At 62.5% G+C, this 55,261-nt stretch carries 59 protein-coding genes, 1 tRNA gene and 1 pseudogene (2 of these 61 only partly in view); 19 read left to right on the plus strand and 42 right to left on the minus strand.

The genetic code is table 11. From position 1 onward, the window contains the following. From NKL06_RS32315 to NKL06_RS32330, 4 genes are all read left to right on the plus strand, one after another. Positions 1-79, plus strand: the 3' end of a protein-coding gene (locus tag NKL06_RS32315) for a RidA family protein (RefSeq protein WP_023693441.1). The gene continues 386 nt to the left of window position 1, outside the view; the window shows 79 of its 465 coding nt (coding positions 387-465); its start codon lies off the left edge, out of view; it ends in the stop codon at positions 77-79. Between the two features lie 14 nt (positions 80-93). Then, a complete protein-coding gene (locus NKL06_RS32320) occupies positions 94-834 on the plus strand; it encodes a glycerophosphodiester phosphodiesterase (protein ID WP_023693440.1) in 741 nt (246 codons plus the stop codon). Between the two features lie 42 nt (positions 835-876). Beyond that, positions 877-2,091, plus strand: a complete 1,215-nt coding sequence (locus NKL06_RS32325) for a GNAT family N-acetyltransferase (protein ID WP_023693439.1) — start codon at positions 877-879, stop codon at positions 2,089-2,091. 95 nt (positions 2,092-2,186) lie between these two features. Next, positions 2,187-2,615, plus strand: coding sequence for an HIT family protein (locus NKL06_RS32330; protein WP_023693438.1), 429 nt, complete (start codon positions 2,187-2,189; stop codon positions 2,613-2,615). A 365-nt stretch (positions 2,616-2,980) separates the two neighbouring features. Here the strand turns inward: NKL06_RS32330 and clpA are convergent, their stop codons facing one another. The 4 genes from clpA to NKL06_RS32350 form a co-directional block, all read right to left on the minus strand. Beyond that, positions 2,981-5,470 (minus strand): ATP-dependent Clp protease ATP-binding subunit ClpA, encoded by a 2,490-nt coding sequence (clpA, locus tag NKL06_RS32335; RefSeq protein ID WP_023693436.1) that lies wholly within the window; start codon positions 5,468-5,470, stop codon positions 2,981-2,983. Positions 5,471-5,476: 6 nt separating this feature from the next. Beyond that, positions 5,477-5,803, minus strand: coding sequence for an ATP-dependent Clp protease adapter ClpS (gene clpS, locus NKL06_RS32340; RefSeq protein WP_023671012.1), 327 nt, complete (start codon positions 5,801-5,803; stop codon positions 5,477-5,479). 277 nt (positions 5,804-6,080) lie between these two features. Then, complete coding sequence (locus tag NKL06_RS32345; RefSeq protein ID WP_023671011.1) at positions 6,081-6,410, minus strand: phasin family protein; 330 nt, start codon at positions 6,408-6,410, stop codon at positions 6,081-6,083. Beyond that, entirely contained in the window at positions 6,407-6,682 is a 276-nt protein-coding gene (locus tag NKL06_RS32350; RefSeq protein ID WP_155927172.1) for a hypothetical protein, read from the minus strand. Before NKL06_RS32350 ends, NKL06_RS32345 begins: the two co-directional genes overlap by 4 nt. A gap of 68 nt (positions 6,683-6,750) precedes the next feature. Between NKL06_RS32350 and NKL06_RS32355 the strand changes: the two genes are divergently transcribed. Beyond that, positions 6,751-8,145: an SPOR domain-containing protein gene (locus NKL06_RS32355; protein ID WP_502903796.1), complete on the plus strand. Its 1,395-nt coding sequence runs from the start codon at positions 6,751-6,753 to the stop codon at positions 8,143-8,145. Between the two features lie 46 nt (positions 8,146-8,191). Here NKL06_RS32355 and NKL06_RS32360 read toward each other — a convergent pair whose 3' ends face one another. The 4 genes from NKL06_RS32360 to NKL06_RS32375 form a co-directional block, all read right to left on the minus strand. Beyond that, entirely contained in the window at positions 8,192-8,890 is a 699-nt protein-coding gene (locus NKL06_RS32360) for a DnaJ domain-containing protein (protein WP_023693434.1), read from the minus strand. Further along, positions 8,890-9,615, minus strand: coding sequence for a hypothetical protein (locus NKL06_RS32365; RefSeq protein ID WP_023693433.1), 726 nt, complete (start codon positions 9,613-9,615; stop codon positions 8,890-8,892). Before NKL06_RS32365 ends, NKL06_RS32360 begins: the two co-directional genes overlap by 1 nt. Before the next feature lie 103 nt (positions 9,616-9,718). After that, a complete protein-coding gene (locus tag NKL06_RS32370; RefSeq protein ID WP_023671006.1) occupies positions 9,719-10,156 on the minus strand; it encodes a DUF1489 family protein in 438 nt (145 codons plus the stop codon). 78 nt (positions 10,157-10,234) lie between these two features. Further along, positions 10,235-11,638: an L-serine ammonia-lyase gene (locus NKL06_RS32375; RefSeq protein WP_023693432.1), complete on the minus strand. Its 1,404-nt coding sequence runs from the start codon at positions 11,636-11,638 to the stop codon at positions 10,235-10,237. A gap of 272 nt (positions 11,639-11,910) precedes the next feature. Here NKL06_RS32375 and NKL06_RS32380 point away from each other — a divergent pair, with 272 nt between their 5' ends. Beyond that, positions 11,911-12,654, plus strand: coding sequence for a DUF599 domain-containing protein (locus NKL06_RS32380; protein ID WP_023671004.1), 744 nt, complete (start codon positions 11,911-11,913; stop codon positions 12,652-12,654). On the opposite strand, the gene NKL06_RS32385 is transcribed toward NKL06_RS32380, so the two are convergent. The 7 genes and pseudogenes from NKL06_RS32385 to NKL06_RS32415 form a co-directional block, all read right to left on the minus strand. Beyond that, complete coding sequence (locus NKL06_RS32385) at positions 12,603-13,400, minus strand: YdcF family protein (RefSeq protein WP_023693431.1); 798 nt, start codon at positions 13,398-13,400, stop codon at positions 12,603-12,605. The two genes, NKL06_RS32380 and NKL06_RS32385, sit on opposite strands and share 52 nt — an antisense overlap. A gap of 7 nt (positions 13,401-13,407) precedes the next feature. After that, positions 13,408-13,938: a hypothetical protein gene (locus NKL06_RS32390; RefSeq protein ID WP_023693430.1), complete on the minus strand. Its 531-nt coding sequence runs from the start codon at positions 13,936-13,938 to the stop codon at positions 13,408-13,410. 1 nt (position 13,939) lies between these two features. After that, positions 13,940-15,504, minus strand: a pseudogene (locus NKL06_RS32395) (amidase). Continuing rightward, positions 15,504-15,959 (minus strand): GNAT family N-acetyltransferase, encoded by a 456-nt coding sequence (locus tag NKL06_RS32400; RefSeq protein WP_023693428.1) that lies wholly within the window; start codon positions 15,957-15,959, stop codon positions 15,504-15,506. Before NKL06_RS32400 ends, NKL06_RS32395 begins: the two are co-directional and overlap by 1 nt. A 7-nt stretch (positions 15,960-15,966) precedes the next feature. Next, positions 15,967-16,254 (minus strand): Asp-tRNA(Asn)/Glu-tRNA(Gln) amidotransferase subunit GatC, encoded by a 288-nt coding sequence (gene gatC, locus NKL06_RS32405; RefSeq protein ID WP_023670999.1) that lies wholly within the window; start codon positions 16,252-16,254, stop codon positions 15,967-15,969. Positions 16,255-16,364: 110 nt separating this feature from the next. After that, positions 16,365-16,781, minus strand: coding sequence for a hypothetical protein (locus tag NKL06_RS32410; protein ID WP_023670998.1), 417 nt, complete (start codon positions 16,779-16,781; stop codon positions 16,365-16,367). Between the two features lie 44 nt (positions 16,782-16,825). After that, positions 16,826-17,533: a metal-dependent hydrolase gene (locus tag NKL06_RS32415; RefSeq protein ID WP_023684673.1), complete on the minus strand. Its 708-nt coding sequence runs from the start codon at positions 17,531-17,533 to the stop codon at positions 16,826-16,828. Positions 17,534-17,697: 164 nt separating this feature from the next. Between NKL06_RS32415 and ruvX the strand changes: the two genes are divergently transcribed. Then, positions 17,698-18,204: a Holliday junction resolvase RuvX gene (gene ruvX, locus NKL06_RS32420; protein ID WP_023693427.1), complete on the plus strand. Its 507-nt coding sequence runs from the start codon at positions 17,698-17,700 to the stop codon at positions 18,202-18,204. On the opposite strand, the gene NKL06_RS32425 is transcribed toward ruvX, so the two are convergent. The 3 genes from NKL06_RS32425 to NKL06_RS32435 form a co-directional block, all read right to left on the minus strand. Further along, positions 18,122-18,463 carry a DUF6105 family protein gene (locus tag NKL06_RS32425; protein ID WP_023693426.1) on the minus strand — a complete coding sequence of 114 codons (342 nt, stop codon included), beginning with the start codon at positions 18,461-18,463 and terminating at the stop codon, positions 18,122-18,124. The genes ruvX and NKL06_RS32425 overlap by 83 nt on opposite strands. Further along, positions 18,463-19,050 carry a hypothetical protein gene (locus tag NKL06_RS32430; RefSeq protein WP_023693425.1) on the minus strand — a complete coding sequence of 196 codons (588 nt, stop codon included), beginning with the start codon at positions 19,048-19,050 and terminating at the stop codon, positions 18,463-18,465. The genes NKL06_RS32425 and NKL06_RS32430 overlap by 1 nt, the downstream gene beginning before the upstream one ends. 124 nt (positions 19,051-19,174) lie before the next feature. Further along, on the minus strand, positions 19,175-20,803 hold the full coding sequence (locus NKL06_RS32435; protein WP_023693424.1) for a DNA alkylation response protein: 1,629 nt from the start codon (positions 20,801-20,803) through the stop codon (positions 19,175-19,177). A gap of 196 nt (positions 20,804-20,999) precedes the next feature. Between NKL06_RS32435 and NKL06_RS32440 the strand changes: the two genes are divergently transcribed. Genes NKL06_RS32440 through dprA form a run of 4 tightly spaced genes read left to right on the plus strand, consistent with a single transcriptional unit; the run spans position 21,000 to position 25,031 of the window. Continuing rightward, complete coding sequence (locus NKL06_RS32440) at positions 21,000-21,962, plus strand: aspartate carbamoyltransferase catalytic subunit (RefSeq protein WP_023688599.1); 963 nt, start codon at positions 21,000-21,002, stop codon at positions 21,960-21,962. Further along, positions 21,959-23,245 (plus strand): dihydroorotase, encoded by a 1,287-nt coding sequence (locus tag NKL06_RS32445; RefSeq protein WP_023693423.1) that lies wholly within the window; start codon positions 21,959-21,961, stop codon positions 23,243-23,245. The genes NKL06_RS32440 and NKL06_RS32445 overlap by 4 nt, the downstream gene beginning before the upstream one ends. 56 nt (positions 23,246-23,301) lie before the next feature. Further along, the gene (gene plsY / locus NKL06_RS32450; RefSeq protein WP_023693422.1) at positions 23,302-23,907 is read left to right on the plus strand and encodes a glycerol-3-phosphate 1-O-acyltransferase PlsY; all 606 of its coding nucleotides are present in this window, start codon (positions 23,302-23,304) and stop codon (positions 23,905-23,907) included. Then, the gene (gene dprA / locus NKL06_RS32455; protein WP_023693421.1) at positions 23,904-25,031 is read left to right on the plus strand and encodes a DNA-processing protein DprA; all 1,128 of its coding nucleotides are present in this window, start codon (positions 23,904-23,906) and stop codon (positions 25,029-25,031) included. The genes plsY and dprA overlap by 4 nt, the downstream gene beginning before the upstream one ends. A gap of 218 nt (positions 25,032-25,249) precedes the next feature. On the opposite strand, the gene NKL06_RS32460 is transcribed toward dprA, so the two are convergent. Then, positions 25,250-26,392 (minus strand): hypothetical protein, encoded by a 1,143-nt coding sequence (locus tag NKL06_RS32460; RefSeq protein WP_023693420.1) that lies wholly within the window; start codon positions 26,390-26,392, stop codon positions 25,250-25,252. Positions 26,393-26,964: 572 nt separating this feature from the next. Between NKL06_RS32460 and NKL06_RS32465 the strand changes: the two genes are divergently transcribed. The 6 genes from NKL06_RS32465 to NKL06_RS32490 all read left to right on the plus strand — a co-directional run bounded on the left by NKL06_RS32465 (position 26,965) and on the right by NKL06_RS32490 (position 32,797). After that, positions 26,965-27,849, plus strand: coding sequence for a dihydrodipicolinate synthase family protein (locus tag NKL06_RS32465; protein ID WP_023693417.1), 885 nt, complete (start codon positions 26,965-26,967; stop codon positions 27,847-27,849). A gap of 23 nt (positions 27,850-27,872) precedes the next feature. Next, a complete protein-coding gene (locus NKL06_RS32470) occupies positions 27,873-28,532 on the plus strand; it encodes a GntR family transcriptional regulator (RefSeq protein WP_023693416.1) in 660 nt (219 codons plus the stop codon). 66 nt (positions 28,533-28,598) lie between these two features. After that, positions 28,599-29,936 carry an ABC transporter substrate-binding protein gene (locus NKL06_RS32475; RefSeq protein WP_023693415.1) on the plus strand — a complete coding sequence of 446 codons (1,338 nt, stop codon included), beginning with the start codon at positions 28,599-28,601 and terminating at the stop codon, positions 29,934-29,936. Further along, complete coding sequence (locus tag NKL06_RS32480) at positions 29,936-30,874, plus strand: carbohydrate ABC transporter permease (RefSeq protein WP_023693414.1); 939 nt, start codon at positions 29,936-29,938, stop codon at positions 30,872-30,874. The genes NKL06_RS32475 and NKL06_RS32480 overlap by 1 nt, the downstream gene beginning before the upstream one ends. Continuing rightward, positions 30,875-31,696, plus strand: coding sequence for a carbohydrate ABC transporter permease (locus tag NKL06_RS32485; RefSeq protein WP_023684659.1), 822 nt, complete (start codon positions 30,875-30,877; stop codon positions 31,694-31,696). Positions 31,697-31,735: 39 nt separating this feature from the next. Continuing rightward, the gene (locus NKL06_RS32490; protein WP_023693413.1) at positions 31,736-32,797 is read left to right on the plus strand and encodes an ABC transporter ATP-binding protein; all 1,062 of its coding nucleotides are present in this window, start codon (positions 31,736-31,738) and stop codon (positions 32,795-32,797) included. 47 nt (positions 32,798-32,844) lie between these two features. Here NKL06_RS32490 and NKL06_RS32495 read toward each other — a convergent pair. Further along, positions 32,845-32,920: transfer RNA gene (locus NKL06_RS32495), tRNA-Lys, on the minus strand. A 322-nt stretch (positions 32,921-33,242) separates the two neighbouring features. On the opposite strand from NKL06_RS32495, the gene NKL06_RS32500 reads away from it, so the two are divergent. Next, on the plus strand, positions 33,243-33,734 hold the full coding sequence (locus NKL06_RS32500) for a BA14K family protein (RefSeq protein ID WP_023693412.1): 492 nt from the start codon (positions 33,243-33,245) through the stop codon (positions 33,732-33,734). Between the two features lie 90 nt (positions 33,735-33,824). Here the strand turns inward: NKL06_RS32500 and NKL06_RS32505 are convergent, their stop codons facing one another. The 18 genes from NKL06_RS32505 to NKL06_RS32590 form a co-directional block, all read right to left on the minus strand. Further along, positions 33,825-34,301: a DUF6882 domain-containing protein gene (locus NKL06_RS32505; protein ID WP_023670980.1), complete on the minus strand. Its 477-nt coding sequence runs from the start codon at positions 34,299-34,301 to the stop codon at positions 33,825-33,827. A 22-nt stretch (positions 34,302-34,323) separates the two neighbouring features. Next, entirely contained in the window at positions 34,324-35,817 is a 1,494-nt protein-coding gene (gene glpK / locus NKL06_RS32510) for a glycerol kinase GlpK (RefSeq protein WP_023693411.1), read from the minus strand. Positions 35,818-35,906: 89 nt separating this feature from the next. Then, positions 35,907-37,634, minus strand: a complete 1,728-nt coding sequence (locus NKL06_RS32515; protein ID WP_023670978.1) for an ABC transporter substrate-binding protein — start codon at positions 37,632-37,634, stop codon at positions 35,907-35,909. Between the two features lie 77 nt (positions 37,635-37,711). Next, entirely contained in the window at positions 37,712-37,999 is a 288-nt protein-coding gene (locus NKL06_RS32520) for a DUF2160 domain-containing protein (protein WP_023693410.1), read from the minus strand. 67 nt (positions 38,000-38,066) lie between these two features. Then, complete coding sequence (locus tag NKL06_RS32525; RefSeq protein WP_023670976.1) at positions 38,067-38,981, minus strand: carbohydrate ABC transporter permease; 915 nt, start codon at positions 38,979-38,981, stop codon at positions 38,067-38,069. Between the two features lies 1 nt (position 38,982). Further along, entirely contained in the window at positions 38,983-39,849 is an 867-nt protein-coding gene (locus NKL06_RS32530; protein ID WP_023693409.1) for a carbohydrate ABC transporter permease, read from the minus strand. Then, on the minus strand, positions 39,850-40,941 hold the full coding sequence (locus NKL06_RS32535) for an ABC transporter ATP-binding protein (RefSeq protein ID WP_023693408.1): 1,092 nt from the start codon (positions 40,939-40,941) through the stop codon (positions 39,850-39,852). Between the two features lie 10 nt (positions 40,942-40,951). Then, complete coding sequence (locus tag NKL06_RS32540) at positions 40,952-42,031, minus strand: ABC transporter ATP-binding protein (RefSeq protein ID WP_023670973.1); 1,080 nt, start codon at positions 42,029-42,031, stop codon at positions 40,952-40,954. A gap of 38 nt (positions 42,032-42,069) precedes the next feature. After that, a complete protein-coding gene (gene glpD / locus NKL06_RS32545; RefSeq protein WP_023693407.1) occupies positions 42,070-43,590 on the minus strand; it encodes a glycerol-3-phosphate dehydrogenase in 1,521 nt (506 codons plus the stop codon). A gap of 117 nt (positions 43,591-43,707) precedes the next feature. Next, positions 43,708-44,475 carry a DeoR/GlpR family DNA-binding transcription regulator gene (locus NKL06_RS32550; RefSeq protein ID WP_023670971.1) on the minus strand — a complete coding sequence of 256 codons (768 nt, stop codon included), beginning with the start codon at positions 44,473-44,475 and terminating at the stop codon, positions 43,708-43,710. A 115-nt stretch (positions 44,476-44,590) separates the two neighbouring features. Further along, positions 44,591-45,037: a hypothetical protein gene (locus tag NKL06_RS32555; RefSeq protein ID WP_023693406.1), complete on the minus strand. Its 447-nt coding sequence runs from the start codon at positions 45,035-45,037 to the stop codon at positions 44,591-44,593. Between the two features lie 14 nt (positions 45,038-45,051). After that, positions 45,052-46,467, minus strand: coding sequence for a pyridoxal phosphate-dependent decarboxylase family protein (locus tag NKL06_RS32560; RefSeq protein WP_023693405.1), 1,416 nt, complete (start codon positions 46,465-46,467; stop codon positions 45,052-45,054). A gap of 89 nt (positions 46,468-46,556) precedes the next feature. Further along, entirely contained in the window at positions 46,557-47,288 is a 732-nt protein-coding gene (locus NKL06_RS32565) for a proteasome-type protease (RefSeq protein ID WP_023684646.1), read from the minus strand. A gap of 32 nt (positions 47,289-47,320) precedes the next feature. Then, positions 47,321-48,115, minus strand: a complete 795-nt coding sequence (locus NKL06_RS32570; protein WP_023693404.1) for a transglutaminase family protein — start codon at positions 48,113-48,115, stop codon at positions 47,321-47,323. Positions 48,116-48,200: 85 nt separating this feature from the next. After that, entirely contained in the window at positions 48,201-49,142 is a 942-nt protein-coding gene (locus NKL06_RS32575) for an alpha-E domain-containing protein (protein WP_023693403.1), read from the minus strand. Between the two features lie 150 nt (positions 49,143-49,292). Then, positions 49,293-50,705, minus strand: a complete 1,413-nt coding sequence (locus NKL06_RS32580; protein ID WP_023670964.1) for a circularly permuted type 2 ATP-grasp protein — start codon at positions 50,703-50,705, stop codon at positions 49,293-49,295. A 307-nt stretch (positions 50,706-51,012) separates the two neighbouring features. Next, complete coding sequence (locus NKL06_RS32585; RefSeq protein ID WP_023670963.1) at positions 51,013-51,249, minus strand: Lrp/AsnC family transcriptional regulator; 237 nt, start codon at positions 51,247-51,249, stop codon at positions 51,013-51,015. Between the two features lie 68 nt (positions 51,250-51,317). After that, positions 51,318-51,929, minus strand: a complete 612-nt coding sequence (locus NKL06_RS32590) for a DsbA family protein (RefSeq protein WP_023693402.1) — start codon at positions 51,927-51,929, stop codon at positions 51,318-51,320. A gap of 192 nt (positions 51,930-52,121) precedes the next feature. Between NKL06_RS32590 and NKL06_RS32595 the strand changes: the two genes are divergently transcribed. After that, on the plus strand, positions 52,122-52,544 hold the full coding sequence (locus NKL06_RS32595; protein WP_023693401.1) for a DUF4864 domain-containing protein: 423 nt from the start codon (positions 52,122-52,124) through the stop codon (positions 52,542-52,544). 6 nt (positions 52,545-52,550) lie between these two features. Here the strand turns inward: NKL06_RS32595 and tgt are convergent, their stop codons facing one another. The 4 genes in view from tgt to NKL06_RS32615 are tightly spaced (each overlapping or abutting the next) and all read right to left on the minus strand, a layout consistent with a single transcriptional unit that may run on beyond the window. After that, positions 52,551-53,681: a tRNA guanosine(34) transglycosylase Tgt gene (gene tgt / locus NKL06_RS32600; protein WP_023693400.1), complete on the minus strand. Its 1,131-nt coding sequence runs from the start codon at positions 53,679-53,681 to the stop codon at positions 52,551-52,553. Next, positions 53,674-53,943 carry a hypothetical protein gene (locus tag NKL06_RS32605; RefSeq protein WP_023684641.1) on the minus strand — a complete coding sequence of 90 codons (270 nt, stop codon included), beginning with the start codon at positions 53,941-53,943 and terminating at the stop codon, positions 53,674-53,676. The genes tgt and NKL06_RS32605 overlap by 8 nt, the downstream gene beginning before the upstream one ends. Beyond that, positions 53,933-55,021 (minus strand): tRNA preQ1(34) S-adenosylmethionine ribosyltransferase-isomerase QueA, encoded by a 1,089-nt coding sequence (queA, locus tag NKL06_RS32610; RefSeq protein WP_023693399.1) that lies wholly within the window; start codon positions 55,019-55,021, stop codon positions 53,933-53,935. The genes NKL06_RS32605 and queA overlap by 11 nt, the downstream gene beginning before the upstream one ends. Then, a protein-coding gene (locus tag NKL06_RS32615; protein WP_023693398.1) for a DMT family transporter crosses the window boundary here: on the minus strand, positions 55,021-55,261 show its 3' portion. The gene runs 209 nt beyond the window's last position; only the last 241 of its 450 coding nucleotides appear in the window; the start codon falls outside the window, past its right edge; its stop codon occupies positions 55,021-55,023. Before NKL06_RS32615 ends, queA begins: the two co-directional genes overlap by 1 nt.

A 55,261-nucleotide genomic window follows, 5' to 3' on the forward strand; every position in this document is an offset into this window, starting at 1 on the left:
TGCCCGCTCCGCCGTCGGCACCGCCTGTCTGCCGCTTAATGCCGCAGTGGAAATCGAAGCCGTCTTCGAGGTCGCATGAGCAGGACCAAGACAATGACCGACCTTTCCTGGCTGACCGCCCGGCCGGTGGCGCATCGCGGCTTTCACGACATGAACAAGACGCGCTGGGAAAACACGCTGTCGGCCTTCGCTGCTGCCGCCGAGCGCGGCTATGCGATCGAATGCGACGTGCACCTCTCATCCGACCGCGTTCCCGTCATCATCCATGACGGCGACCTCAAGCGGCTGACCGGCCAGGACGGCTTTGTCTGGCAGCGCACGGCAGCGGAACTGGCGGCGCTCAGGATCGGCGGCACCAAGGACCATGTGCCGACACTGCAAGAAGCGCTCGACCTGGTCGACGGCCGTGTGCCGATGATTGTCGAACTGAAGGGTGTGCCCGGTTACGACGAGGGCTTGGTGGCAAGCGTCGGCAAGATGCTGGAGCGCTACAAGGGCAAGGCGGCGATCATGTCGTTCGACCACTGGCTGGTCCGCGACTTCCCCAGGGATGCGCCTGGCATTCCGGGTGGGCTGACCGCCTACGGCAGGGACAATCAGTTGATCGAGGCGCATTTTGCCATGCTGGCACATGACCTCGCCTTCACCTCCTATGCCGCGGGCGATCTGCCGAACCCGTTCGTCAGCTTCGTGCGCGAAAGGCTTAAAATGCCTGTCATCACCTGGACGGTGCATGACCAGCCGGCGGTGGATCTCACTTTCAAATACGCCGACCAGATGACGTTCGAAGGGTTCGAACCCGATCTGTCAGTGTCGCCTGATGGAAGTGCCTGAAACGTGACTTGTAGCGGCCCCGACAGAGCTTAAATAAGCCCCATGGATCAGGGTGATGAAGGCGACGGGCAAACGGCGAATGCGGAGTTTTCCATCCGCGTCGCCGCCGGCATCAATGCCTTCACCTGCGACGAGTGGAACGGCTTTACCGGCACAACCCGCAGCGACACAGAAAATGGCTATAACCCTCTCGTTTCATATGCTTTTCTGAGCGCGCTTGAAGATTCCGGCTGCGCCGTGCGGCGTACCGGCTGGCAAGGTCATCATCTCAGACTGGAAAATGCCCAAGGCAGATTGCTGGGCGCCGTGCCCTGCTATCTCAAATCGCACAGCCAGGGCGAATATGTCTTCGACCACGGCTGGTCCGATGCGTTCGAACGCGCCGGCGGCAACTACTATCCGAAACTGCAATGCGCCGTGCCGTTCTCTCCGGTCACCGGCCCTCGCCTGCTGGTCAGCAAGGGCGAGGACAGCGCCATTGTGAAGGCCGGTCTCGCAGCGGGCCTGAAGGCGGTGACGGAAAAGCTCGGCGTGTCCTCCGCGCATGTCACCTTCGCCAGTGAAAGCGACGTTGCAACGCTGGAAGCAGCCGGCTTCCTGCACCGCACCGACCAGCAGTTCCACTTCTTCAACGAAGGCTTTTCGACCTATGACGATTTCCTCGCTACGCTGGCATCGCGCAAGCGCAAGGCGATGAAGAAGGAGCGGCGCGAGGCGCTCGCCAACGATATCTCGATCGACCGGCTGACCGGCAAGGACCTGACCGAAAGGGCCTGGGACGATTTCTTCGCCTTCTATATGGACACCGGCAGCCGCAAATGGGGCCGGCCTTATCTCAACCGCAAGTTCTTCTCGCTGATCGGCGAGCGCATGTCCCAGGATATCCTGTTGGTAATGGCCAAGCGCAATGGCCGCTATGTCGCCGGCGCCATCAACTTCATCGGCTCCGATGCGCTCTACGGCCGCAATTGGGGCTGCATCGAGGACCACCCGTTCCTGCATTTCGAAGTTTGCTACCATCAGGCCATCGACTTCGCCATCGAGCGTAAGCTGAAGGTGGTCGAGGCCGGCGCGCAGGGTGAGCACAAGCTGGCGCGCGGCTATCGTCCCGTGACCATGCATTCGGCGCACTACATCGCACATCCCGGCCTGCGCAATGCTGTGGCCGATTATCTCCGGCGTGAGCGGCGCGAGGTCGAGCGGATGGGCGAAATTCTGGAAGAGCATACGCCGTTCCGCAAGGATCTTGAGGAATAGCGATCCGCCCTGCCCTCGCCTGTCGATATCGCCGGACCATCTTGCCGGTCCGGGACAGCTTCGCTACACCGGGAGCATACTCCCGGAGCGCCGCCATGACCGAGGCTTACGACCCCAGCAATATCTTCGCGAAGATCCTGCGCGGCGAAATCCCGTCGCACCGCGTCTACGAGGATGATGCCGTGGTCGCCTTCATGGATGTGATGCCGCAAGGCCCCGGTCACACGCTGGTGGTGCCCAAAGCACCGTCGCGCAATCTGCTCGATGCCGATCCGGCGACGCTCGGCCGGCTGTTCACCACGGTCCAGAAGGTGGCGCTGGCGGTCAAAAAGGCTTTCGGCGCTGACGGGGTCACCATCCTGCAGTTCAACGAACCGGCGTCTGGCCAGACCGTCTACCACCTGCATGTCCATGTCATCCCGCGGTTCGAAGGCATCGCGCTCAAGCCGCATACGGGACAGATGGAGAAGCCCGAAGTGCTGACTGAGAACGCGGCCAGGATCCGGGCAGCGCTGAACGGTTGAGGTGGCGTGCGCCTCAAGGCGATGAGCTCAGCCACAATCCATTACGTCGGTTAGGGAAATATCAAACCACCCGTGATAACGCGCGCCGTACCGGGATGCGTTTGGGTTTTCAAAATCGTGGAACATTCGGTTGCGACATCAGAGCCGTTGGTAGAAGCAGCTGCCGCGCCGTGGATGGCTATGCGAGCGTTCTGATCTCGATCGCCATCTGGAAGGCGTGCGGGTACTTCCTGGGCAAGTTTGCACCCGAGGGCGTCGCCGCCTGACCTAACAACATCTGCCCTGAAAAGCAGGGGCGCTGTGTCGGCAAACCGGCCAGCCAATGAAAAAAGGGCCCGTCACCGGGCCCTTCATAGGCGAACCTTTCAGCTCTTCCGCGGCAGTTGCGGCACCAGGCTGCGCTTGCCGCCATCCTTGCCCTTGGGCTCAGGCTCGTCCTTGCCCTTGGGCTGAGGCTTCTGCGCCACCGCCTTCTTGGCGACGGGCTTCTTGGCCACTGCCTTGCGGGCTTTCGGCGTCTCTTCCGGCTCCTGCTTCGGCTGCACCGGGGCTTCGTCGGCCAGTGATTCGAGCTTCAGGCCGGTTTCGCCGGTTTCCTTCTTCTCGACGGTGACGCGCACCGTGCCGCCCTTCTTGAGCTTGCCGAACAGCACCTCGTCGGCCAACGGCTTCTTGATGTGCTCCTGGATGACCCGGCCGAGCGGCCGCGCACCCATGCGTTCATCGTAGCCCTTGTCGGCCAGCCAGGCGATCGCGTCCGGCGACAGGTCGAAGGTGACGCCCCGCTCGGAGAGCTGGGCCTCGAGCTGCATGACGAACTTCTGCACCACCTGATGGATGACCGGCACCGGCAGCGAGCCGAACGGGATGATCGCATCGAGACGGTTGCGGAACTCCGGCGTGAACAACCGGTTGATGGCCTCGACATCGTCGCCTTCGCGCTTGGTCGATCCGAAACCGATCGCCGCGCGCTGCGCATCGGATGCGCCCGCATTGGTGGTCATGATAAGGATGACATTGCGGAAGTCGATCTGCTTGCCGTTGTGGTCGGTCAGCTTGCCGTGGTCCATGACCTGCAACAGGATGTTGAACAGGTCCGGATGCGCCTTCTCAACTTCATCCAGCAAGAGCACGCAGTGCGGATGCTGGTCGACCCCGTCGGTGAGCAGACCGCCCTGGTCGAAGCCGACATAGCCGGGAGGCGCGCCGATCAACCGCGAGACGGTGTGGCGTTCCATATATTCCGACATGTCGAAGCGGATCAGCTCGACGCCGAGCGAGGCAGCCAACTGCTTGGCGACTTCGGTCTTGCCGACGCCGGTCGGGCCTGAGAACAGGTAGGAGCCGATCGGCTTTTCCGGTTCGCGCAGGCCGGCACGCGCCAGCTTGATCGCCGAGGTCAGCGCGGTGATGGCGGTGTCCTGGCCATAGACGACGCGCTTCAGCTCGATGTCGAGGCCTTGCAGCACCTTCTCGTCGTCTGCCGAAACCGTCTTCGGCGGGATGCGGGCCATCGTGGCGATCGTGGCTTCGATCTCCTTGATGCCGATCGTCTTCTTGCGCTTGGCTTCCGGCACCAGCATCTGCGAGGCGCCGGTCTCGTCGATCACGTCGATCGCCTTGTCCGGCAGCTTGCGGTCGTTGATGTAGCGGGCCGACAGTTCCACCGAAGCCTTGATCGCCTCGTTGGTGAACTTCACCTTGTGGAATTCCTCATAATAGGGCTTGAGGCCCTTCATGATCTCGATGGCGTCCTCGATGGTCGGCTCGTTGACGTCGATCTTCTGGAAGCGCCGCACCAGAGCGCGGTCCTTCTCGAAGAACTGGCGGAACTCCTTGTAAGTGGTCGAGCCGATGCAGCGGATGGCACCCGAAGACAGCGCCGGCTTCAACAGGTTCGACGCATCCATCGCGCCGCCTGACGTGGCGCCGGCCCCGATCACCGTGTGGATCTCGTCGATGAACAGCACGGCGCCGGGATAATCCTCGAGCTCCTTGACGACCTGCTTCAGCCGCTCTTCGAAATCGCCGCGATAGCGCGTGCCGGCCAACAGCGTGCCCATGTCGAGCGCGAAGATGGTGGCGTCCTGCAGCACTTCGGGCACATCGCCTTCAACGATGCGCTTGGCCAGGCCTTCGGCAATCGCCGTCTTGCCAACGCCGGGATCGCCGACATAGAGCGGGTTGTTCTTGGAACGGCGGCACAGCACCTGGATGGTGCGGTTGATTTCGCTCTCGCGGCCGATCAGCGGATCGATCTTGCCGGCCTTGGCCTTGTTGTTGAGGTTGACGCAATAAGCCGTCAGCGCATCCTGCTGCTGCTTCTTCTTGCCGCCTTCCTCCTGCGGCTCGGCGCCGTTCGGGCCGCCCTGCTCGTCATCGGCGCCGCGCGGCGAGCGCGTCTCCGATGCGCCGGGGCGCTTGGCGATGCCGTGCGAGATGTAGTTGACCGCGTCGTAGCGGGTCATCTGCTGTTCCTGCAGGAAATAAGCGGCATGGCTCTCGCGCTCGGCAAAGATGGCGACGAGCACGTTGGCGCCGGACACTTCCTCGCGGCCGGATGACTGTACATGGATCACGGCGCGCTGGATGACGCGCTGGAAGCCGGCGGTCGGCTTGGAATCCTCATCGTAACCGGTGACCAGATTGTCGAGTTCGGTGTCGATATAGGTCAGAACGGTGTGCTTCAGCTCGTCCAGATCGACGTTGCAGGCGCGCATAACGGCGGCCGCCTCGGTGTCGTCGATGAGGGCGAGCAGCAGATGTTCTAGGGTTGCATATTCATGGTGCCGCTCATTGGCGAGCGTCAGCGCCTGGTGAAGCGCCTTTTCCAGGCCTTGGGAGAAAGCCGGCATGTTACCTCACTTCTTCTCCATCACGCATTGCAGCGGATGCTGATTCTGTCGGGCGAAATCCATGACCTGAGACACTTTGGTCTCGGCCACCTCGAATGTATAGACCCCGCACTCGCCCACCCCATGATTGTGAACATGAAGCATGATGCGTGTGGCGGCTTCGCGGTCCTTTTGAAAAAAACGCTCCAGGACGTGAACCACGAACTCCATGGGCGTATAGTCGTCGTTGAGGATGAGGACCCTGTAAAGGCTGGGCTTCTTGGTCTTGGTCTTGGTGCGCGTAATGACGGCTGTGCCGCGACCGGCCTCATTGCCGTCGCCGTCACTTTGCATCCGCACCACGCTTGTCGTGGCAGTCAAACCTGAAGTCACGTAATCCTGCCTCTTTCGAATCCCCATGGCGAGTTCGATATGTAGGTGTTCGATGGACGATTTTAAGCCCTTCTTGTTAGCTGACAATATGGCTAGGTGGGCAAACCGAGGCGATTTTCAAAATCGTGAACCGCCAAAGCCCCGGAATTGAAACCGGCATGAAAAAACCCGGCCGCGCATCCGCGACCGGGTCTGTTTTGCAAGCCCGAAAGGCCGTGCCTGGTATTCTCGAGCGAAATTACTTCGCCTTGGCGACAATCGATTCGAAGGGCTTGTAAGCCTCCTTGGCGAGATCGGCATAGAGATCGCCGAACTTGGTCGCCTCGGCAACGAAGCTCTCATAGCTCTGCTTGGCGAAGTCGGACTGGATCTCGACCGCCTTTTCCAGCGACTTGGCGGAGAACAGCTTTTCGACCGCGGCGCTGCCGGCTTCGAAGCTCTTCTTGGTGTATTCGCCAGCTTCGGTGGCGATCGCCTGCGCGCCCTTGGAGAGCGAGGTGAAGCTCTTCAATCCGGTATCGGCAAACTCCTTGCCGTATTTCGAGAAGTCCTCGTAGGTCTGGGTCATTTGACGTTTCCCTTGGCGTTTTGAAGCGCCCTTGCCTGAGCGCGGTTGTGCAATGCACGAGAATATATTGTGCGCTGCACAAAAGTCAAGATTTCAGCGGCATCAGGCCGCGCTGCGCCGGCAACAGCTAAAATTCGAATAAAGAAAGGCTCAAGCCCGAGGAAAATGGTGAACGCGCCGGTTACCATAAACGGATTGGTAACGCTGGCCGCGATAGTTTGACGACAAGTGAGGTCGGATCCCTTTGCCGCCTCCATGGCAATGAGTTTCAAAGGAACTATCAGTGCGTCAGGCGTTGTCGGTCTTCGGTTCAAAATCCGCATCTTCCCTCAAAATGATCATGATCCTCGCTTTGGCGATGTCATTTGTCGTTGCGGATGCCGCGTCCTCGATGGCCGCCAGGTCTTCGGCGATCGTCGTCGACGCCAAGACCGGCAAGGTGCTTTATTCGTCCGATGCCAACGGCCGGCGCTACCCGGCGTCGCTGACCAAGATGATGACGCTCTATCTGACCTTCGAGGCCATGGCGAAGGGCCGGATCAGCAGGAACACGCCCGTGCCGTTCTCGGCCAAAGCGGCGGCCGAACCGCCGACCAAGCTCGGCGTCAAGGCGGGCGGAGCGGTTTCGGTCGAGACCGCCATCCTGTCGATGGTGACCAAGTCGGCCAATGATTCGGCGACCGCGCTCGGCGAACTGCTCGGCGGCAGCGAAAGCAATTTCGCCCGCATGATGACCGCCAAGGCGCGCGCGCTCGGCATGGACGGCACCGTGTTTCGCAATGCCAACGGCCTGCCCGATCCCGGCCAGTTCACAACCGCCCACGACATGGCGATGCTTGGCATAGCGCTCAGGGAACATTATCCGCAGTATTACGGCTATTTCTCGCAGCGCTCCTTCCTTTACGGCCGCCAGCGCATCAATGGCCACAACCGTCTGCTCGGCCGCATCAAGGGCGTCGACGGCATCAAGACCGGCTATACCCGCGCCTCCGGCTTCAACCTCGTCTCGTCGGTTTCGGATGGCAACCGCCGCCTCGTCGCCGTCGTCATGGGCGGCACTTCGGGGCGCAGCCGCGACAATCAGATGGCCGGCCTGATCAACGCCTACATGCCGCGCGCATCGACCCGCGGCGGCGGCGCCCTGGTCGCCAAGGCCGGCGGCGACAATCCGGTCAAGGCGCTGGCCAAGGTCTTCCTGCCCAAGCATGACGCGCCGACGCCCGATGGCAAGCCGATCGTTGAAGACGATGCCGTAGCGTCCAATGACGATCCGACATCCGCTGACGAGCAGTCTGCTGAAGGCCAGTCTGCCGACGAACAGACGGTGGCCGCGGTCGAAGAGCCCGCCCCCGTCGTCAAGACCAGGAAGGTCAAGACCGTCATCGTGACGGCGCCGAAGGTCGAAACTGCGCAGATTGTGGCTGCCTATGCCGAACCCACGCCTGCATCCCCTCAGGCGGTCGACCCGGTCAACACGGCCTCGGTGCCGGCTGGCTGGGCGGTGCAGGTAGCGTCGTCGCCCAAGCAGTCCGAAGCCCTGGCTTTCCTAGACAAGACCGCCAAGCAGGCGCCCAAGGTTCTTGGGGCTGCTTCCGGCTTCACCGTCGCCTTCCAGAAGGATGGCGAGACCTATTACCGCGCCCGGTTCGGCGGCTTCCGCTCGAAGGACGCGGCCTGGAATGCCTGCAATGCCCTGAAGAAAAAGAAAATCGCCTGCTACGCCGTCCAACAGTAGGGCGGCGTCGGAACCATCTCCCGGAAATTTACTGCGTCGAAGGAGACTAGTTGTGATTGGAGAGCAAGACGTCCTTGGCTTCGTTGATCCGCGCCGCCAGGAAAGACGTGCCGCCGATGTCGGGGTGCAGGCGCTGCATCAGGCGGCGGTGCGCCTTGCGGACATCCGCCGCGGCGGCCCCCGCTTCAAGACCAAGGATCTTGTAGGCCTCCTCCTTAGTCATGGCGCCCGCACCTGGCGCAACACCCAGCCCTTCGCCACCGTTCGCCTCAGCGTCTTTGCGCCAGACGGGAAAACGGCCGTCAAGATACGTCTCTAGGAGTTGGCGGCTCTCCGGGTCGCCGGGGAGTTCGCGGTAAAGCTGCTGCAGCTCGGCCAGGCCCATCGCGCCCAGCATCTTGCCTTCATGGCGGCCGGCCAGAACCAGGCCTTCAAGCCCGCCCGTATCGTGATCAAGCTCCATTTCCAATGCGGCGGTCCGCACCGTCGAGCGCTTGCCGGGCGCCGGCCCGAGCGACGGCCGCTTCATTCGCATCGAACCGTACCAGGCAAGGGCCGCGGCCAGAATGAGGCCGGCAATGCCTTCGCGCCCGACCACCAGCACGGCGAGCCCGACCAGCGCCAGAAGCACCGGCCCGAGCGTGCGCATGCCGCTTGCCAGTTTTTGCGCATCGGCGCGGACAAAGATCGTCGCCGCGCCGAGCAGCACCAGAAACAGTGCAACAAGTGCAATGATAGCGCCCATCAATTCCCGCCGCCCCTGAGATGCTCGATCAGCAGCCGGTCTCCCGGCCTGTCCCTTGCCTCGAGCGCCTTCAATCCGCCGGTCGCATAGACGGCAACCGCCGAAAGCAGCCCGGCCAAGGTCGCGGCAGCCCGCCGATCAAATCGGAACCAAGCCCCTTTGGACAGCCGCGCAATCTCCTTGAACGCCTTTTCTGCGCCGGGATCATGGCCTTCCTGGAAGACGAAGACGGGAACGCCGTGCAGACCGAGGCTGCCGGCCTTCTGCGCCAGGTCGTCGATATCCTCTTCCATGGCGTCGCCGATATAGACCAGAGCATTGACCTTGGCCGCCGCCGTTTCCTTCAGCGCATGCGCCAGCACCTTGCCGATCTGGGTGTGGCCGGCACGGCAGTCGATCCGCGTCATCAGCTGCTTCAGGGCATTGGTGTCGGCGACAAAAGCCGACGAGCGGCACTCGCCCAACCCGCGAAAATAGGCCAATTGGACACTGAGGGTGCCGGCCTTGCCGACGGCGTCGAACATTTCGCCCTGCAGCTTGATGGCGAGATCCCAGGTCGGCTGGCGGCTCATCGTTGCGTCGAGGGCAAGGATCAGCCGGCCCGTGCCGGTCGCGACAAGCGTCCGGGCCTGACGGATAAAGGCGTCGATCTCGCCGGCATTGGATTGAGGCTTGACCGGCGCAGGATCGGCCCTTGCAGGCACGCGCTGCTTCTTGTCGCTCATAAGAAGCAAGATGTGGCGTTGTCGGCCCCCTTGCAAGTCCAGCCTTGGACAAGATGAAGGGCCAGCGCTCGACGCTCTGGGAGAAGCGGCCGCGCCCTTGGCTCTACAGCAAGCCCAGATCGGCGAGCTCGCGCTTTAGTTTCGGCGGCATCTCGACCATTCCGGCCTTGCCCTTGCCGATATCTGCGGGCGCATCCGAAGGTTTGAGATAACGCCAGCCCTGGAAGGCGCGGCGCGGCTGCCAGTCGGTGCGCACGACGTCGAGGTCGAGCATCAGGCGGCAACGGCCGATGCCTTCGTCGTCCGTGAAGGGCCTGATATCAGTGATCAGCTGGCGGCATTGCACGCTGCCCTTGATCACCCAATAAAGCGAACCGCCATCGGTGACCTCGGCGCCGCGCGTCGGCACCATGCGGGTGGTGTGCCAGTGCTCGGCGGGTTCGCCGGCGCGGCGGCGCTCATCGAGGCGGAAGGCGATCCATTCTTCGAGGTCCTCGACGCTGTCGCAACCGACGCACAGTTTTAGGAGATTGAGTGCCATCGCTTAAGGTTTAGTCCGGCGCGCGATTGCGTCAACGGCCCTGCCCGACTTCTCCACAGTGCCAGTGGCGTTGCACGGTCAGCATTCCACGACATTGACGGCGAGCCCACCAAGGCTGGTTTCCTTGTACTTCTCGTTCATGTCGAGGCCCGTCTGGCGCATTGTTTCGATCGCGGCGTCGAGCGGCACGAAATGGACGCCGTCACCTTTGATCGCCAGAGAGGCGGCGGTGACCGCCTTGACGGCGCCGAGCGCGTTGCGCTCGATGCAAGGCACCTGGACCAGACCGCCGACTGGATCGCAAGTCATGCCGAGATGATGTTCGAGCGCGATTTCGGCGGCGTTCTCGACCTGCTCGGGCGTGCCGCCCATGACGGCGCAGAGACCCGCGGCAGCCATCGCCGAGGCCGAACCGACCTCGCCCTGGCAGCCGACCTCGGCGCCGGAGATCGAGGCATTGGTCTTGATGATGCCGCCGACGGCGGCGGCCGTGAGCAGGAAGTCGCGGATGCTCGGCTGGTCGGCCTCGGGGTGGAAATGCAGCCAGTAACGCAGCACCGCCGGCAATGTGCCGGCCGCGCCATTGGTCGGCGCGGTGACGACGCGTCCACCGGCGGCGTTCTCTTCGTTCACCGCCATGGCGTAGATCGACAGCCAGTCATTGGCCAGCAAAGGGTTGGGCTTGTTCTGCTGCCATTGCTCCTGCAGCTTGTCGTGCAGCATGCGGGCACGACGGCGCACTTTCAGCCCGCCCGGCATGATGCCGTCCTGCGACAGGCCGCGGTCGATGCAGCCCTTCATGGCGCCCCAGATCGCATCAAGGCCGCTGTCGAGCTCCTCGCGCGACATATGCGTCTCTTCATTGATGCGCTTCATGTCGGCGATAGACAGGCCGTTTTTGCCTGCCATCTTCAGCATCTCGACGGCATTCTTGAAGGGATAGGGCACCTTCTTGCCTTCTGTGGTCACCGAGCCCTTCACCTTCATCCGCTGCAGCTCTTCCTCGGACACCACGAAGCCGCCGCCGATGGAATAGTAGATGCGCTTGAGCAGCAGCCGGTCGCCGGCATCGTAAGCGTAGAAGGCCATGCCGTTGGCGTGGCCGGTGAGCGGCGTCTTGCGGTCGAGCACCAGATCCGTCGCCGGGTCGAAGCGATAGGAGGGATGGCCGCGTGGCGATATCCGCTTCTCGGCGGCGATGCGCGTGGCGATTCCCTCGGCCTGATCGGGATCGACCGTCTGCGGTGTCAGGCCAGCAAGTCCGAGGACAACGGCGCGATCCGAGCCATGGCCGATACCGGTATAGGCGAGCGAACCGTGCAGGCTGGCGCCAATGCGATCGACCTTGACGCCGGCCGGGCGCGGCCAGTCATCGCCGGCGATCTCGTCGAGAAACCGCCGCGCCGCCGTCATCGGTCCCATCGTGTGCGAACTCGACGGTCCGATGCCGATCTTGAACAAGTCGAAAACCGAAAGAAACACGCTGCGCCGTCTCCGGGAATGGGATCAAGACCTACATATAGGACTTTCCATGATGTTTGTGCTGTTTTGCGGATTGCGGCGCTGCACCTGCCGACCTTGTTTGCTCCGGCAGCGACATCACCGGCTGAAAGCGCGTCGCGCTGAAACGGATTCATGCGACGCGCTTTAAGTTCTTGTTTCAATGCATGTCGTTGTCCCAGAACCGCAGCTCACTTCTGGGCGGCATGCATTGGAGCATCGAACTGACCGCTTTGCCTGTGGTAAAAGGGGGCATGGGCGATTCCTTCCATCTGTCGACGGCTGATCTGGCGGCGCTGGCTTTCTTCCTGCTCGCATGGTTGCTGCATACGCTGGCGTCCGACGGCAGACTGGTCAGCCGGGTGTCGTTGACGATGGCCATGAACGTGCAGCGCGAGGCCTGGATGCGCACCATGGCCGAGCGCGAAATCCGCATCGTCGACACCGCCATCATGAGCGGCCTGCAGCAAGGCACCGCCTTTTTCGCCTCCAGTTCGCTGATTGCGCTCGGTGGCTGTTTCGCGCTGCTTGGCGCCTCGGATCAGGTTCTTGCCGTGCTGAACGACCTGCCGTTGAACGCGACCTCATCGCGCTCCGCCTTTCAGATCAAGGTCTTTGGCCTGGTGCTGATCCTGGCCTTCGCCTTCTTCAAGTTCGGCTGGGCCTACCGTCTCTTCAACTACTGCACGATCCTGATCGGCGCGGTGCCGATCCCCTATGGCGAGGCGTCACGCAACCCGGTCAGCGAAACGGCGGTGTGGCGCGCGGCGCGCATGAACATGCTGGCCGGCAAGCATTTCAATTCAGGCCTGCGCGCGGTGTTCTTCTCGATCGGCTATCTCGGCTGGTTCGTCGACCCGATCGTGTTCGTGCTGTCGACGCTGCTGCTTCTGGCGGTGCTGGTGCGGCGCCAGTTCTTTTCAGCGGCGCGACAAGCGGTGATCGGTCAGCCGCCCGGGCCGGGGAAAAGCTGGTCGATCCGGCCCGATAGCCAATAGGCGGCGAGCCCGATCCATTCGCGGATCGCCATGGTCGTGGTCTGCAGCGAATCGGGTGCGTTGTCGCGAAACAGGCCAAAGCCTTCCTTGCCCGAGGTGCGATAGTCGACCGGCCACGGGACCGTGTGAAAGCCGGCCTTGTCGAACAGCGCCTTGGCGCGCGGCATGTGGAAGGCGGAGGTCACCAGCAGCCAGGTTTCGCCCGATTTCGGCGTTACCAGTTCCTTGGTGAAGACGGCATTCTCATAGGTGTTGCGGGATTTGCTCTCGAGCATCAGGCGATCGGCGTCGACGCCAAGCGCACCGAGCAGCCGCGGCGCGGTGGCCGCATCCCCCTCGCCATCGATGAACAGTTCACCGGTGCCGCCCGAGATAACCACTTTCGCCTCGGGAAAGCGCCGGGCAAGGATCGCCGCCTCCACCATGCGGTCGCCGCCGGAATTCAGCTCATAGCCGCCGCGCGCCAAGTTGATGGCGCCCTCGAAGCCGCCGCCGAGCACGACAATGCCGTCGACCTTCCGCGGCAGCGGCGGCTTTGGGAAGCGCTCTTCGAGCGGATTGAGCATCATGGCGCCAAGCGAGGTCCAGGCCGACAGCGCCAGAATCAGGAAGGCGAACACACTGCCCGTCGCCGCCAATCGCCGGCGGCCGATCAGCGCCGCGAGCAAGCCGGCAAGCAGCAGGAAGATCGCCAGGTTGAGTGGTTGGACGAAGAACCAGAATACCTTGGAGAGATAGAAGAACATTGCCTGCCTATCTCCAGCTCAAATTGTGACGGCCGGTGAAGTGCTCGACCGCACTCGCTACCGCTTCCGCTTCGAGGCGGCTTAACTCCCTGCCGAAAACAAGGACGCCGTTCGCGTTGGTCAAGCTGATGACTTCCGACAGTCCCACTTCGTCCGTGGGATAGGTATGGTCGAGGATTTCGACCCTAAGATGCCCTTTCAAAGGCAGTGACCACCGATTTCGCAAGGAACCCCTCACCGAGCGCACGGCTGCGGTGTCGGTCAGCCGCAGGGTTTCCCTGCCGAACACCCGCCAGATGAAATCCTTGCCCAGGAAATAGGTGAAGAGGGCAATGACCGCCACGAAGGACAGCAGGCCGAGCGTGCCGCTGGTGAGCGTTGCGGACGACATATCCGTCAATCCCATATAGCCGGTGTAGGCGACAATCGCGGCCCCGATCAGGACAAAGACTGTCCTGAAATCCGAGGTGCGTGGCGGGTTCGCGATCAGCAGTTCGTTTCCCGTCTCGACGATGGAAATGCGAGACGGAGGCGGCATGCTACCACCACTTCTCCGGCTGGAAGGTTCCCGCCGCCTGCTCGATGACGGCGGCTGTCTGGAACAGGGTTTCCTCGTCGAAGGGACGGCCAATTAGCTGCAGGCCGAGCGGCAGGCCCTTGGCATCGAGGCCGGCAGGCACAGCAATGCCCGGCAGTCCGGCCATGTTCACGGTCACCGTGAAAATGTCGTTGAGGTACATTTTCACCGGATCGGCGGCCATGTCCTCGTCAGCAATGCCGAAGGCGGCCGACGGCGTCGCCGGCGTCAGGATGACGTCGACGCCGTCGGCAAAAACCGTCTCGAAGTCGCGCTTGATCAAATTGCGCACCTTCTGCGCCTGCAGATAGTAGGCATCGTAATAGCCTGCCGACAGCACATAGGTGCCGATCATGATGCGACGCTTGACCTCCCGACCGAACCCGGCGGCTCGGGTCTTTTCGTACATGTCGACAATGTCCTGGCCCGGCACGCGCAGGCCGTAGCGGACGCCGTCATAGCGCGCCAGATTGGATGACGCTTCGGCGGGCGCAACGATATAATAAGCCGGCAAAGCGTATTTGGTGTGCGGCAGCGAGATGTCGACGATCTCGGCGCCGGCATCCCTGAGCCAGGCAATGCCCTTCTGCCACAGCGCCTCGATCTCTTCCGGCATGCCGTCGACGCGGTATTCCCGGGGAATGCCGACCTTCATGCCCCTGATCGGTTTGCCGATCGCCGCCTCGTAATCCGGCACCGGCCGGTCGACGGAAGTGGTGTCCTTGGGGTCGACCGAGGCCATGGACTTCAGCATGATCGCGGCATCGCGCACGTCCCGGGCGATCGGGCCGGCCTGATCGAGCGACGAAGCGAAGGCGACGATGCCCCAGCGCGAGCAGCGGCCATAGGTCGGCTTGATGCCGACGGTGCCGGTGAAGGCGGCTGGCTGGCGGATCGAGCCGCCGGTGTCGGTGGCGGTGGCGCCGGCGCACAGGAAAGCCGAGACGGCGGAAGCCGAGCCCCCGACGAGCCCCCCGGCACCAGTTGGGCATTGTCCAGCGTGCGCGCGGTCTTGGTGCCGCCGGCCGAAACGAAACCGCCATCGCCCTGATGCGTGGTCGGCATCACCACCGTGTCGAGGCGCGAACGCCGCCACGGATTGACGACAGGGCCGTAATAGGAGGTCTCGTTGGACGAGCCCATGGCGAACTCGTCCATGTTAAGCTTGCCCAGCATGACGGCGCCGTCTGCCCACAGATTGGCGGTGACGGTCGATTCGTAGCGCGGCTTGAAGCCGTCCAGCACATGGCTGCAGGCCTGGGTGTGGATACCTTCGGTGCCGAACAGGTCCTTGATGCCCAGCGGGATGCCTTCCAGCGCACCGCCCTGGCCCTTGGCGAGCCTGGCGTCGGAAGCTTTGGCCATATCGCGCGCCTTGTCGCCGGTGACGACGATGTAGGCATTGAGCACCGGATTGGCGCGCTCGATGGCACCGAGATAGGCCTCGGTGATTTCGACGGCCGAAATCTCCTTGGCGCGCAGCTTGGCGCGCGCCTGCGAAATCGTCAGATGGGTCAGTTCGCTCATCAAAGGCTCTTTTCGTAAAACACCGACCACTCGGTATCGGGATAATCCAGCACCGGCCCGCAGCGCGAGAAGCCGGCGCGTTCGTAGACGGTCCAGGCGGCGGGATGGCGGTCGCCGGTTTCAAGCACCAGGCGCTTCAGCCCTTCGCTGCGCGCCAGCGTTTCGACATGCTCGACGATCTTGGCGCCGATCTTCCTGCCGCGATGCGAGGGCCGCGTGTACATGCGCTTGACCTCACCGACGCGGGCGTCATGGCGCTTCAGCGCGCCGCAGCCGATGGCTTGCCCGTCGTCGCGGGCGATGAACACGGTGGTGTCGTCGCCGGCCATCTGCTCGACCGTCAGATGGTAGCAATGCTCCGGCGGCGTCAGTTCGAGCAGCGTCGCGTTGAGCTCCTCGACCAAAGCGCGGACATCGTCCTGCAGCGGCGTTTCGATGGCGATCTCGATTGCCATCGGCCAGCTACTCCACGACCTTCGGCACGAGGAAGAAATTCTCGTCAGTGGCCGGCGCGTTGGCGACGATATCGGCAGCCTTGTTGCCGTCGGTGACGATGTCTTGGCGCTTCTTCATCTCCATCGGCGTCACCGATGTCATCGGTTCGACGCCGGAGACATCGACCTCGTTCAGCTGCTCGACAAAGCCCAGAATGGCGTTCAGCTCGCCGGTCATGCGCTCGGCATCCTCCTCGCTCACCGCAATGCGGGCGAGACGCGCGACGCGCTTCACAGTTTGCAGATCAACGGACATGTCTTTAGCCTTTGGGAAAACCAGATGGCGCTATAGCGGCGTGGCGCGTGCCGCGCAACATCGATCGTGCTTGGGGAAGAGCCCTGTTCATGCCAGGGCGGCATTTCAGCCTAGGGCAGCGATACACCCTCGCACAGATAATAGCTGCCGCCATTGCCGGCCTGCTCGCCTTCGTCGGCGGTCGGGCGCACCGAGACGATGTCGATTTGGGTCGCGTTCATCTGCGTGATCGACAGTATATCGGGAAAGAGAAAGCCCGGCTCCTGGCAGATGGCAGTGACCGCCCAGCTCGGCGAGCGCGTCGCCTTGGTGACCTGGACGAACTCGCAATTATACTCGACGCTTTGCAGGCCGTCCGCCGACAAGATGACATTGCCGGTGTCAATCAGCGTCTGCAGCGTGTCCTTTTTGGCTTGCGCGCAAAGCTCCTGGGTCTGGAGGTAAACGCCCTTGATGAAGTCCTCGGCGGCGGATGCGGGCGACGCAGCGACCAGCATCGAAACGCAAAGAGTCTCTCTCAAACCCATGGTTTAATTCCCCTTTGCGACAAGGGATCGTTTCAACGATCGCTCTATAGTGTGATCGTTTGGCCGATGGCTGGCAAGGCTACGTCGACACCTGATCCTTCGAGGCCGGCCACGAACTTCTCCGCCGTCGCGTCGATGATCGGGAAGGTGCCGAAGTGGCATGGCACGACGGTGTCGAAGTGGAAGAAGCGCCGGCAGGCCAGGGCCGCCACCGCGCCGCCCATGGTGAAGCGGTCGCCGACCGGCACGAGGCCGATCTTCGGCTCATGCAATTCCTCGATCAGCGCCATATCGGAGAAGATGTCGGTGTCGCCCATATGGTAGAGCGTCTTGTCCTCCGGGAAATGCAGGACCAGCCCGTTGGGATTGCCGAGGTAGACGTTCTGGCCGCCATCGAGCCCAAACGACGAGGAATGCAGTGCCTGCACGAATGTGGTGGTGAAGGCACCGCAATCGACGGTGCCGCCATGATTGCCGGGATTGATCTTCTTGCCGTCGACGCCCTTGCCGACCAGGTACATGCAGATCTCGTAATTGGCGACCAGCTGGGCGCCGCTCTTCTTCAGCACCTCCACCGCGCCGCTGACATGATCACTGTGGCCGTGGGTCAGAAGCACATGGGTGACGCCTTCCGCCGGCCCCTCCCAGCCGCTCGTCCATGATGGGTTGCCGACGAGATAGGGATCGATCAGGATGGTCGCGCCTGATGTCTCGACGCGGAAGGCGGAATGTCCGTACCAGGTCAATTTCATCGATCGTGTTCCTCGATTTTGGTTGCGCCGGAAGATAGAACGCCGGCAGCAAAATTAAAGTGACATAGTGTGCTCGCGCTTCAAAAGAACGTGTCGCGCTCTTTGTGACGGCAAGTCTGGGTCGCAATAGACTGAGTCACGGTAACGCTGGTTGGGGAAAGCCGTTGGGCATCATAGCAATCGAGGATCTGCCGACACGCCTGGAGGGCGGCAGGACGCTGGCCGGGCTCGACCTCGGCGACAGGACGATCGGTGTCGCCGTTTCCGACCGCGGCCTGTCCTTTGCCCATCCGCGCCCTGTCATCCTGCGTAAAAAGTTTTCGCTGGATGCGGCAGCGCTGCTCGCCCAGCTGCAGAAGGACAATGTCGGCGCGTTTGTACTCGGTCTCCCCATCAACATGGACGGTTCGGAAGGTCCCCGCGCCCAGAAGTCGCGCGCCTTCGTGCGCAACATGGCAGGTATAACCGACCTGCCCTTCGTGCTGTGGGACGAGCGGCTGTCGACGGTGGCGGCGGAGCGGACGCTGATCGAGATGGATTTCTCGCGCCGAAAGCGCGCCGGCAAGATCGATTCGGCGGCTGCGGCCTTTATTCTGCAGGGAGTTCTGGACCGGCTCCAGTCGCTTGACCCACGCGATCGGACGGAACCGGATTCCCCGCCTGCCGCCTGACCCAGGCCGTGATGTTGCGGCGGCGGCGAAACGCCCACAATGCCATCAGCAGGAAGCCGTCAAAGACGCAGGCCCTTGCCACCATGCCCGGAATGATCGCCGGATCGATGCCCAGCATCTGCCCGTAGAGCTGGAACACGAAATCATGCAGCTGCCGGCTGAGCATGACGTAGCCGAAATTGATGTCGTTGAGCGACAGGAAGAACCAGCCCCAGAACAGAGCGAGTGGCGCGGCCCACAATGCGAACAGCGTGCGCATCAGTGACCGTCCCTGCGGCTGGAGCCGCCTCTGGGACCGCTGGGACCAATGTCCGGACGGCCGGAAATGCGCGACAGCAAGGAGCCGTGCGCGGCACCCTTGGCCATGGCATGGGCGGTGGCGCGACTCTCTGCCTCCCGCGAAACCATGACGGCGAAGACCGACCTCCGCTCGGCAAGCATGGCGACATAGGAGGCCAGAAGTGCCGCCAATTGCACGGCGACAACCAAAAACAGGCCGTTGATGCCTCGCGCTGCGCCGCCGATCAGGATCAGCGACAACACCGCGGATGCCGAAATGAAGGCGGTCCGCGCCACACTGTCGGCTCCGTCCGGGCTCGCTGCGGCGTTAACCAGACTCTCGACGAAGACCCAGCAAAACAGCACCGCCACGACCAGCAAGGCGATGGCCAGCGGCGCCACGACGGCAGCATTGTCGAGATCGGCCAGACGAGTGTTTTCCACGACGACGCCGAGCGCGCCCAGAGCGCCCGCAACGCCGCGGTTTCCATCGACACAGATGAACGCCAGCAGGGCGAAAACCAGCGCCCAGTGCAAGGCCAGAAAGGACGTCAAAATGTGCCGCATGGCATTCCTGCTTTGGTGACAAAGACAGTGGGGTCTGCGGCCTGCGGCTGCAACGGAAACCATTCGTTAAGGTTAACGGCTTTCCACAGGCAGGCAAATTCGTTCAAGGCCTGGCGGAAGGCCCTCAATTCACCGGCGGATAGAGCGTGTCGACGATCATGCGCGCATCGTGGCGCGAATCGAGCATGCCATAGGTGTTGCGCCACTGGCCGGCGAGCCGCGTCTCGACGAAGGCGTCCGCAATCCGCCCTGCCCCCAGCCGGCGCAATTCCGCAGCTGCCGCCGACAGCGCCAGCTGTTCGGTCAGCAGGCGGGCCGACCCCTCATCGGTGCCGGCGACCTGCATGGCCGCCTTGAGCACGCCAATGGTTCCGCGTCCGCCGGCGCCGAGATCGCGGTCGATGCCGGCCAGCACCTCCTCGAACAGGCCGGGCGCGCGGCCGAGCACGCGCAGCACGTCGAGCGCCATGACATTGCCTGAGCCCTCCCAGATCGCATTGACCGGGGCTTCGCGGTAGTAGCGGGCGAGCGGCGCTTCCTCGACATAGCCATTGCCGCCGAGGCACTCCATCGCCTCATAGAGCAGTGGCGGCGCGATCTTGCAGACCCAGTATTTGACCACCGGGGTCATGGCGCGGGCAAAAGCAGCCTCGCCGCGGTCGCCGGCAGCCTCGTCGAAGGAGCGCGCCAGTCGGAACGAGAGTGCCGTGGCGGCGGCGACATCGAGCGCCATGTCCGCCAGCACGCGCTGCATCAGCGGCTGTTCGATCAACGTCGAGCCGGCCACCTGGCGGTGACGGGCGTGATGCACGGCCTCAGCCAGCCCCGCTCGCATGATTGCCGACGAGGCGACGGCGCAGTCGAGCCGGGTCAGCGTGACCATGTCCATGATCGTCTTTATGCCGGCGCCGGGCTCGCCGACCATCTCGCCGATGGCGTTGACGAACTCTACCTCCGATGAGGCATTGGAGCGGTTGCCGAGCTTGTCCTTCAGCCGCTGAAAGCGGAAGCCGTTGCCGGAACCGTCGCCGAGGATGCGCGGGACGAGAAAACAGGAAAGCCCTTCCGGCGCCTGTCCAAGCACGAGAAAAGCGTCCGACATCGGCGCCGACATGAACCATTTGTGGCCGGTGAGGCGATAAAAGCCGCTGCCGGCGCGTTCGGCCCGTGTGGTGTTGGCGCGCACGTCGGTGCCGCCCTGCTTTTCGGTCATGCCCATGCCGAGCGTCAGCCCGGCCTTGTCGACCGGCGGCTTCTGGCTCTGGTCGTATTTGCGCGTCGTCACGCGCGGCGCCCATTCGCGAAACAGCTTTGGGCTGGCCATCAGGGCGGCCAGCGAAGCGCTGGTCATGGTGATGGGGCAGAGATGCCCGGTCTCGAGTTCGGCGGTCAGGTAGAAACGCGCGGCGCGCACCTGATGGCGACGGCCGATCTCGCTATCGCCGTTTTCCCAGATCGAGGAATGCAGGCCGCCGGCAACCGAGCGGCGCATCAGCGCATGATAGGCCGGATGGAATTCGACGAGGTCGATGCGCCGGCCCTGACGGTCATGCGTGCGGAGCTTCGGCGTCTCGACATTGGCGAGGCGCGCCAACTCCTGCGCCTCCTGCGTCAGGACGAACCGGCCAAGCCCGTCGAGGTCCTTGCGCACCGGATCGGAAAAACGCTCGGCAAGCTGGATCAGCAACGGATCGCCCCGCCAGGCGTTGCCGCCCGTCAGCGGCGGCGGCTGGTTGGTCACGTCGTCGGTCACGCCCAATCCTTCTGAAAGTAGAAGGGCCTTCTACCGGTAGAAAGGCCTTATCATCACAAGGCTTCGAATCCGAAGCAATCGGCTAGATATAGCCCAAGCCAGGCGGCGCGCGCGACGAAAATACCGGGGAGAAAGGCCGCAATCCCAAGCTGGCGCTTGCGGCAAGGAATTCTCCCCCCTATAGCAGCGCCTTGAGATGACCGACGCTTCGTCCCTGCCGCTTTATCCTCACCGCCATCTTCTGGGCATCCGCGATCTTTCCCCCGGTGATATCGAGCTCCTGCTCGACCGGGCCGATCGCGCCGTCGCCATTTCGCGGCAGTCCGAAAAGAAGACCTCGACGCTGCGCGGCCGCACCCAGATCAACCTCTTCTACGAAGCCTCGACGCGCACGCAGTCGTCGTTCGAACTGGCCGGGAAACGGCTCGGCGCCGACGTCATGAACATGTCGGTGGCGAGCTCTTCGGTGAAGAAGGGCGAGACGCTGATCGACACGGCGATGACGCTGAACGCCATGCGGCCCGACATCCTGATCATCCGCCACCAATCGGCGGGCGCCGCCGCCCTTTTGGCGCAGAAGGTCGGCTGCTCGGTGGTCAATGCCGGCGACGGCGCGCATGAGCACCCAACGCAGGCGCTGCTCGATGCGCTGACTATCCGCCGCGCCAAGGGGCCGCTGTCGAAACTGATCGTAGCGATCTGCGGCGACATCCTGCATTCTCGCGTGGCGCGTTCCAACATCATGCTGTTGAACGCGCTTGGCGCGCAGGTGCGTGTGGTGGCGCCGTCGACCCTGCTGCCGTCCGGCATCGAGAAAATGGGCGTCATCGTCTCGCGCTCGATGGCCGAGGGCCTCAAGGGCGCCGACGTGGTGATGATGCTGCGCTTGCAGCGTGAGCGGATGGAAGGCGCCTTCGTGCCTTCGGTGCGCGAATATTTTCGCTATTTCGGCCTCGATGCCGAAAAGCTGAAGGCCGCCAAGGACGGCGCGCTGGTGATGCATCCCGGTCCGATGAACCGCGGCGTCGAGATTGCGTCCGAAATCGCCGACGGGCCGCAAAGCGTCATCCAGGAACAGGTCGAGATGGGTGTCGCCGTGCGCATGGCGGTGATGGAAGCGCTGCTCGACCCGCGCCGCAACGAGGGCCGGAGCGCATGAACACGACGGTCTTTGAGCGCGCCCGCATCGTCGACCCGTCACGCGGTATCGACGAGATCGGCACCGTCATCGTCGAAGGGAAAAAGATCGTTGCCGCCGGCAAGGCTGCCCTGAACCAGGGCCTGCCGGCGGGAGCCACCGTGGTCGACTGCGCCGGCAAGGCGATCATTCCCGGCCTGATCGACGCGCGCGTCTTCATCGGCGAACCGGGCGGCGAACATCGCGAGACCATCGCTTCGGCCAGCGTTGCGGCGGCGGCCGGCGGCGTCACGTCCGTCGTCATGATGCCCGACACCGACCCGGTGATCGACAATGTCGCGCTGGTCGAATTCGTGCTGCGCACCGCCCGGGACACGGCAAGCGTCAACATCTTTCCGGCGGCGGCGATCACCAAAGGCCTCGCCGGTCGCGAGATGACCGAATTCGGCCTGTTGCGCGAGGCCGGTGCGGTCGCCTTCACCGATGGGCGGCACACAATATCCAGCGCACTGGTGATGCGCCGGGCGCTCACCTATGCCCGCGATTTCGGTGGCGTCATCGCACATGAGACACAGGATGGCGACCTCGCTTCGGCAGGCGTGATGAATGAAGGCCTGTATGCTAGCTGGCTCGGCCTTGCCGGCATTCCGCGCGAGGCCGAGTCCATCCCGCTGGAGCGCGACCTGGCGCTGGCACGGCTGACGCGCGGCGCCTACCACGCGGCCAAGATCTCGACGGCGATGGCAGCGCAAGCGATGACGCGCGCGAAAGCCGACAAGGCCAATGTCACGGCGGGCGTGGCGATCCACAATCTGTCGCTGAACGAGAACGATGTCGGGGAATACCGCACCTTCTTCCGGCTGACGCCGCCTTTGCGCGCGGAGGAAGACCGGCTGGCCATGATCGAGGCGGTCAAGGACGGCACGATCGACATCATCGTCTCCTCGCACGACCCGCAGGATGTCGACACCAAGCGCCTTCCCTTCGCCGATGCAGCTGCCGGCGCGATCGGGTTGGAGACGCTGCTTGGAGCAGCGCTTCGGCTCTACCACAATGGGGACGTGCCGCTACTTCGGCTGGTCGAAACACTGTCCACCGCACCAGCAAGGCTGTTCGGCCTGCCGGGCGGCACGCTGAAGCCGGGAGCGCCGGCCGATCTTGCGCTGATCGACCTTGAAGAACCCTGGATCGTGAGTGAAAGCGGCATCCGCTCGCGCTCGAAAAACACCTGCTTCGAAGGTGCGCGGCTGCAAGGCATGGTCTTGCAAACGCTGGTGGCGGGCCGCACAGTGTTTTCGAGCTAGAGCGATCGCGCCACGTCGCAGACCGATATGTTGCTGGGGAAATGCGGGGGCAAACAATGAGTTATAACGTTATCCTGGCATTGCTGTTCGGCTATCTCCTCGGCTCGATTCCCTTCGGCCTCTTGATCACCCGCGCGGCCGGCCTCGGCGATGTGCGCAAAATCGGCTCCGGCAATATCGGCGCCACCAACGTTCTGCGCACCGGCAACAAGGGCCTCGCCGCCGCGACGCTGGTGCTCGACGCCTTGAAGGGTACGGCGGCGGTGATGATCGCGCGCCATTTTGGACACGACTACGGACTGTGGGCCGGCCTTGGACTCTGGGCGGGCCTTGGCGCCTTCCTTGGCCATCTGTTTCCGGTCTGGCTCGGTTTCAAGGGCGGCAAGGGCGTGGCGACCTATCTCGGCGTGCTGATCGCGCTCGGCTGGCATGTGGCGCTGATCTTTATCGTCGTCTGGCTGGCGATGGCTTTTCTGTTTCGCTATTCCTCGCTGGCAGCGCTGACGGCGGCGGTCATCGTGCCGATCGCGCTTTATTTCTGGAGCACACCTGAGACCGCCGGGCTGTTCCTGGTGATGAGCCTGATCGTCATCTTCAAACATCGCGCCAACATTTCGCGCCTTCTTGCCGGCACCGAAAGCAAGATCGGAGCCAAGGGTTGAGCAAGCCCGCCGCCGGGCCGCGCCTCAGCGACCGGCAGCGGCTGAGCTGGCTGCGGCTGATCCGCACCCAAAATGTCGGCCCGGCCTCGTTTCGCGAATTGATCAACCGCTTTGGTTCGGCCGAAGCTGCGTTGGAGATGCTGCCCGAGCTGATGATTTCGGGCGGAGCCAAAAGGATCATGCGCATTCCTTCCGTCGAGGAAGCCGAAGCGGAACTGGACGCAGCCAGTGAAAACGGCGCCCGCTTCGTCGGCATCGGCGAGGCCGACTACCCGCCGATGCTGAAAAACATGGACAATCCGCCGCCACTGATTGCCGTGAAGGGCGAGGCAGCCGTCTTTCGCCTGCCGGCGGTGGCCATCGTCGGCGCCCGCAACGCGTCGCTCGCCGGCATCAAGATGGCGCGCATGCTGGCGGCGGATCTTGGCCGCGACGGCTACGTCATCGTTTCCGGCCTGGCGCGCGGCATCGACACGGCAGCACACCAGGGCAGTCTCTCGACTGGTACAGTGGGTGTGCTGGCCGGTGGGCTCGATCTCCCCTACCCGCCCGAAAATATCGGCTTGTGCGACGACATTGCCGAGCGTGGCGGCGCCGTCATTTCGGAAATGCCGTTCGGCTGGCAGCCGCGGGCGCAGGATTTTCCGCGCCGCAACCGGCTTGTCGCGGGCGCCGCCCTCGGACTGGTGGTGATCGAAGCGGCGCAACGCTCCGGCTCGCTGATCAGCGCGCGCCTGGCCGGCGAGATGGGCCGGCTGGTCTTTGCCGTACCGGGTTCGCCGCTCGATCCGCGCTGCGCCGGCTCCAACGGGCTGCTCAAGGATGGCGCCACCCTGGTCACCGAGGCGGCCGACGTTTCCGGTGCGATCGCACCCTTGGCGGGCACGCGAACGCGAAGCATTGCGCCGCCAGAAAAGGCACCCGATTTTTCGGCAACACCCCCGCCCGGTGAGGACGAACGCAGCGGCGTGCTCGAGGCGCTGGGCCCAACGCCGGTGGGCGTGGACGAGATCATCCGCCACACCGGCCTCAACGCCGCGCAAGTCTCCATGGTGCTGCTGGAACTCGACCTTGCCGGCCGCATCGAGCGCCATGCCGGCGGCAATGTCTCACTGGTTTCGTGACGTTCCACCCGATCCCGCCGCACGTCGGCCGCAACTCACGCGTCGAGGGTCACGCCGGCGGCGCCAACGCCGGTACAGATGCCACCGCAGGGTATTTTTCCAGGCGGCTCTCGGAAAAGCACTCCGCCATTCCAGGGCTCTCCGTTGCACTGACGATCACGCTGGCAACGGCATATTCGACAGCTGATGAAACCCGGGCTCGACAGTCTGCGCATCAGTCAGCGGAACAGATACCGCGATACCTCCGGATTGCCACGGCGCCACATCACATTGTCCAGAAAATAATGGTGCACATTGATGAAGATCAGCACGATGAAGAAGAACAGCGATGACCCCAGCACTTGCCTGTCATACGGGATCAAGGCCGTCAGCGCGGATGGGATCAGCCAGAAGCCGAGATAGCCAAGGGCCGTGCCGCCGACGATGAAGCCGAGGAGCCGAAACCTGTATAGGGGTCCAAGAAAGGACAGGATTTTCGGCTGCGGATCGCCTTCAGCGTCCAAGCTGTCGCGCTCGACGTTCGTCTGGTAGCGCCAGACCACGGCGAGGTACTGCAGCGAGTGGAGCGCTGGCACGATCAGCAGCCAGAGCGGGTTTATCCTTGCAATCAGGATCCAGAGATAGAGCGATGCGACATAGGCCACCAAACCGTTATAGGGCAGACCGGCGCCGTTCTTCCGCCAACGATTGACCAGCATCAAAAGCGTGGCCGCAGTCGACGCAACGGCCGCCAGCATGCCGATGTCGGTAATCCAGGAAGGGGCCGCGAATGTGTAATAGTCCAGGCCATAATATTTGCCCTGGGTGACCGCCGTATTCGTCTGCAGCCATGCCAGGATCCACACCGCATAGGAGTTCACCAGCAGCACCTTCTTGTCGCGGTCGTCGAAGAATTTGCGCTTCAGCACCGCATCCACCATCAGCATGCCGTAGCCCTGCTTGACGTAGTGCCAACCGACAAAAAAGAACATCGCGTTGGTGGCATAGCCGAGCAGGCGCGTGTTCGCCGCCGCCGCGCCATAAGCAAAGAACCCGGCCATGACGAGGGGCACGACAATGCCCGCGAAGATGTAGCGAAGCTGCAGACTCCTGTCGTAGCCGTCGCCCGTCACCTTGCGCCCGAAATTGCGGTAGAAAAGCTGGTAGGAGTGGGCGAAGTGGGGATAGTTCACGAGATAGGCAACGATCACCATAGTTGCGGCCACCGGACCCTCATATTCGAGGGGAACGAGAAACAGCACCGGCAGGATGAGAAACGCGCTGCCGCCCAGCATGAGGAAATCGGCGACCGGGCCGAAGAGGTATTTTTGAGGCGCCGCCGCCTTAGGAGCGACAACATCGGCCGAAAGCTGAAGTGTCATGTCAGAACCCTCCCCTGGGAAGGGCTGAGTTTAGCCAGCGACTGATGTGGCGACAAGGTTGCGCCGTCGATTGGCAACCAACTTAGCCAAGCCCCATCTCCAACCTCAGATGGGCTGCGTTTGTCACGATCCCTCCCAACAACATGAACACGGGAACTGCAATTCCCACCGCTCCTAGCTCCTGTGCAACAAGCGCAGAACCGAAAAAGGCAGCCAAGCCAACAAAGAGGGAAATCGGTATAAAAAGAGCCGCCCTCGTTAGGCCTTTGCGGTAAATGACATACGCCGAAGGGCCTAGCCATAAAAGCATCAGCGCTAAGATCCCGATCACGTCGTTGCCCCCAATTGCATCGCGCCAGATGCTTTTGATGAGATCAGCCCGCCGCTACCTCGTCAAGCGCAGGGCCGCGCGCTGGATAGAGTTGACCACCTTCGCATCGGTGCCGAAAACGGTCGGCACATCCCATTCCTCCGTCATACCCCTCCTCTGATCGTAAAAAAAACCGGCACGATTTGCTACTAACATGTTAGTGTGCTAGCACGGCATACACACCTACTTCGGAGACCTTCCGGTGACATCCCGCTTTGGCCTTTCGGCCGCTCTCGCCACGCCTTTCGATGCCCGCGGGCAGATCGCCACCGATCCCATGATCGCTCAGGCCAAAAGTTGCCTGGCGCAGGGTTGCGGCAGCGTGACGCTTTTCGGCACCACAGGGGAAGGCGCGTCGGTGGGCACGACGGAGCGGCGGTCGGTGACCGAAGCCATGCTGGCTGCTGGAATCTTGCCGCATCAACTCGTTGCCGGCGTGCTGGTCGACGCCGCCGAAGACGCCGCCGAACAGGCACAGCATGCCTTGCAGCGAGGCGCCCGAAACATTCTGCTGGCCCCGCCGAGCTACTTCAAGAATGTCGGCGAGGACGGCCTTTTCGGCTGGTTCTCCGCCGTCTTTGCCGCGCTCGACCCCCTCGCCCGTGACGTGCTGCTCTACAACATCCCTTCGGTTACCATGGTGCAGCTTTCGCTTGGCCTGATCGGCCGGTTGCGCACTGCTTTTCCCGGCGTGGTCGCCGGGGTCAAGGATTCCGGTGGAAATTGGAGCTACAGCGAGGCGCTGCTTGCCGCCCATGGCGATCTGGTGATCCTGATCGGCGATGAAAGGCATCTGGCGCGCGCGGTGCGACTGGGTGCTCAAGGCGCAATCTCGGGCATGGCCAATTTCGTCCCGGGCGAAATCCGCGCCATGGCCGAGGACGGGCGCGACGATCCTCGCGTCGAGAGTTTTGTGCTCGAATTGCTCAAATATCCGGTCACCCCGGCGGTAAAGGTGATGGTGGCGCGTAAGACCGGCGACGAGCGCTGGCTGGCGGTCCGTCCGCCGCTGGAGCCGATCGCGTTGCAAGGGCAGCAGCAGCTTGCCTCAGCCTATGACAGCTTGTTTGCCAGGGAACCGGCCTGACCGGCAAAGGGAAGCGCGCCGAAATGGAAGACGGCAACGAACCGACCACCCTCAGGGAGAAGGCCTATGCCAGCTTCACGCGGCATTTGCTGGCGCGCGACTTCAAGCCAGGCCAGTTCGTGTCGCAACGTGAGCTGGTTGCCTTCACCGGACTGCCGCTCGGCGCCATTCGCGAGATCGTGCCGCGTCTCGAGGCGGAAGGACTGCTGACGACCATTCCGCAGCGCGGCATGCAGATCGCCCATATAGACATCAGCCTGATCCGCGAGGCCTTTCAGTTCCGCCTGTTCATGGAGCGTGAAGCGGTGGCGCTGTTTACGGTCAGCGCCTCCGACGCCGAGCTTGCCCGCTTGCGGCGCGAGCATGAGGACATGCTTGCCCGGGCGCTGGAGCAGACCCCGACGCCGGAGATGGAGGCCAAGGCGCAGACCATCGACTGGGCCATGCACGACACGTTCATCGATGCGCTGGGCAACGAGATCATCGCCAAGGCCTATCTGGTCAATTCGGTGAAGATCCGCCTGATCCACCAGGAAAGGTTCCGTATCGACGGGCGCGTCGTGCCGGTCATGCGCGAGCACCTGGCGGTGATCGATGCGATGCAGAGCCGCGATCCTGGCAAGGCGGTCGAGGCCATTAGCCAGCATATCGACAAGGCGCGCCGGCTGGCGCTGCAAATCTGAGGAAGCATGAGCCGCGCCGCGGTCGCTGCGGCGCAATCGACAACGACAACAACCGGGAGGAAGAAAATGTCGTCCAATCTGTTCAACCCAACCAGGAGGCAACTCCTCCAGGGAACCGCCGCCCTTGCCGCCGCCGGCTTTGCCGGTGTTCGCCCAAGCTTTGCCGCCGGCGTCGACTGGAAGCGCTTTGCGGGAACGACGCTTGACGTCAATCTGGTGAAAAGCCCGCGCAGCGACACGCTGATAAAATACATCGCCGAGTTCGAGAAACTGACCGGCATCAAGGTCAATGCCGAGGCGACGCCCGAACAGCAGCAGCGCCAGAAGACGGTGATCGAACTCAGCTCCGGCAAGCCGAGCTTCGATGTCGTGCATCTGAGCTACCACGTGCAGAAGCGGCAGTTCGAAAAGGGTGCCTGGCTGGCCGACATATCAGGCTATCTTGCCGACCCGACCCTGACCGACCCAGGGCTGGTCGAAACCGATTTCGCCGATGCCGGCATGCTGTTTGCCAAGGACGGCCAGGGCGTGCTGCGCTCGCTGCCGTTCTCGGTGGATTACTGGATCGTCTACTGGAACAAGGAATTGTTCGAGGCCAAGGGCCTCAAATACCCCGAGACGTTTGAGCAGCTGGTGGCCGCCGCCGAAACGCTGACCGATCCGTCGACCAACACCTACGGCTTTGTCGCCCGCGGCCTGAAAAACGCCAACACGCCGGTGTGGACGTCGCTGATGCTCGGCTACGACATGACGCCGCTCGATGACAAGGGCAAGCTGCGCACGACCTCGCCCGAGGCGGTCGAGGCCGCCAGCCTCTACCAGCGGCTGATGACCAAGTCGGCGCCTCCAGGCGTCACCGGATTCAACTGGGCCGAAGCCCAGTCCGCCTTCCTGCAAGGCAAGATCGGGATGTGGTTCGATGGCGTCGGCTTTGCCCCGCCAATGGAAAATCCGGAAAAGTCACGAGTTGTCGGCAAGGTTGGCTACGGCGTCATGCCCAAGGGGCCTAAGGCGCATGCCGCCGGCACCTTTGGCGACGGCCTCGGCGTGACGGCCGCCAGCGAGAAGAAGGAGGCCGCCTACCTCTTCTGCCAGTGGGCGATTTCGCCCGCGATGGGCGCGCGCCTGCTGCAGGCGGGTGCCGGCGTGCCGTTCCGCAAGTCGGTGCTGGAAGGTCCCAAGGTGCGCGAAGGCGTCACCATGCCGGCGAGTTGGCTCGATGCCGTGGTCGGCTCGGGCAATGTCAGCCGGCTGTCGCTGCCGGTCATCATTCCGGTCACCGAGTTCCGCGACATCTATGGCGTGGCGCTGACCAATCTGATCGCCGGCGCCGATCCGGCGGAGGAACTGAAGAAGGCCACCGAGCAGTTCCAGCCGGTGCTCGACCGGAGCGAGCAAGGCTGATGTCCGCCATCACCCCAGAACGCACCGGGGTGACGACGCAAGCCATCGAAGGGAGCCAGACCATCCGGCTGGCTCCCAACTACTGGCCTTTCGTCGTCCCGGCGCTCGTCGTCGTCGGCGCCGTGATCGTCTTTCCCTGGGCCTTCACACTGTGGATGAGCGTCAACCGCTGGACCCTCGGCCAGGCGCGAAGCTTTGCCGGGATGGAAAATTATCTGCGGCTGGCCGTCGACCAACGCTTCTGGGAATCGCTTTTCCATACGCTGACCTACACGGCGCTTTCGGTTGCGGCGCCGATGTTCCTCGGCACTGTCGCGGCGCTGATCTTCGACGCCAAATTTCCGCTGCGCGGCCTGTTGCGCGGCGTCTTCGTCATGCCGATGATGGCAACGCCAGTCGCCGTGGCGCTGGTCTGGACGATGATGTTCCATCCCCAGCTCGGCGTGCTCAACTATCTGTTGTCGCTGGTCGGCATCCCGGCGCAGGAATGGATCTTTAATGCCAGGACGGTCATCCCGTCCCTGGTTGCGGTCGAGACCTGGCAGTGGACGCCGCTGGTGATGCTGATCGTGCTGGGCGGCTTGGCCTCCGTGCCGCGCGAGCCCTTCGAGAGCGCCGAGATCGATGGCGCCAACGCCTGGCAGCAATTCCGCTATCTCACCTTGCCGATGATCGCGCCGTTCCTGATGATCGCGATGATCATCCGCACCATCGATGCGCTGAAAAGTTTTGACATCATCTATGCCATGACCCAGGGCGGACCGGGCACGGCCTCGGAAACCATCAACATCTATCTCTACAACACCGCCTTCTCCTACTACGACATCGGCTATGGCTCGGCCATGGCCGTGGTGTTCTTCATCGTCATCGTCGCGCTGTCCTTCATCCTGCTGATGCTGCGCCAGCGCTCCCAATGGATCGGGGTGGAGGGCAAATAGATGAGTTCACGGCTGCTCAACCGGATCGGGCTGTTTTTCGCGGCTCTGGTCTTCGTCTCGCCGGCGATCCTGTTCTTCCTCTGGATGGTCTCGCTGTCGCTGAAGTTCGAGATCGACAACGGTGCATACCCGCCGATTCTGATCCCGGAACATCTCGCCTGGTCGAACTATGTGAAGGTATTCGAGGAGAACAATTTCCTGCTCTATTTCTGGAATTCGGTTCTGGTGACGGGCACGGCAACGTTGCTGGCGCTGCTGATCGGCGTGCCGGCGGGCTATGGCATCGCGCGGCTCAAGGCCGAACGCTCGGCGGTGGTCATCATGATCGCCCGCATGACGCCGGGGCTTTCCTATCTCATTCCGCTGTTCCTGCTGTTCCAGTGGGTCGGCATTCTCGGCACACTGTGGCCGCAGATCATCATCCATCTGGTGGTGACGGTGCCGATCGTGGTCTGGGTGATGATCGGCTATTTCGAGACCACGCCGATGGAGCTGGAAGAAGCGGCCAACATTGATGGCGCCAGTTCCTGGCAGGTGTTCCGGCTGGTCGCCTTGCCCATCGCCAAGCCGGGCATTGTCGTCGCCTTCATCCTGTCGATCATCTTCTCATGGAACAATTTCGTCTTCGGCATTGTGCTCGCCAGCCGCGAGACTCGCACGCTGCCGGTCGCCGTCTACAACATGCTTTCCTACGAGCAGGTGAGCTGGGGTCCGCTCGCCGCCGCAGCACTTGTGGTGACGCTGCCGGTGCTGGTGCTGACCCTGTTCGCGCAAAGGCAGATCGTCGCCGGGCTGACCGCAGGCGCCGTCAAGGGCGGCTGAGGCACGGCCCCGACATCACTCATTTCCGGGAGAAATCCAATGGCATCGGTAACAATCAACAACGTTCAGAAGGCTTTCGGAGCCGCCAAGATCATCCACGATGTCAGCGTCGACATCGCCGATGGCGAATTCGTCATCCTGGTCGGGCCGTCGGGCTGCGGAAAGTCGACGCTGCTGCGCATGATTGCCGGACTGGAAACGATCTCGGGCGGCAGGATCGCCATTGGCGATCGCCTCGTCAACAATCTCAGGGCGCGCGACCGAAACATCGCCATGGTGTTCCAGAACTACGCGCTCTATCCGCATATGACGGTGGCCGACAATATGGGCTTTGCCCTGAAGATCAAGAAAGCCGATCCGGCCGACACCGCCGGCCGCGTCGGCAGGGCCGCCAGCATTCTCGGCCTGGACAAGCTGCTCGACCGCTATCCGCGTCAGCTTTCCGGCGGCCAGCGCCAGCGCGTCGCCATGGGCCGCGCCATCGTGCGCGACCCGCAGGTGTTCCTGTTCGACGAGCCGCTGTCCAATCTCGACGCCAAATTGCGCGTGCAGATGCGCGGCGAGATCAAGGCGCTGCACCAGCGGCTGGGAACCACCACCATCTACGTTACCCACGACCAGATCGAGGCCATGACCATGGCCGACAAGATCGTCGTGCTGCATGACGGCCTTGTCGAGCAGATCGGCGCGCCGCTCGATCTCTACGATCGCCCGGCCAACCTCTTCGTTGCCGGGTTCATCGGCTCGCCGGCGATGAATTTCATTCGGGGCCATGTCGAGGAAGGTGTTTTCCGCAGCGCCGGTGGACTGATCTTGCCGCTGCCGGAAGGCATCGACCTGGCAAACATACCCGGCGGCGACCTCATCTACGGCATCCGCCCCGAACACATCCGAGCGACGACCGCCAAAGGAATCCCCGGCACGATCGTGCTTCTGGAAGCAACGGGTTCGGAAATCTTTGCCAGGGTCAACTGCGCCGGAGAAGAAATCTCCTGCCTTTTCCGCGAGCGGCTGGCACTGAAACAGGGCGAGCAGATGCGCATCGAGATCGACCGCGCCTGCGCTCATCTGTTCTACGTCAAGACCGGGCGGCGATTGTAGGGGGCGATGGGGGCTGCTGACAGGGCAACTTCCGCACGAAATATTTCTGGTGAGCGCGTCGGGGTTCGAACCCGAGACCTACTGATTAAAAGTCAGTTGCTCTACCGGCTGAGCTACGCGCTCCCGCGGGCTCTAAAGGCCGCCCTCGAAATTGCGCGGAACATAGGGAGAGTGCCGCGACCGGTCAACCGGAAAAAGATGGCCGTTCGACCGGGGTTTCGGCCATCGCCCGACGCGCCGCAAATTGCGTCGTCACCAGCCCGGTGAGCCGCTCCCGCAACGTGGTCGCCGCTTCGATCTGTTGGCGCGCGAAACGCGCCTTTTCTCACGCGCCAAATTCGAGAAACATTACAAATCAGCAACTTACTGTTTTGGTGGGAACCATCGCACGAGCGGGCCGTTTTCATCTCACAAGGGACGTCAACCACCCTTCAAGGAGAAGATCATGAACAAGATCGCAACGGGTCTACTGGCGACCACCCTGTCAATTTCGTTTGCCGCGGCCGCCGCTATGCCGGCCAATGCCGCCCAGATGTTCGTGCCCCAGTCATCAGCAACTTCGTCCGACATCGTGAATGTGGGCGATTCTCGTCATGACAACTGGCGGTGGATGCGCCACGGCAACCGCAATTCCGGCAATCGCGATTTCCGCGTAGGCCGCCAATTCTCGCGCAACAATGATGGCGGCAGCTATTGGAATGGCCATCGCGGCTATCGCGAATATCACCGCGGCTATCGCCGTCACGGCGACTACTGGTTCCCGCTGGCTGCCTTCGCCACCGGCGCCTTGATCACCGGCGCGATCGTCAACAGCGAGAACAACCGCGGCGATGCGCATGTGCAGTGGTGCTACGACCACTATCGGTCGTACCGCGCTTCGGACAACACATTCCAGCCTAATTACGGCCCGCGTCGGCAGTGCAATTCGCCCTATTGAGCTGAGTTGGTACCAAGTGTTGTGTAGAAAAGCCCGCGCCGGCAACGGCGCGGGCCTTTCCGTAGGTTGCTTGGGTACGGGCGCGGCGGATTAGCTGGCCCAATTGACGCTCTTGAAGATCAGATACAGGGCTCCGCCTTCACCACGCGGAGAACGGTATGCACCGAGGCCGTTGCAGATTCGAACCGCAACTGCGGTCATCTTCCAGCCGAGCACTTCCAGGTCGTTGTTCAAAGCTATCGCATAGGATTGAGCCAGCTCATCAATGGAATGCTCCTGTCCGAATGACCGAACCAGCTTTGCGTCGGCAAGCAGTTCGCCAGGCAGGTTTGAATTTGCCCAAGCCCAGAGCCAGTTGCTGGCCTTGGCACTCGTCGATCCGGCGATTTGGATTTCGGCGACGACCTTGGTGATGCCGTTGTCCGAGAACAGAAGCTTTCCTTCTGTCAGATCATAGTCATAGCGAGGCCAACTGCCGAGTCGGAACGCCTGCTGCAAGCGTGCATTCTTTGCATCCAATTGTTCGACAGCCTCGTCGCGCCAGGCGACATACCAGTGTGGATTCATCCCCTTCCCCCGCCACGATTTACTACCGTACGCTCAGCGTCCGGCGCACCGCATCGCGCCAGCCGGCCAGTTTTGCCGAACGCACCGTGGCATCCATGTCCGGCTTGAAGCGGCGCTCGAGCGCCCAGCTGTTGGCAAAATCCTTCGCCTTCGGCCACACGCCTGCTTTCGAGCCGGCAAGCCACGCCGCACCCAGCGCCGTCGTCTCCAGAATGGTCGGGCGATCGACCGGCGCATCGAGGATATCGGCCAGCCGCTGCATGGTCCAGTCGGAGGCCACCATGCCGCCGTCGACGCGAAGCACGGTTTTGGCCGACGCCCCCTTCCAGTCCTTGCGCATTGCGTCGAGGAGATCGCGCGTCTGGTAGGCGACGGATTCCAGCGCCGCGCGGGCGAACTCCGCCGGGCCAGAGTTGCGGGTCAGCCCGAAGATCGCGCCACGCGCCTCGGCGTCCCAATGCGGCGCGCCGAGACCGACGAAAGCCGGCACCAGATAGACGTTCTGCGTGGGGTCGGCGGTTGCCGCCAAAACGCCGCTATGCTCGGCCTTGCCGATCACCTTGATGCCGTCGCGCAGCCATTGCACGGCGGCACCCGCGATGAAGATCGAGCCTTCCAAGGCATAGGTAGTCTTGCCGTTCAGCCGATAGGCGATGGTGGTCAACAGCCGGTTCTTCGAGGGCACCAGATCGGCGCCGGTGTTGAGCAGCGCAAAGCAGCCGGTGCCATAGGTCGATTTCATCATGCCTGGCTCGAAACAGGCCTGGCCGATGGTCGCTGCGTGCTGATCGCCGGCCACGCCAAGGATTTTGATTTCGGCGCCAAACAGGCTTTTTTCCGTCACGCCGTAGTCGTCGGCGCAATCCTTGACCTCAGGCAGCATCGCCACCGGGATGCGCAGGATGGAGAGCAGCTCGTCGTCCCAGACATTTTTCTCGATGTTGTAGACCAGCGTGCGCGAGGCGTTGGTGGCATCTGTCGCATGCACCTTGCCGCCGGTCAGCCGCCAGATCAAAAAACTGTCGATGGTGCCGGCGAGCAGTTCGCCCTTTTCGGCGCGCTTTCTCGCACCGTTCACCTTGTCCAGCATCCAGGCGATCTTGGTGCCGGAGAAATAGGGATCGAGCAGCAGGCCGGTTTTTCTGGTGAACTTTTTCTCCAGGCCGTGTTTCTTCAGCTTCTGGCAGAGCGGCGCGGTGCGGCGGTCCTGCCAGACGATGGCATTGTGGATCGGCTTGCCGGTCGCCTTGTCCCAGATGACGACGGTTTCGCGCTGGTTGGTGATGCCGATCGCCGCCACATCCGAGGCCTCGCGGCCGGCGGCCTTCAGCGCGCCTTTGATCGTCGCGACGACGCTTGCCCAGATCTCTTCCGGATCATGCTCCACCCAGCCGGAGGCAGGATAATGCTGCGTGAATTCCTGCTGCTTGCTGCCGGCGACCTTCATCGCGCCGTCGAACAGGATCGCCCTGGTCGATGTCGTACCCTGGTCGATTGCAAGGATGTATCCGGTCATTAGTCCTCCCGGTAGCTCGCCTATACAAACAGGGGAGACGGCAAGATGCCGCCTCCCCGTTCACTATGATCCTGGCGCGTACGCCAAGATTACTTCTGCCAGCTCTTCACCAGTTCGTCGTAGTTGATGGTGATCGGCTTTTCCTTCTCGTTCTCGATCTTCAGCTGAGGCGCGAGATTGCCGTTCTTGACCGCGTCGGCGTTCCAGTAGGCGAGGTCATGCTCTTCGGCCATCTTCGGGCCGATATCGCCCTGGACGCCCGACTTCTCGATGCGGGTCATGACTTTTTCCTGCTCGGCGCAGAGCGAGTCCATGGCTTCCTGCGCCGTCTTGGCGCCGGACGAGGCATCGCCGATCGCCTGCCACCAGAGCTGTGCCAGCTTCGGATAATCGGGCACGTTGGTGCCGGTCGGCGACCACTGAACGCGGGCCGGCGAGCGGTAGAACTCGATCAGACCACCGAGCTTCGGCGCACGTTCGGTGAAGCTCTTGTCGTGGATCGTGCTTTCGCGGATGAAGGTCAAGCCGACATGGCTCTTCTTCACGTCGACCGTCTTCGAGGTCACGAACTGCGCGTAGAGCCAGGCGGCCTTGGCGCGGTCGGTCGGCGTCGACTTCATCAGCGTCCAGGAACCCACGTCCTGATAGCCGAGCTTCATGCCGTCCTTCCAGTAGACGCCATGCGGCGACGGGGCCATGCGCCACTTCGGCGTTCCGTCGTCGTTCAGCACCGCCTTGGCGCCGGCGTCGACCATCGAAGCGGTGAAGGCGGTGTACCAGAATATCTGCTGCGCGACCGCACCCTGTGCCGGCACCGGGCCGGATTCGGAGAAGGTCATGCCTTGGGCTTCGGCCGGAGCGTAGGCCTTCAGCCAGTCGAGGTATTTCTGGATCGAGTAGACGGCAGCCGGGCCGTTGGTGTCGCCGCCGCGCGCCGTGCAGGAGCCGACCGGCTGTGATTTCTCGTTGACCTTGATGCCCCATTCGTCGACCGGCAGGCCGTTCGGCAGACCCTTGTCGCCGTTGCCGGCCATCGACAGCCAGGCATCAGTGAACCGCCAGCCGAGCGACGGGTCCTTCTTGCCGTAGTCCATGTGGCCATAGACCTTCTTGCCGTCGATCTCGCGGCCGGTGAAGAACTCGGCGATGTCCTCATAGGCCGACCAGTTGACGGGAACGCCGAGGTCGTAGCCGTATTTCGCCTTGAAGTCGGCCTTGTTCTTCTCGTCGTTGAACCAGTCGTAACGGAACCAGTAGAGGTTGGCGAACTGCTGGTCGGGCAGCTGATAGAGCTTCTTGTCCGGCGCGGTGGTGAAGGAGGTGCCGATAAAATCCTTCAGGTCGAGGTTCGGATTGGTAACGTCCTTGCCCTCGCCCGCCATCCAGTCGGTCAGGTTGCGGACCTGCTGGTAGCGCCAGTGGGTGCCGATCAGGTCGGAATCGTTGACCCAGCCGTCATAAAGGTTCTGGCCGGTCTGCATCTGGGTCTGGATCTTCTCGACGACGTCGCCTTCCTGGATGACGTCATGCGTGATCTTGATGCCAGTGATGGCGGTAAAGGCCGGCGCCAGCACCTGCGATTCATACTGGTGGGTGGCGATGGTTTCGGACACGACCTTGATGTCCATGCCGGCGAAAGGCTTCGCGGCATCGATGAACCACTGCATTTCTGCTTCCTGGCCGGCGCGGTCGAGCGTCGACAGCGGGCCGATTTCCTTGTCCAGAAACGCCTTGGCCTCATCCATTCCGGCGTAGGCGTTGCCTACCCCGAGCAACAGGACAAGGGCAGTTGTTGATGTTAAAAATTGCCGTCGCATAGGTTTCCTCCACATTTAGGTTTCAAGTGCGATCTGGAACGGCCGCCGGCACGCGGTCGATCCAACAGTTTCCCCCTCTATACGTAGCGGAACACGCCGACGGCGTAGACCACGGAGAGAGCGAGAGCCCACCACAGGTTGGATCCGACAAGACCCAGCCAAGCGAGATGGATAAAGGCGCTGCCAAGCAGCGACAGAAAAAGACGGTCGCCGCGCGTCGTCTCGAAGCGCAGGACGCCGACGCGCGGATTGCCGCCCGGCGAGGCAAATTCCCAAAACGCCATGCCGCACAGCAGCAGAAGAATGGTGCCGAAGAACGCCGCCGTCGGCCACGTCCACGCCATCCAGGTGAGGTCGAGATTCATGGTGACACCCTCCCCAGGGCAAAGCCCTTGGCGGTGGTGGTGAGGATGAACCCGTGCTTTTGTTTCATCACACCCTCCCCAGGGCGAAGCCCTTGGCGATGTAGTTGCGGACAAACCAGATGACGAGCGCGCCGGGGATCAGCGTCAGCACGCCGGCGGCGGCGAGCAGGCCCCAATCCATGCCGGCGGCCGAAACGGTGCGGGTCATGGTGGCGGCGATGGGCTTGGCGTCAGTGGTGGTCAGCGTGCGGGCGATCAAAAGTTCGACCCATGAGAACATGAAGCAGAAGAAGCAGGCGACACCGATGCCACTGGCGATCAGCGGCATGAATATCCTGACGAAGAAGCGCGGGAACGAGTAGCCGTCGATATAGGCTGTTTCGTCGATCTCTTTGGGCACGCCCGACATGAAGCCTTCGAGGATCCACACCGCCAGCGGCACGTTGAACAGGCAGTGCGCCAGCGCCACAGCGATGTGGGTGTCGATCAGGCCGAAAGCCGAATAGAGCTGGAAGAACGGCAGCGCGAACACTGCCGGCGGCGCCATGCGGTTGGTCAGCAGCCAGAAGAACAGATGCTTGTCGCCGAGGAAGCGGTAGCGCGAAAAGGCGTAGGCCGCCGGCAGCGCTGCGGCCACCGAGATCACCATGTTCATCACCACATAGGTGATCGAATTGATGTAGCCCGAATACCAGGAGGCGTCGGTAAAGATGGTGACGTAGTTGGCGATCGTAGGCTGATGCGGATAGAGCGTCAGCGAGGAGACGATCTCGGCATTGGTCTTGAAGCTCATGTTGATGAGCCAGTAGATCGGCAGCAGAAGCACGATGATGTAGATCGTCGGCACGATCCACCACCAGCGCGATTCCTCGCCGCGCTTGCGCATCAGCCGGGCGACCTGATCCTGCGAAAGCGTGCTCGCCAATTTTCCCGAAGCGGTGGTTTCGCTCACTCTGTCGGCTCTTTCGTTGGCGCCGCTCATCTCAGCGGTCCGCGTCGTAGTTGGTCATCACGGTGTAGAACACCCACGACAACAACAGGATGATCAGGAAGTAGACCAGCGACATGGCGGCCGCCGGACCGAGGTCGAACTGGCCGAGCGCGGTCTTGACGAGGTCGATCGACAGGAAGGTGGTCGAGTTGCCGGGGCCGCCGCCGGTGACGACGAAGGGCTCGGTGTAGATCATGAAGCTATCCATGAAGCGCAACAGCACGGCGATCAAAAGCACACGCTGCATCTTCGGCAGCTGGATATAACGGAACACCGCCAAGCGCGAGGCGCCGTCGATCTTGGCCGCCTGGTAGAAGGCATCCGGGATCGAAACCAGGCCGGCATAGCAGAGCAGCACGACAAGGCTGGTCCAGTGCCAGACGTCCATGATGATGATGGTGACCCAGGCGTCGAACGGATCCTGAACGTAATTGTAGTCGATGCCGAGCGCGTTGACGTAGTAGCCGAGCAGGCCGATGTCGTTGCGGCCGAAGACCTGCCAGATGGTGCCGACAACGTTCCACGGAATGAGCAGCGGCAACGACATAAGCACCAGGCAGACCGGCACGCCCCAGCCCTTCTTCGGCATGTTGAGCGCGATGAATATGCCGAGCGGCACTTCGATGGCCAGAATGATGAAGGAGAAGATCAGGTTGCGCACCATCGCTTCCCAGAAGCGGCTGGACGACAGCAGTTCCTCGAACCACTGGGTGCCTGCCCAGAAGAAGACGTTGTTGCCGAAGGTGTCCTGCACCGAATAGTTGACGACCGTCATCAGCGGAATGACGGCCGAGAACGCCACCAGCACCAGCACCGGCAGCACCAGGAACCAGGCCTTGTTGTTCCAGGTCTTTTCCATCTATGCCCCCATCTCGACACGCCCCATCTCAACCAGCCAGGAATCGGCATAGATGTTGATGCCGGCCGGATCGAAGCGAACCTTTGGGTCGGCCGGCACGCTCTCGTCCTCGCCGATGACGGCAGCGATCTCGCGGCCTTCGAGGCTGGCGCGCACCACCTTGTGGCGGCCGAGATCCTCGACCTTGCTGATTTTAACCGCCATGCCGTCACGGCCGAGCCTGACATATTCGGGGCGGATGCCGAGTTCGATGGCGCCGGAGCTCCCAGCGGCGGTCTTTGGCGCGCCGGGCAGCTCGATGCGCTGGCTGCCAATGGTCGCGGTCTTGCCGTCGATCGCCACCGGCATGACGTTCATGCCGGGCGAGCCGATGAAGTAACCAACGAATGTGTGGCGCGGGCGCTCGAACAATTCAGCCGGCGTGCCGATCTGGACGATGCCGCCATCATACATGACGACGACCTGGTCGGCGAAGGTCAGCGCCTCGGTCTGGTCATGGGTGACATAGACCATGGTGTAGCCGAAGCGGCGGTGCAGTTGCTTCAACTGCGAGCGCAGCACCCACTTCATGTGCGGATCGATAACCGTCAGCGGTTCGTCGAACAGGATAGCATTGACATCCGAGCGCACCAAGCCGCGGCCGAGCGAGATCTTCTGCTTCTGGTCGGCGGTCAGGCCCCTCGCCTTCTTCTTCGCCCACGACGCCAGGTCGATCATCTCCAGCGTCTCGCGCACCTTGCGGTCGACATCGGCCTCCGGCACGCCGCGGTTGCGCAGCGGGAAGGCAAGATTGTCGTAAACGGTCATGGTGTCGTAGATGACCGGGAACTGGAACACCTGCGCGATGTTGCGCTCCTGCGTCGACAGATTGGTGACGTCCTTGCCGTTGAACAGCAACTCACCGTGCGAGGGGTGCAAAAGTCCCGAAATGATGTTGAGCAGCGTGGTCTTGCCGCAACCCGAAGGCCCAAGCAGCGCGTAGGCGCCGCCATCCTCGAATGTGTGGTGCACTTCCCGCAGCGCAAAATCGGCATCCTTCTGCGGACTGGGCAGGTAGGAGTGCCTGACATGATTGACGTCGATGCGCGCCATCTCTTCCCCCTCAGGCCGCAAGCTTCGGCGCGGCGACGGCGCTGCCGTTGCTGTCGAAGACCATGATGTGGCGCGGATCGATAAACACCTCGATCTCGGCGTCGGGCTCGAAATCTCTAATGCCGTGGGTCAGCATGACCCAGCGCGCATCGGCAAAATCGAGATGGATGAAGCTTTCCGAGCCGGTGATCTCGGTGATCGTCACCTTGGCGCGCACAGGCACCGCGGCAGCGTTGGGCCGCTCGAGCGACAGATGATGCGGCTGGAAGCCGATCGTGTAGTTGGCGTCGGAAATGCCGGCGAGTTCGGCCGGTACCGGCAGCTTGACGCCGCCCTCGAGAAGGAAATCGGGACCTTTCTTGGCCAGCACGATGGTGTTGAGCGGCGGATCGGCAAAGGTTTTCGCCGTCACCAGGTCGATCGGCTTGCGGAAGACGTCGATGGTCGGCCCGAATTGGGTGATCCGCCCCTCGGACAGCGTAGCCGTATTGCCGCCGAGCAGCAAGGCTTCATGCGGCTCGGTCGTGGCGTAGACGAAAATAGTGCCGGCGGCGGCAAATATCTTGGGCAGTTCGGCGCGCAGCTCCTCGCGCAATTTGTAGTCGAGGTTGGCGAGCGGCTCGTCGAGCAGCACCAGGCTGGCATTCTTGACGATGGCGCGGGCCAGCGCCGTACGCTGCTGCTGGCCGCCGGACAGGCTGAGCGGCGTGCGGTCGAGATAGGGTGTGAGCTTCAAAAGCCCTGCCGCGTTGCGGACCTCCTTGTCGATCTTGGCCTGGTCGTTGCCGGCGACGCGCAACGGCGAGGCGATGTTCTCGTAGACGGTCATCGCGGGGTAGTTGATGAACTGCTGATAGACCATGGCGATCTTGCGCTGCTGCACCGGCATGCCGGTGACATTCTGGCCGTCGAACCAGACTGAACCGGTGGTCGGCACGTCGAGTCCGGCCATGAGCCGCATCAGACTGGTCTTGCCCGACAGTGTCGGCCCGAGCAAAACGTTGAGCGAGCCGTGCTGAAGCGTCAGCGACACGTCGCGGATATGCTCCACCGCGCCGACCATCTTCGTCACGTTTCTCAGTTCCAGCATGATGCCTCCTCCCAGGCTTTGTGCATCAATCGCCTTCCCTATTCCGCTGCCGCGACATGGCGCCGGCTGATGCCGCGCATGAATTCGTCAAGCGCCGAGGCCTGTTCGCGGCTGAGATGCAGACCGCGCTTGGTGCGACGCCACAATACATCTTCGGCGGTCAGCGCCCATTCGTTTTCGCTGAGGTAGCGTACCTCGGCCTCATAGAGATCGGCGCCGAAATTGCGGCCGAGATCGGCGTTCGACTTGGCGAGGCCGAGCAGCACTTGCGCGCGCGTGCCGTAAAGCCGGGTCAACCGACGCGCCAGGCGCTGGTCGATGAAAGGAAAGGCGCTCTTCAGCTTCGCCACCTGGGCGTCGAAACCGGTGGCCGGGAAATCGCCGCCCGGCAAGGGCGCGTTCGCCGTCCACGGCTTGCCGCGCTTGCCGAGAAAACCTTCGATCTTTTCCAGCATCGATTCCGACAACCGGCGGTAGGTGGTGATCTTGCCGCCGAAAGCGTTGACGATCGGCGCCTTGCCCTCGCCGCCATCGGCTTTCAGCACATAGTCGCGGGTCGCTTCCTGCGCCTTCGAAGCGCCGTCGTCGTAGAGCGGGCGCACGGCCGAATAGGTCCAGACGATGTCGGGACGCGTCACGGCTTCAGCAAAATATTCGCTCGCCGCCGCGCAGAGATAGTCGATCTCGGTGTCGCTGATCTTCACGTCATGCGGATCGCCGGGATAGTCGCGATCGGTGGTGCCGATCAGCGTAAATTCTTCCTCGTAAGGGATGGCGAAGATGATGCGCCCGTCCTTGTTCTGGAAGAAGTAGGCGCGCGGATCATCGAATTTCTTTTTGATGACGATATGACTGCCCTGCACCAGGCGCACATTGTGCACGTCGTTCTGGCCCACGGTGGTCGACAGGACGTGGTCGACCCATGGACCGGCGGCATTGACCAGCAGCCGGGCCTTGACCTCGTCAGCATCTCCCGTCCGCACATCTTCCACGCGGATCGCCCATAGATCGCCTTCGCGCCGCGCCCCGACGACTTTCGTGCGGGTGCGGATGGTGGCGCCGCGGTCGGCGGCGTCACGCGCGTTCAACACCACCAGCCGGGCATCGTTGACCCAGCCGTCCGAGTACTCGAAGGCCTTGTGAAACAGCGGCTTCAGCGGCTTGCCCGCCGGATCCTTGGACATGTCCAGTGTCCGGGTCGCCGGCAGCAATTTGCGGCCACCAATATGATCGTAGAGGAACAGGCCGAGCCGGATCAGCCAGGCCGGGCGCAGGCCCTTGGCATAGGGCAGCACGAAGCGCATCGGCCAGATGATGTGCGGCGCGTTCTTCCACAGAACCTCGCGCTCCATCAGCGCCTCGCGCACCAGCCGGAACTCGTAGAATTCGAGGTAGCGCAGACCGCCGTGGATCAGCTTGGTCGAGCCGGAGGAGGTTCCGCTGGCAAGATCGTTCATCTCGGCCAGAAATACCGAAAAGCCCCGCCCAACGGCGTCGCGGGCGATGCCGCAGCCATTGATGCCGCCACCGATGACGAAGATGTCACGGACTGCGTCCACAAAGCCCTCCCGCGATTTCGCATTGCAGCATTTTTAGGTTTTTACGAAACCGTAGCGGGATTATTTCGAAATAAGAACGAATGTCAAACGAAATGTAACGGGACCGTGATCGATAGCTTAGCCGAGCGACGTTTCGATCAATTGAACCTCCGCTTCCTCGCAGATCTTGCGCACCGACGGGATGTCACAACGGTCGGTGATGAAGGTGTTGACTTGCGAGAGATGGCCGATGCGAACCGGCGCGGTGCGTTCGAACTTGGTCTGGTCGGACACCAGGATGACATGCCTGGCATTGGCGATGATGGCTTGCGCCACTTTCACTTCGCGAAAGTCGAAATCGAGCAACGCGCCGTCATGGTCGATGGCCGAGGCGCCGATCACCGCATAGTCGACCTTGAACTGCCTGATGAAATCGACCGCGGCCTCGCCGACAACGCCGCCGTCGGAGCCACGCACGACGCCGCCGGCGATTACCACCTCGATCGAAGGATAGATGCGCATCCTGTTGGCAACATTGATATTATTGGTGATGACCATCAGCCCGGTATGGTCGAGCAGCGCCTTGCTGACCGACTCGGTCGTGGTGCCGATGTTGATGAACAGGGAGGCGTTGTCGGGTATCAGCCTGGCCGCCGCGCGGCCGATGGCCTCCTTCTCGTCGGCGGCAATCTTGCGGCGCGCCTCATACTCCATGTTCTCGATGCCGGACGGGAACAGGGCCCCGCCATGGATGCGCGTCAGCAGCCGCTGGTCGCAGAGATCGTTGAGGTCCTTGCGGATGGTCTGTGGCGTCACGTTGAAATGCGTGGCGAGGTCATCGACCAGCACACGGCCATGGTCCTTCGCCATCTGGATGATTTCGGCATGGCGCGGCGACAAATACACTGAGAACCTCCCGTTTTCGTTTTTCTTGTTTGTAGCTGAAAACGAAAGCAATGAAAAGGGAGACGCCGGCTAATGAAATATCGATGATTGCAAAGGCGAACCGGGCAGATACGGCTCAGACCCGCTCCGCCACCTTGCGGGTGACAGCCGCGACTTTACCTGGCGAGCGGATCATCAGGAAATTGCCGGACCAGTATCCCGGGATCCGCCAAGTGCCTTTGATCTCGGTTGCATCACCGTTGATGATGCCGCTGTAGTGAATCGGGTGCGCCTTCAATTCGGCCTTGTCGTATGTCTTGGTAAAGGAGACGGCGTTGCCCTCTCGCTGCCCCTGCAGGCTTGCGTATCTTGCCGTGCTGGTCGCCGCCGGTTCGTGGGTCATCCCCGTCAAGCTGGTTGCCGTCTCGATCAGCGTTGCAACGAAGGAAACCGGCGGCAGTTCGCGCGGATAGAAATAGCGCCCGCTCCAGACGCCCGTCAGATTCTGGCTAACCCCTTCAGCCCTTCCGGCCATATGCTTGCTCGCAAGTCCTTGCTGGCTTGCCCCGGCGGCGGCAACCACCCGGGCAATCCCTGTCAGTCCCTCAGCGATCTTGCACACTCGCAGATGACAGTGAAGGCGGTATCGACATCGGCCGCGGTTGTCTCGAACTGGCCTGCCTGGAAGCGGATGGCGACCCGGCCATCGACACGCGTCTGCGTCAGGTAGATACGGCCGTCATTGTTGATGGCGTCGACCAGACGCAAATTGTGCTCGTCGGAGTCAACGCCGGATGCGGCGCGATGCCGGAACGAGAACAGCGACAGCATCGGCTGGCTGGCGAGCTCGAAATCCTCCTCCTCGGCCAGGCGCCCGGCTATGCGTTCGCTCCAGGCGACGTGATTGCGGATCATGGTGCGCAGCGCCTCGAGGCCATGGGCGCGCAGCAGGAACCACAGCTTCAGCGCCCGGAAGCGACGGCCGAGAGGCACCGACCATTCGGAGTAGTTGATGATGCCGTCATGGCCGCGAGTTTTCAGATAGTCCGGCTTGATCGCCAGCGTGCGCACGAGATCCTCCGGCTGGCGGACGAACTGGATCGAGCAGTCGAATTGCGCGCCCAGCCATTTGTGCGGGTTGAAGACGATCGAGTCCGCGCCCTCGACACCGGTCCAGAAATGCCGGTATTCCGGACAGATCATCGCCGATCCGGCCCAGGCGGCGTCGATATGCAGATAGAGCCCCTGGCGTTTGGCCACCGCGGCCACTTCAGCGATGTCGTCGGTGCCGCCGGTGCTGGTGCTGCCGACGCACGCGATGATGCCGGCCGGCAATAGGCCGGCCGCGCGGTCGGCAACAATCGCCGCTTCCAAAGCCGCGGTATCCATGGCGCGGTAGGTGCCGGCGACGGGAATGCGGACGAGGTTTTCCTCGCCAATGCCGGCGACCCAGATGGCGCGGTCGATCGAGGTGTGCACCTGATCGGAGGAATAGACGCGCAGCCTGCCCTGCCCGGAAAGACCCTTCTTGTTGCCCTGCCAGTCGAGCGTGCGCTCGCGCATGGTCAACAAGGCGGCCAGCGTCGCCGATGATGCGGAGTCCTGGATCACGCCGGAAAAGCCTTCGGGCAGGCCGAGCGCCTGGCGCATCCAGTCGACGATGCGCGTCTCAAGCTCTGTCGCCGCCGGCGAAGTCTGCCACAGCATGCACTGCGCGGCCATCGCAGAGACCAGATATTCGGCCACCACCGAGACGGGTGCTGCATTGGCCGGGAAATAAGCAAAGAAACGCGGATGCTGCCAATGCGTCATGCCGGGCACGATCTTGGCTTCGAAATCGGCGAAGATCGTCTCTATCGATTCCGCGGCCTCCGGCGGAGAAGCTTCGATGCTCCTGAAGATCTCGCCCGGCGCTATGGCAGGTCGCACGGGCCGATCGCGAAGGCCGGCGCGGTAATCAGCGCCCCAGTCGGCGGCGCGCCTCGACCAGTCGCGGAATTGCTCGTTGTCCATGGATCCTCCCGACGCGCCGATCAGCCAGCCGTTTGAATTTTGATTAACATGTTAAATAGAGACAGGCAACCGCGACGAAGGTTCCCGCGCTACCCCGGAAAATCCGGCAGGCTGGCAAAGGCCGTCTTCAACGCGTTCGACCAGCCTTCGGAAATAGCACGATAATATCGATCGTCCTGGCCGATGCGCTTTTTCAAACCCACCGTGAACGTGTCCTCCTCCAGGAACAGCAGGTCGAGAGGCAGGCCGACGGACAGGTTCGATTTCAGCGTCGAATCGAACGATACCAGCAAGAGCTTGACCGTTTCAGCCAGGCTCATCGTCCTTTCATAGGCACGGATGATGATCGGCTTGCCGTATTTGGTCTCGCCGATCTGGAAGAACGGCGTGTCGTCAGTGGATTCGATGAAATTTCCCTCGGGATAGATCATGAACAGCCGTGGCGGGCTGCCCTTGATCTGGCCGCCGAGGATGAAGGAGGCGTTGAAATAGGAATCTGCTTTTTCGCCGGCAGGCGACGAACTGGCGATGACTTCCTTGACGGTGTCGCCGACCAGCCGCACCGTCTGGTACATGGATGGGGTCTCGAGCAGCGTCGCGTGGCGTTCCGCCACCGCCTTGGTGCGCTCGTCGAGCAGGCTGACCACGGCCTGCGTCGTAGCCAGATTGCCGGCCGACATCAGTACGATGACGCGCTCGCCTGGCTCTTCCCAGACATGCATCTTCTTGAAAGTGGAGATCGAATCCATCCCTGCATTGGTGCGCGTGTCCGACATGAACACGAGCCCACGATCGATCTTGAGGCCGACGCAATAAGTCATGGAATCTCTTCAGGCAGCAATCTTGCCGGAGACTACTGCTCTACCGTGACGGTGACTGCAAGCTGTTCCTCCGCCTGTCCCAGTCGAATTCCCGACACCGGCGAGGCGTCGCGATAATCACGGCCGGTGGCTACCCTGACATAGCGTTCATCGGGGGAAATGCCGTTGGCGGCGTCGAAGGCGACCCAGCCGAGACCCTGAACATGGGCTTCGGCCCAGGCATGGCTTGCCGCCTGCTCGATGGCCGCATCCATCATCAGATAGCCACTGACATAGCGGGCCGGAAAACCCATGACGCGGGCTGCGGTGACAAAGATGTGGCTGTGATCCTGGCAAACGCCGGTCTTCAGCGCCAATGCCTCTTCCGCCGGGGTCGTCACGCTGGTGGTGCCCGGCGTGTAGGCGACGCGCTGGACGATCAGCGCCATCAGCCGATGCAGCCTTTCGATGTCGGTACCTTTGCCGACCGCCGCGGCAAGCTCGCTTATGCCCTCGCCGGGGATGGTCAAAGCTGTCTCCTGGCTGAACAGCCACAGTGGCGCAAAGCCGTGATGCGGACCCGAGACGCCCGCTGTGTCGCGCGTGACAACCTCGCCGGAGGCCTCGACGGTGATGAAGTCGCGCTCGCCCTCGACGCTCAACAGCCTGTTATCGTTGCCGAAATGGTCGTTAAAGCGGACTTCCTCTCGCGCGCCCTCGATCTTCAGCGCCCAGGACAAGACGGTCTGCGTCGGTCCGCTGACCGGTAACAGGCGTAGCCGCTGCAACAGATAGTGCACCGGCGCGTCGTAGCGGTATTCGGTACGGTGGGTGATCTTGAGCCGCATGCCTATTTTCCGTTTGTAAGCATGATCTTATCCGAAAACCGGGTCCCACTTGTCGCTAGCGCGGCCCTCCGGTTCGCGATCATGCTCAATTGAACCGGTAATCTTGTGCGATCTCTTCGCCAAGCTTGGTGTTGTCTTGAATGAACCTGGCCAGAAATTCGTGCAGGCCGGCGTCGAATATGTCCTTGATCGACCCTGCCTGCAGCATCGCCTGTGTCCTGTCGACGGTGGCGTGGCAGGCATGACGGTCGCCATAGTCGTCGCCCAGGAACTTCAGATGCTCGGCGAGAAAACGATAACAGAAGGTCAGCGAACGCGGCATGCGCACATTGAGGATCAGATAGTCGGCAATATTGGTCGGTTTGTAGTCGGCCTCATAGACCCAGCGATAGGAACGGTGCGCCGACACCGAGCGCAGGATCGATTCCCATTGGTAGTTGTCGAGGCTCGAGCCGACCCAGGAGATCGACGGCAGCAGCACGTAGTATTTCACGTCGAGGATGCGTGCCGTGTTGTCGGCCCGCTCGACATAGGTGCCGAGTTGTGAGAAGTCGAAGATCTCGTTGCGCAGCATCGTGCCGTAGAACGAGCCGCGGATCAGCGCCGTCTCGCGTTTGATGGCGTCGAGCACACTCGGCAGGTCGCGCTCGTCGATCGGCTTTGCCAGCATGCGCTTCAGGGCCATCCAGGCTTCGTTGATGCTCTCCCAGGTCTCGCGCGTCAGCGCGGTGCGCACCATGCGGGCATTGTTGCGAGCGGTCTCGATCGCCGACATCGTGCTCGACGGGTTCGAGGTGTCGCGCAGCAGGAAGTCGGCGACATTGGCGGCGGTGTAGTCCTTGTATTTCTGCGTGAAGGTGACGTCGGAGCCGGCGCTGAGCAGCACCGAATTCCACTCTTCCGACGCGCTCTGGGTGCGGGTCAGCGCCATGCGAAGGCCGGCATCGACCAGACGCGCCATGTTTTCCGCCCGCTCGATATAACGGTTCATCCAGTAGAGCCCGTTGGCGGTGCGACCGAGAAGCATGGCAAGACCCTTCGGACTAGTGAGTAGGGAATAGTGAGTAGGGATTAGTAAGCATTTGATTCTCTGTGGAATATGGCATTTCTTGTCCCTCTACTGCCTACTGCCTACTGCCTACTGCCTACTGCCTACTGCCTACTGCCTACTGTCTACCTAATCGTCCAACACCCACGTATCCTTCGTCCCGCCGCCTTGCGAGGAATTCACGACCAACGACCCCTCCTTCAGCGCCACCCGCGTCAAGCCGCCGGGAACGATCTGGATTCGGTCGGAGACCAGAACATAGGGCCTGAGATCGACATGGCGCGGCGACAGGCCTTTTTCGGTCAGGATCGGGCAAGTCGACAGCGCCAGCGTCGGCTGGGCGATGTAGTTGGAGGGCTTCGCCTGCAGCTTCTTGGCGAAATCCTGGCATTCCTTCTTGGTCGCAGCCGGGCCGACCAGCATGCCGTAGCCGCCGGAGCCGTGCACTTCCTTGATGACCAGCTCATGGATGTGTTCGAGCACGTATTTCAGGCTGTCGGGCTCCGAGCAGCGCCAGGTCGGGATGTTGCCGAGGATGGCTTTGCGGCCGGTGTAGAACTCGACGATGTCGGGCATGTAGGAATAAATCGCCTTGTCGTCGGCGATGCCGGTTCCCGGCGCGTTGGCGATGGTGATGTTGCCGGCGCGGTAGACGTCCATGATGCCGGGCACGCCAAGGGCCGAGTCCGGCCGGAAGGTCAGCGGATCGAGGAAGGAATCGTCGACGCGCCGGTAAAGCACGTCGATCTGCTTGTAGCCTTCGGTCGTGCGCATAGCGACGTGGCCGTCTACAACGCGCAGATCCTGGCCTTCGACCAGTTGCACGCCCATCTGGTCGGCGAGGAAGGCATGTTCGAAATAGGCGGAGTTGAAGCTGCCCGGTGTCAGCACGGCAATGGTCGGTGCACCCTTGGTGCTTTGCGGCCGCACTGCCGCCAGCGACTGGCGCAGCAATTGCGGATAATTCTCCACCGGCCGCACCTTGATCTGCTGGAACAGCTCGGGAAAGAGCTGCATCATCGTCTCGCGGTTCTCCAGCATGTAGGAGACGCCCGACGGCGTGCGCGCATTGTCCTCCAGCACGTAGAACTCGTTCTCGGAGATGCGGACGATATCGACGCCGATAATGTGGGTGTAGACGCCGGCCGGTGGCCGCACTCCGATCATTTCCGGCAGGAACGCCTCGTTCCTGGCGATCAGCTCCCTCGGCACGCGGCCGGCGCGCAGGATTTCCTGGCGGTGGTAAATGTCGTCGAGGAAAGCGTTCAGCGCCTGCACGCGCTGCTCGATGCCTTGCGTCAGCCTTCGCCATTCATTGCCGGAGATGATGCGCGGCACGATGTCGAAGGGGATCAGCCGCTCGGAGGCTTCCTGCTCGCCATAGACGGCGAAGGTAATGCCGGTCTTGCGGAAGACGCGCTCGGCGTCCTGCATCTTTTCGGTAAGCCTGGCCGGGTCCTGCTCCTTCAGCCAGCGGTCGTAAGCCGTATACGGTTGTCTAAGCCCGGAAACTTCCGGAAGCATTTCATCGAACGCTGCCAATCGCATACTCCCCTGTGACGCCATTTCACTGGCGTCGCGGGAGAAAATCAAGCGCAATCGGTGATTTGGAGGATATCGGCGATCAGTATGTTCCGACTGCCCAAAATTCGGGCAGTCGGAACAGGACCTTAATCAGGCTCTGCCTTGTCGCCGGGCAAGTGCCTGATGCGGCTCTAGCAGTTCACCGGGCAAGTGCCTGATGCGGCCATAGCAGTTCACCGTTTCATGGAAACGGCGACCTGCCATGGCTTTTTGCTTTGCCGCAATTCCGGACGGAAAACCGCTTCACACTTTTCCTGGAATTGCTTTAGAATGCGCGGAAAGTGACGACCGTGAAGGTGTCCTTGATTCCGGGAATAATCTGCACTTTCTCGTTGACGAAGTGGCCGACATCTTCCTCGTCGTCGACGTAGAATTTGGCAAGCAAGTCGTAATTGCCGGCGGTCGAGTAGATCTCCGAGGCGATTTCGGCATCGGCGAGCGCGCTGGCGACCTCATAGGACTTGCCCAGATCGCACTTTATCTGCATGAAAAACGTCTTCATTGCCGGTCCCGATCAAGCTTCAGCACTCAAGCGGCCCTTGTGGCAGACTGCCGCCCGGCTTTCAAGCATCAGGCCGAGCGGGCCTTGGCGACGGCTTGTCTCAGTTCGGACACGGGCATGCCGCGCCGGTACAGGTTGCCGCCGATGACCAGGGCTGGCGTGCCGCGCAGCTTGAAAGCCGTCGCCTGGGCTTCGGTGCGGACAAGGGCAGCGTCGATGTCGGGTTCACGGATGGCGAGGTCTGCACGCACCATCGCCACATCGACACCGACGGAAGAAAGGATGTCGTTGGTGCGGCGTTCCGAAAGGCCGCGCTGGTTGGTCATCAGCGCATCGACCGCCGCGCCATAGTGTTCGCCGCTCAGCAGCGTCACCCGCGCCGCGTCGCGCGACACGTCGCCGAAGATCGGCCAGTCCTTCATCACAAGCCGGACGCCGTTGTCCTCTTCCATCAACTTCTTCAGCTCGACGAAGACGAGCTTGCAGATCGGGCACTGATAGTCGACGAATTCGGCGATGGTGACGTCGCCATCGGGGTTGCCGAGCGCTGGAATGGCGGGATCGAAGGCGACTTCCGTGACGGTCGGCCCGGTGCTTGCCCAGGCGGGCAAGGGAGCCAAAACTGCGAGGCTTGCCGCGCCCTTCAGCAAAAGGCGCCGGTCGATCGGCTGCTTGAACATGGTCGTCCCCTGGTTGCGCGAACGGGTCCCCACCCGTCCCTACGATGCGCGCCCCGCGTTAAAGGAGGCTTAAGCATGATCTTGTGGCACTTGCGTGGCGAATATTTGCGGTTGCTGAAACCGTGAGGCCCCGCCAAGCGTATGGTATGATGCGTCCTGGGACAGGTTTGTTGGGGACACGGGAGACAGGCCATGCGCCGCATCGCATTCGCAGTCGCTTCATTGCTGTTCGCGTTGTTCGTCTCGGCAGCCCTTGCCGGCGATGCCGAAGTCAAGGCCGGCCAGGCTGTCATCGATGGTCAGTTGAAGGCGCTCATCGCCAATGATGGCGCCAAGGCGTACAGTTTCGCCGCTCCGAATGTGAAGCGCATCTTTCCGACCGTCGACACCTTCATGAACATGGTGACCAACGGCTATCCGCCGGTGCGCCAGCCGCAGAGCTATTCCTTCGGCAAGGTCGAGCAGATGGGGCCAACTTCGATAGTCCAGCAAGTGCTGATCGTCGGACCCGACGGCAAGGACTATGAGGCGGTCTACACGCTGGAACAGCAGCCCGACGGCAGCTTTCAAATCACCGGCTGCAGCTTGCGCGCAGCGAATTCGCTCAGCACCTAGATGTGCTTATAGCACCGGAATATCGCCCCTCGCCCATCCCTCTGAAATGTCTGATGTGCGCGCCTCGAAGGCCTTTGCCTCGATCGCGGCGCGAATGTCCTGCATCAGCTTCTGATAGTAGGACAGGTTGTTCCAGGTCAGAAGCATCGCCCCCAGCGCCTCTTGCGAGCGCACGAGATGATGCAGATAGGCGCGTGAATAGTCGCGTGCCGCCGGGCAGTCACTCTCCTCGTCCAGCGGCCGCGGATCGTCCGCATGGCGGGCATTCCTGAGATTGACCTTGCCGCGCCTGGTATAGGCCAGGCCATGGCGGCCGGCGCGGGTCGGCATCACGCAGTCGAACATGTCGATGCCGCGCGCCACCGATTTCACGATGTCGTCCGGCGTGCCGACGCCCATGAGATATCGAGGCTTGTTGTCAGGCAATTCCGGACAGGTGATCTCCAGCATATCCAGCATCACCGCTTGCGGTTCGCCGACGGCCAGGCCGCCGACCGCATAGCCCTTCAGCTCCATCGCGCTCAGCGCCTGCGCCGAACGCACCCTGAGAGCTGCGTTGTCGCCACCCTGGACGATGCCGAACATCGCCTTGCCGGGCTGATCGCCGAACGCTGTCTTGCAGCGCTCGGCCCAGCGCAGCGACAGCTCCATCGCGCGCTCGATCTGCTTGAGGTCGGCCGGCAGCGCTGTGCATTCGTCGAGCTGCATCTGGATGTCGGAATCGAGCAGGCCCTGGATCTCGATCGAGCGCTCCGGCGACATCTCGTAGGCAGCGCCGTCAATGTGCGAGCGAAAGGTGACGCCCTTCTCGGTCAATTTTCTGAGCTTCGACAGCGACATGACCTGAAAACCGCCACTGTCGGTCAGGATCGGCTGCGGCCAGCGGGCGAATTCATGCAACCCACCAAGCCGCGCCACGCGCTCGGCGCCGGGGCGCAGCATCAGATGATAGGTATTGCCCAGGATGATGTCGGCGCCGACGCCGCGCACCTGGTCCATATACATGGCCTTGACCGTGCCGCCGGTGCCGACCGGCATGAAGGCCGGCGTGCGGATTTCGCCGCGCGGCATGGTGATGGAACCGCGCCGCGCCTTGCCGTCGGTGGCGAGGATCTTGAAGGTGAATGTCTCAGCCATTGAATTCCTTGTCATGGACAGGCGCGCCTGGCGCCTGCCTGTCGAGCGACTGGCGGTATTGGATGCAGCCGCGCATGAATTTCGGCCATGGCGGCACGGCAATCGATGGATCGGTCTTTTCCGGCAGCAGGTCCCACAGGTTGGGATGATGCCAGCATAAATCATGGCCGGTAGAATCTCGATGCTGGCGTATGCCGGCACGGAGTTTCTTCACTTCGGCGATCAGGCTCTCGCGATCAAAGGCTTGCAGATCATCGTCCATCGCTCATCTCCGCTCGATAAAGCAGGCTTGCATCTCCGTAGGAATAGAACCTGTAATTGTTCCCGATGGCATGAGCATAGGCCGCACGCATCGTATCTAGGCCGCTGAAGGCCGAAACCAGCATGAACAGCGTCGAACGCGGCAGATGGAAATTGGTCATCAGCAGATCGGCGGTGCGGAAGCGATAGCCCGGCGTGATGAAGATGTCGGTCGGGCCGGACCAGGCGGTCAGCGAGCCATCAGGCCGTGCCGCGCTCTCCAGCAGGCGCAGCGAGGTCGTGCCGACAGCGATGATGCGCCCGCCCCGCGCCTTGGCGCCATTCAGAGCGTCGGCTGTTGCTTCGCTGACCGAGCCGGTCTCGGCATGCATCTTGTGGTCAGCGGTGTCGTCCGCCTTGACCGGCAGGAAGGTGCCGGCGCCGACATGCAAGGTGACGAAGCGGCGTTCGATGCCTTTAGCGTCGAGTGCTGCAAACAGTTCCGGCGTGAAATGCAGGCCGGCGGTGGGCGCTGCCACAGCACCTTCCTCTTTGGCATAGATGGTCTGGTAGTCGGTCAGGTCGCGCGCGTCGTCGTCGCGCTTCGACGCGATATAGGGCGGCAGCGGGATGCGGCCGACGGCATGCAGCGCCTCGTCGAGAAACGGGCCGGAGAGGTCGAAGCCGAGCAACGCCTCGCCGGCGTCGCCCTTCTCGATCACCGTGGCGTCGAGTTGGCCGAGAAAACAGGAATTGCCGTCATGGCCGAAATGGATGCGGTCGCCGGCGGCGACGCGCTTGCCCGGCCGCATGAAGGCCAGCCAGCGGTCCGGCGCCATGCGCATATGCAGCGTGGCGTCGACCTGCGCCTGCGCTTCGCCGCGCCGCCTGATGCCTCTCAACTGGGCAGGAATGACCTTGGTGTCGTTGAAGACCAGCACGTCGCCCGTTCTGAGCAAGGACGGAAGGTCGCGCACCGCGCGGTCCGCAAAGTCTTCGCCTGGCCTGACCACCAGCATTCTGGCGCTGTCGCGCGGCTCGGCCGGGCGCAGCGCGATGCGCTCCTCCGGCAGGTCGAAGTCGAAGAGATCGACGCGCATCAGTAGAGCCGGACGAGCAGCGCTCCGGCCAACAGCAGCACCGCGCCGGCGATGCGGCCGAGCGAAATCTCGCGCACCGCCACGCCGAGAAAGCCGACGCGATCGATCAGCATGCCGGCCAGCAACTGGCCGGCAACCAGGAACGCCATCAACGCGGCTGCACCAATGCGCGGCGTAAGAATGGTTGACAGGGTAACATAGAAACCGCCGAGCATGCCGCCGGCGATGAACAGCCAAGGC

It is taken from the genome of Mesorhizobium sp. C268A, assembly GCF_040324475.1.
Taxonomy (GTDB): domain Bacteria; phylum Pseudomonadota; class Alphaproteobacteria; order Rhizobiales; family Rhizobiaceae; genus Mesorhizobium.

Bases quoted from the DNA above. Each gene is read 5' to 3' on its own strand.
- NKL06_RS32320 (WP_023693440.1), top strand. From the start codon at position 94: ATGACCGACCTTTCCTGGCTGACCGCCCGGCCGGTGGCGCATCGCGGC.
- NKL06_RS32325 (WP_023693439.1), top strand. From the start codon at position 877: ATGGATCAGGGTGATGAAGGCGACGGGCAAACGGCGAATGCGGAGTTT.
- NKL06_RS32330 (WP_023693438.1), top strand. From the start codon at position 2,187: ATGACCGAGGCTTACGACCCCAGCAATATCTTCGCGAAGATCCTGCGC.
- clpA (WP_023693436.1), bottom strand. From the start codon at position 5,470: ATGCCGGCTTTCTCCCAAGGCCTGGAAAAGGCGCTTCACCAGGCGCTG.
- clpS (WP_023671012.1), bottom strand. From the start codon at position 5,803: ATGCAAAGTGACGGCGACGGCAATGAGGCCGGTCGCGGCACAGCCGTC.
- NKL06_RS32345 (WP_023671011.1), bottom strand. From the start codon at position 6,410: ATGACCCAGACCTACGAGGACTTCTCGAAATACGGCAAGGAGTTTGCC.
- NKL06_RS32355 (WP_502903796.1), top strand. From the start codon at position 6,751: ATGATCCTCGCTTTGGCGATGTCATTTGTCGTTGCGGATGCCGCGTCC.
- NKL06_RS32360 (WP_023693434.1), bottom strand. From the start codon at position 8,890: ATGGGCGCTATCATTGCACTTGTTGCACTGTTTCTGGTGCTGCTCGGC.
- NKL06_RS32365 (WP_023693433.1), bottom strand. From the start codon at position 9,615: ATGAGCGACAAGAAGCAGCGCGTGCCTGCAAGGGCCGATCCTGCGCCG.
- NKL06_RS32370 (WP_023671006.1), bottom strand. From the start codon at position 10,156: ATGGCACTCAATCTCCTAAAACTGTGCGTCGGTTGCGACAGCGTCGAG.
- NKL06_RS32380 (WP_023671004.1), top strand. From the start codon at position 11,911: ATGGGCGATTCCTTCCATCTGTCGACGGCTGATCTGGCGGCGCTGGCT.
- NKL06_RS32385 (WP_023693431.1), bottom strand. From the start codon at position 13,400: ATGTTCTTCTATCTCTCCAAGGTATTCTGGTTCTTCGTCCAACCACTC.
- NKL06_RS32390 (WP_023693430.1), bottom strand. From the start codon at position 13,938: ATGCCGCCTCCGTCTCGCATTTCCATCGTCGAGACGGGAAACGAACTG.
- NKL06_RS32400 (WP_023693428.1), bottom strand. From the start codon at position 15,959: ATGGCAATCGAGATCGCCATCGAAACGCCGCTGCAGGACGATGTCCGC.
- gatC (WP_023670999.1), bottom strand. From the start codon at position 16,254: ATGTCCGTTGATCTGCAAACTGTGAAGCGCGTCGCGCGTCTCGCCCGC.
- NKL06_RS32410 (WP_023670998.1), bottom strand. From the start codon at position 16,781: ATGGGTTTGAGAGAGACTCTTTGCGTTTCGATGCTGGTCGCTGCGTCG.
- NKL06_RS32415 (WP_023684673.1), bottom strand. From the start codon at position 17,533: ATGAAATTGACCTGGTACGGACATTCCGCCTTCCGCGTCGAGACATCA.
- NKL06_RS32425 (WP_023693426.1), bottom strand. From the start codon at position 18,463: ATGCGCACGCTGTTCGCATTGTGGGCCGCGCCACTCGCTCTGTTCTGG.
- NKL06_RS32430 (WP_023693425.1), bottom strand. From the start codon at position 19,050: ATGCGGCACATTTTGACGTCCTTTCTGGCCTTGCACTGGGCGCTGGTT.
- NKL06_RS32440 (WP_023688599.1), top strand. From the start codon at position 21,000: ATGACCGACGCTTCGTCCCTGCCGCTTTATCCTCACCGCCATCTTCTG.
- NKL06_RS32445 (WP_023693423.1), top strand. From the start codon at position 21,959: ATGAACACGACGGTCTTTGAGCGCGCCCGCATCGTCGACCCGTCACGC.
- plsY (WP_023693422.1), top strand. From the start codon at position 23,302: ATGAGTTATAACGTTATCCTGGCATTGCTGTTCGGCTATCTCCTCGGC.
- NKL06_RS32460 (WP_023693420.1), bottom strand. From the start codon at position 26,392: ATGACACTTCAGCTTTCGGCCGATGTTGTCGCTCCTAAGGCGGCGGCG.
- NKL06_RS32470 (WP_023693416.1), top strand. From the start codon at position 27,873: ATGGAAGACGGCAACGAACCGACCACCCTCAGGGAGAAGGCCTATGCC.
- NKL06_RS32475 (WP_023693415.1), top strand. From the start codon at position 28,599: ATGTCGTCCAATCTGTTCAACCCAACCAGGAGGCAACTCCTCCAGGGA.
- NKL06_RS32480 (WP_023693414.1), top strand. From the start codon at position 29,936: ATGTCCGCCATCACCCCAGAACGCACCGGGGTGACGACGCAAGCCATC.
- NKL06_RS32485 (WP_023684659.1), top strand. From the start codon at position 30,875: ATGAGTTCACGGCTGCTCAACCGGATCGGGCTGTTTTTCGCGGCTCTG.
- NKL06_RS32490 (WP_023693413.1), top strand. From the start codon at position 31,736: ATGGCATCGGTAACAATCAACAACGTTCAGAAGGCTTTCGGAGCCGCC.
- NKL06_RS32500 (WP_023693412.1), top strand. From the start codon at position 33,243: ATGAACAAGATCGCAACGGGTCTACTGGCGACCACCCTGTCAATTTCG.
- NKL06_RS32505 (WP_023670980.1), bottom strand. From the start codon at position 34,301: ATGAATCCACACTGGTATGTCGCCTGGCGCGACGAGGCTGTCGAACAA.
- glpK (WP_023693411.1), bottom strand. From the start codon at position 35,817: ATGACCGGATACATCCTTGCAATCGACCAGGGTACGACATCGACCAGG.
- NKL06_RS32515 (WP_023670978.1), bottom strand. From the start codon at position 37,634: ATGCGACGGCAATTTTTAACATCAACAACTGCCCTTGTCCTGTTGCTC.
- NKL06_RS32520 (WP_023693410.1), bottom strand. From the start codon at position 37,999: ATGAATCTCGACCTCACCTGGATGGCGTGGACGTGGCCGACGGCGGCG.
- NKL06_RS32525 (WP_023670976.1), bottom strand. From the start codon at position 38,981: ATGAGCGGCGCCAACGAAAGAGCCGACAGAGTGAGCGAAACCACCGCT.
- NKL06_RS32530 (WP_023693409.1), bottom strand. From the start codon at position 39,849: ATGGAAAAGACCTGGAACAACAAGGCCTGGTTCCTGGTGCTGCCGGTG.
- NKL06_RS32535 (WP_023693408.1), bottom strand. From the start codon at position 40,941: ATGGCGCGCATCGACGTCAATCATGTCAGGCACTCCTACCTGCCCAGT.
- NKL06_RS32540 (WP_023670973.1), bottom strand. From the start codon at position 42,031: ATGCTGGAACTGAGAAACGTGACGAAGATGGTCGGCGCGGTGGAGCAT.
- NKL06_RS32560 (WP_023693405.1), bottom strand. From the start codon at position 46,467: ATGGACAACGAGCAATTCCGCGACTGGTCGAGGCGCGCCGCCGACTGG.
- NKL06_RS32565 (WP_023684646.1), bottom strand. From the start codon at position 47,288: ATGACTTATTGCGTCGGCCTCAAGATCGATCGTGGGCTCGTGTTCATG.
- NKL06_RS32570 (WP_023693404.1), bottom strand. From the start codon at position 48,115: ATGCGGCTCAAGATCACCCACCGTACCGAATACCGCTACGACGCGCCG.
- NKL06_RS32575 (WP_023693403.1), bottom strand. From the start codon at position 49,142: ATGCTTCTCGGTCGCACCGCCAACGGGCTCTACTGGATGAACCGTTAT.
- NKL06_RS32585 (WP_023670963.1), bottom strand. From the start codon at position 51,249: ATGAAGACGTTTTTCATGCAGATAAAGTGCGATCTGGGCAAGTCCTAT.
- NKL06_RS32590 (WP_023693402.1), bottom strand. From the start codon at position 51,929: ATGTTCAAGCAGCCGATCGACCGGCGCCTTTTGCTGAAGGGCGCGGCA.
- NKL06_RS32595 (WP_023693401.1), top strand. From the start codon at position 52,122: ATGCGCCGCATCGCATTCGCAGTCGCTTCATTGCTGTTCGCGTTGTTC.
- tgt (WP_023693400.1), bottom strand. From the start codon at position 53,681: ATGGCTGAGACATTCACCTTCAAGATCCTCGCCACCGACGGCAAGGCG.
- NKL06_RS32605 (WP_023684641.1), bottom strand. From the start codon at position 53,943: ATGGACGATGATCTGCAAGCCTTTGATCGCGAGAGCCTGATCGCCGAA.
- queA (WP_023693399.1), bottom strand. From the start codon at position 55,021: ATGCGCGTCGATCTCTTCGACTTCGACCTGCCGGAGGAGCGCATCGCG.